This is a genomic window from Cytobacillus sp. NCCP-133 (assembly GCF_026011715.1).
GTDB lineage: Bacteria > Bacillota > Bacilli > Bacillales > Cytobacillaceae > Cytobacillus.
Genome location: NZ_BRVM01000008.1, coordinates 57,672 through 115,342 on the forward strand (window position 1 = coordinate 57,672; position 57,671 = coordinate 115,342).

53 protein-coding genes, 1 other RNA gene and 2 pseudogenes (1 of these 56 only partly in view) are annotated in these 57,671 nt (G+C 41.7%); 27 read left to right on the forward strand and 29 right to left on the reverse strand.

Going from position 1 to position 57,671, the window contains the following annotated elements; genetic code table 11:
* Positions 1-84: 84 nt before the first annotated feature.
* Positions 85-281, reverse strand: a non-coding RNA gene (gene ssrS / locus NCCP133_RS11210) — 6S RNA.
* A gap of 504 nt (positions 282-785) precedes the next feature.
* Between ssrS and fdhF the strand changes: the two genes are divergently transcribed.
* Genes fdhF through NCCP133_RS11230 form a run of 4 tightly spaced genes read left to right on the forward strand, consistent with a single transcriptional unit; the run spans position 786 to position 4,631 of the window.
* Positions 786-3,776, forward strand: coding sequence for a formate dehydrogenase subunit alpha (gene fdhF / locus NCCP133_RS11215; protein ID WP_264805064.1), 2,991 nt, complete (start codon positions 786-788; stop codon positions 3,774-3,776).
* Entirely contained in the window at positions 3,751-4,257 is a 507-nt protein-coding gene (locus tag NCCP133_RS11220; protein WP_264805065.1) for a DUF1641 domain-containing protein, read from the forward strand. Before fdhF ends, NCCP133_RS11220 begins: the two co-directional genes overlap by 26 nt.
* Complete coding sequence (locus tag NCCP133_RS11225; RefSeq protein WP_264805066.1) at positions 4,254-4,478, forward strand: heavy-metal-associated domain-containing protein; 225 nt, start codon at positions 4,254-4,256, stop codon at positions 4,476-4,478. The genes NCCP133_RS11220 and NCCP133_RS11225 overlap by 4 nt, the downstream gene beginning before the upstream one ends.
* 15 nt (positions 4,479-4,493) lie before the next feature.
* Complete coding sequence (locus tag NCCP133_RS11230; RefSeq protein ID WP_264805067.1) at positions 4,494-4,631, forward strand: hypothetical protein; 138 nt, start codon at positions 4,494-4,496, stop codon at positions 4,629-4,631.
* 277 nt (positions 4,632-4,908) lie between these two features.
* On the opposite strand, the gene NCCP133_RS11235 is transcribed toward NCCP133_RS11230, so the two are convergent.
* Together NCCP133_RS11235 and NCCP133_RS11240 are read right to left on the reverse strand one after the other, a co-directional pair.
* Entirely contained in the window at positions 4,909-6,174 is a 1,266-nt protein-coding gene (locus NCCP133_RS11235; protein ID WP_264805068.1) for an L-lactate MFS transporter, read from the reverse strand.
* A 124-nt stretch (positions 6,175-6,298) separates the two neighbouring features.
* On the reverse strand, positions 6,299-6,463 hold the full coding sequence (locus tag NCCP133_RS11240) for a hypothetical protein (RefSeq protein ID WP_264805069.1): 165 nt from the start codon (positions 6,461-6,463) through the stop codon (positions 6,299-6,301).
* 228 nt (positions 6,464-6,691) lie between these two features.
* Between NCCP133_RS11240 and NCCP133_RS11245 the strand changes: the two genes are divergently transcribed.
* The 3 genes from NCCP133_RS11245 to NCCP133_RS11255 all read left to right on the forward strand — a co-directional run bounded on the left by NCCP133_RS11245 (position 6,692) and on the right by NCCP133_RS11255 (position 8,986).
* On the forward strand, positions 6,692-7,963 hold the full coding sequence (locus tag NCCP133_RS11245; RefSeq protein ID WP_264805070.1) for an MFS transporter: 1,272 nt from the start codon (positions 6,692-6,694) through the stop codon (positions 7,961-7,963).
* Between the two features lie 183 nt (positions 7,964-8,146).
* Positions 8,147-8,536, forward strand: a complete 390-nt coding sequence (locus NCCP133_RS11250) for a MarR family winged helix-turn-helix transcriptional regulator (protein WP_264805071.1) — start codon at positions 8,147-8,149, stop codon at positions 8,534-8,536.
* A 210-nt stretch (positions 8,537-8,746) separates the two neighbouring features.
* On the forward strand, positions 8,747-8,986 hold the full coding sequence (locus NCCP133_RS11255) for a hypothetical protein (protein ID WP_264805072.1): 240 nt from the start codon (positions 8,747-8,749) through the stop codon (positions 8,984-8,986).
* Positions 8,987-10,144: 1,158 nt separating this feature from the next.
* On the opposite strand, the gene NCCP133_RS11260 is transcribed toward NCCP133_RS11255, so the two are convergent.
* Genes NCCP133_RS11260 through nagB form a run of 3 tightly spaced genes read right to left on the reverse strand, consistent with a single transcriptional unit; the run spans position 10,145 to position 11,806 of the window.
* The gene (locus NCCP133_RS11260; RefSeq protein ID WP_264805073.1) at positions 10,145-10,294 is read right to left on the reverse strand and encodes an aspartyl-phosphate phosphatase Spo0E family protein; all 150 of its coding nucleotides are present in this window, start codon (positions 10,292-10,294) and stop codon (positions 10,145-10,147) included.
* A 22-nt stretch (positions 10,295-10,316) separates the two neighbouring features.
* The gene (locus tag NCCP133_RS11265) at positions 10,317-11,054 is read right to left on the reverse strand and encodes an SIS domain-containing protein (protein ID WP_264805074.1); all 738 of its coding nucleotides are present in this window, start codon (positions 11,052-11,054) and stop codon (positions 10,317-10,319) included.
* Between the two features lie 14 nt (positions 11,055-11,068).
* Positions 11,069-11,806: a glucosamine-6-phosphate deaminase gene (gene nagB, locus NCCP133_RS11270; RefSeq protein ID WP_264805075.1), complete on the reverse strand. Its 738-nt coding sequence runs from the start codon at positions 11,804-11,806 to the stop codon at positions 11,069-11,071.
* 527 nt (positions 11,807-12,333) lie between these two features.
* Here nagB and nagE point away from each other — a divergent pair.
* The 6 genes from nagE (at position 12,334) to NCCP133_RS11300 (ending at position 18,383) form a co-directional block, all read left to right on the forward strand.
* The gene (nagE, locus tag NCCP133_RS11275) at positions 12,334-13,710 is read left to right on the forward strand and encodes an N-acetylglucosamine-specific PTS transporter subunit IIBC (protein ID WP_264805076.1); all 1,377 of its coding nucleotides are present in this window, start codon (positions 12,334-12,336) and stop codon (positions 13,708-13,710) included.
* 196 nt (positions 13,711-13,906) lie between these two features.
* Complete coding sequence (locus NCCP133_RS11280; RefSeq protein WP_264805077.1) at positions 13,907-14,941, forward strand: ABC transporter permease; 1,035 nt, start codon at positions 13,907-13,909, stop codon at positions 14,939-14,941.
* Between the two features lies 1 nt (position 14,942).
* Positions 14,943-15,644, forward strand: a complete 702-nt coding sequence (locus NCCP133_RS11285) for an ABC transporter ATP-binding protein (protein ID WP_264805078.1) — start codon at positions 14,943-14,945, stop codon at positions 15,642-15,644.
* A gap of 121 nt (positions 15,645-15,765) precedes the next feature.
* The gene (locus tag NCCP133_RS11290) at positions 15,766-16,446 is read left to right on the forward strand and encodes a response regulator transcription factor (RefSeq protein ID WP_264805079.1); all 681 of its coding nucleotides are present in this window, start codon (positions 15,766-15,768) and stop codon (positions 16,444-16,446) included.
* On the forward strand, positions 16,443-17,825 hold the full coding sequence (locus tag NCCP133_RS11295; RefSeq protein WP_264805080.1) for a sensor histidine kinase: 1,383 nt from the start codon (positions 16,443-16,445) through the stop codon (positions 17,823-17,825). Before NCCP133_RS11290 ends, NCCP133_RS11295 begins: the two co-directional genes overlap by 4 nt.
* A 168-nt stretch (positions 17,826-17,993) precedes the next feature.
* Entirely contained in the window at positions 17,994-18,383 is a 390-nt protein-coding gene (locus NCCP133_RS11300) for a hypothetical protein (RefSeq protein WP_264805081.1), read from the forward strand.
* Here the strand turns inward: NCCP133_RS11300 and NCCP133_RS11305 are convergent.
* The 3 genes from NCCP133_RS11305 to NCCP133_RS11315 all read right to left on the reverse strand — a co-directional run bounded on the left by NCCP133_RS11305 (position 18,355) and on the right by NCCP133_RS11315 (position 23,188).
* Positions 18,355-18,900, reverse strand: a complete 546-nt coding sequence (locus tag NCCP133_RS11305; RefSeq protein ID WP_264805082.1) for a LysM peptidoglycan-binding domain-containing protein — start codon at positions 18,898-18,900, stop codon at positions 18,355-18,357. The genes NCCP133_RS11300 and NCCP133_RS11305 overlap by 29 nt on opposite strands.
* 412 nt (positions 18,901-19,312) lie before the next feature.
* Positions 19,313-21,673 (reverse strand): FdhF/YdeP family oxidoreductase, encoded by a 2,361-nt coding sequence (locus tag NCCP133_RS11310; protein ID WP_264805083.1) that lies wholly within the window; start codon positions 21,671-21,673, stop codon positions 19,313-19,315.
* 252 nt (positions 21,674-21,925) lie between these two features.
* Positions 21,926-23,188: an L-lactate MFS transporter gene (locus NCCP133_RS11315; protein ID WP_264805084.1), complete on the reverse strand. Its 1,263-nt coding sequence runs from the start codon at positions 23,186-23,188 to the stop codon at positions 21,926-21,928.
* A gap of 629 nt (positions 23,189-23,817) precedes the next feature.
* Here NCCP133_RS11315 and NCCP133_RS11320 point away from each other — a divergent pair.
* The 3 genes and pseudogenes from NCCP133_RS11320 to NCCP133_RS11330 all read left to right on the forward strand — a co-directional run.
* Positions 23,818-23,997, forward strand: a complete 180-nt coding sequence (locus tag NCCP133_RS11320) for an aspartyl-phosphate phosphatase Spo0E family protein (RefSeq protein WP_264805085.1) — start codon at positions 23,818-23,820, stop codon at positions 23,995-23,997.
* Positions 23,998-24,186: 189 nt separating this feature from the next.
* Positions 24,187-24,354 (forward strand): hypothetical protein, encoded by a 168-nt coding sequence (locus tag NCCP133_RS11325; protein ID WP_264805087.1) that lies wholly within the window; start codon positions 24,187-24,189, stop codon positions 24,352-24,354.
* Positions 24,355-24,369: 15 nt separating this feature from the next.
* Positions 24,370-24,699 (forward strand): annotated as a pseudogene (locus NCCP133_RS11330) (redoxin domain-containing protein); the annotation flags it as partial.
* Between the two features lie 33 nt (positions 24,700-24,732).
* On the opposite strand, the gene NCCP133_RS21965 reads toward NCCP133_RS11330, so the two are convergent.
* The 4 genes from NCCP133_RS21965 to proB all read right to left on the reverse strand — a co-directional run bounded on the left by NCCP133_RS21965 (position 24,733) and on the right by proB (position 28,946).
* A complete protein-coding gene (locus NCCP133_RS21965; RefSeq protein WP_442874256.1) occupies positions 24,733-24,825 on the reverse strand; it encodes a putative holin-like toxin in 93 nt (30 codons plus the stop codon).
* 317 nt (positions 24,826-25,142) lie between these two features.
* A complete protein-coding gene (locus tag NCCP133_RS11335) occupies positions 25,143-26,171 on the reverse strand; it encodes a hypothetical protein (protein WP_264805088.1) in 1,029 nt (342 codons plus the stop codon).
* A 424-nt stretch (positions 26,172-26,595) separates the two neighbouring features.
* Positions 26,596-27,825 (reverse strand): glutamate-5-semialdehyde dehydrogenase, encoded by a 1,230-nt coding sequence (locus tag NCCP133_RS11340; protein ID WP_309298058.1) that lies wholly within the window; start codon positions 27,823-27,825, stop codon positions 26,596-26,598.
* The gene (gene proB / locus NCCP133_RS11345; RefSeq protein ID WP_264805189.1) at positions 27,825-28,946 is read right to left on the reverse strand and encodes a glutamate 5-kinase; all 1,122 of its coding nucleotides are present in this window, start codon (positions 28,944-28,946) and stop codon (positions 27,825-27,827) included. The genes NCCP133_RS11340 and proB overlap by 1 nt, the downstream gene beginning before the upstream one ends.
* Before the next feature lie 666 nt (positions 28,947-29,612).
* Here proB and NCCP133_RS11350 point away from each other — a divergent pair.
* Positions 29,613-31,286, forward strand: a complete 1,674-nt coding sequence (locus tag NCCP133_RS11350; protein WP_264805089.1) for a ribonuclease J — start codon at positions 29,613-29,615, stop codon at positions 31,284-31,286.
* A 52-nt stretch (positions 31,287-31,338) separates the two neighbouring features.
* On the opposite strand, the gene NCCP133_RS11355 is transcribed toward NCCP133_RS11350, so the two are convergent.
* From NCCP133_RS11355 to NCCP133_RS11370, 4 genes are all read right to left on the reverse strand, one after another.
* Positions 31,339-31,791, reverse strand: coding sequence for a S1 domain-containing RNA-binding protein (locus tag NCCP133_RS11355; protein WP_264805090.1), 453 nt, complete (start codon positions 31,789-31,791; stop codon positions 31,339-31,341).
* Positions 31,792-32,124: 333 nt separating this feature from the next.
* Entirely contained in the window at positions 32,125-33,090 is a 966-nt protein-coding gene (locus tag NCCP133_RS11360) for a bile acid:sodium symporter family protein (protein WP_264805091.1), read from the reverse strand.
* Positions 33,091-33,191: 101 nt separating this feature from the next.
* Complete coding sequence (locus NCCP133_RS11365; RefSeq protein ID WP_264805092.1) at positions 33,192-33,446, reverse strand: hypothetical protein; 255 nt, start codon at positions 33,444-33,446, stop codon at positions 33,192-33,194.
* A 748-nt stretch (positions 33,447-34,194) separates the two neighbouring features.
* On the reverse strand, positions 34,195-34,953 hold the full coding sequence (locus NCCP133_RS11370; RefSeq protein WP_264805093.1) for an alpha/beta hydrolase: 759 nt from the start codon (positions 34,951-34,953) through the stop codon (positions 34,195-34,197).
* Between the two features lie 259 nt (positions 34,954-35,212).
* Here NCCP133_RS11370 and NCCP133_RS11375 point away from each other — a divergent pair, with 259 nt between their 5' ends.
* Genes NCCP133_RS11375 through NCCP133_RS11385 form a run of 3 tightly spaced genes read left to right on the forward strand, consistent with a single transcriptional unit; the run spans position 35,213 to position 38,363 of the window.
* The gene (locus NCCP133_RS11375; protein ID WP_264805094.1) at positions 35,213-35,776 is read left to right on the forward strand and encodes a biotin transporter BioY; all 564 of its coding nucleotides are present in this window, start codon (positions 35,213-35,215) and stop codon (positions 35,774-35,776) included.
* Between the two features lie 33 nt (positions 35,777-35,809).
* Positions 35,810-37,267 (forward strand): AMP-binding protein, encoded by a 1,458-nt coding sequence (locus NCCP133_RS11380; protein ID WP_264805096.1) that lies wholly within the window; start codon positions 35,810-35,812, stop codon positions 37,265-37,267.
* Entirely contained in the window at positions 37,263-38,363 is a 1,101-nt protein-coding gene (locus tag NCCP133_RS11385; RefSeq protein ID WP_264805190.1) for an acetyl-CoA C-acyltransferase, read from the forward strand. The genes NCCP133_RS11380 and NCCP133_RS11385 overlap by 5 nt, the downstream gene beginning before the upstream one ends.
* Before the next feature lie 438 nt (positions 38,364-38,801).
* Here the strand turns inward: NCCP133_RS11385 and NCCP133_RS11390 are convergent, their stop codons facing one another.
* Together NCCP133_RS11390 and NCCP133_RS11395 are read right to left on the reverse strand one after the other, a co-directional pair.
* A complete protein-coding gene (locus NCCP133_RS11390) occupies positions 38,802-39,413 on the reverse strand; it encodes a DUF6944 family repetitive protein (RefSeq protein ID WP_264805097.1) in 612 nt (203 codons plus the stop codon).
* A gap of 109 nt (positions 39,414-39,522) precedes the next feature.
* A pseudogene (locus NCCP133_RS11395) lies at positions 39,523-39,974 on the reverse strand (GNAT family N-acetyltransferase); the annotation flags it as partial.
* A 104-nt stretch (positions 39,975-40,078) separates the two neighbouring features.
* Between NCCP133_RS11395 and NCCP133_RS11400 the strand changes: the two are divergent.
* The gene (locus tag NCCP133_RS11400; RefSeq protein ID WP_264805098.1) at positions 40,079-40,297 is read left to right on the forward strand and encodes a hypothetical protein; all 219 of its coding nucleotides are present in this window, start codon (positions 40,079-40,081) and stop codon (positions 40,295-40,297) included.
* A gap of 173 nt (positions 40,298-40,470) precedes the next feature.
* The gene (locus NCCP133_RS11405; protein WP_264805099.1) at positions 40,471-41,196 is read left to right on the forward strand and encodes a hypothetical protein; all 726 of its coding nucleotides are present in this window, start codon (positions 40,471-40,473) and stop codon (positions 41,194-41,196) included.
* 501 nt (positions 41,197-41,697) lie between these two features.
* Here the strand turns inward: NCCP133_RS11405 and NCCP133_RS11410 are convergent.
* The 5 genes from NCCP133_RS11410 to NCCP133_RS11430 form a co-directional block, all read right to left on the reverse strand.
* The gene (locus NCCP133_RS11410) at positions 41,698-42,699 is read right to left on the reverse strand and encodes an LLM class flavin-dependent oxidoreductase (protein WP_264805100.1); all 1,002 of its coding nucleotides are present in this window, start codon (positions 42,697-42,699) and stop codon (positions 41,698-41,700) included.
* 150 nt (positions 42,700-42,849) lie between these two features.
* On the reverse strand, positions 42,850-43,800 hold the full coding sequence (locus tag NCCP133_RS11415; RefSeq protein WP_264805101.1) for a DMT family transporter: 951 nt from the start codon (positions 43,798-43,800) through the stop codon (positions 42,850-42,852).
* A gap of 296 nt (positions 43,801-44,096) precedes the next feature.
* The gene (locus tag NCCP133_RS11420; RefSeq protein WP_264805102.1) at positions 44,097-45,932 is read right to left on the reverse strand and encodes an LTA synthase family protein; all 1,836 of its coding nucleotides are present in this window, start codon (positions 45,930-45,932) and stop codon (positions 44,097-44,099) included.
* The gene (locus tag NCCP133_RS11425; RefSeq protein WP_264805103.1) at positions 45,919-47,517 is read right to left on the reverse strand and encodes an aminotransferase class V-fold PLP-dependent enzyme; all 1,599 of its coding nucleotides are present in this window, start codon (positions 47,515-47,517) and stop codon (positions 45,919-45,921) included. Before NCCP133_RS11425 ends, NCCP133_RS11420 begins: the two co-directional genes overlap by 14 nt.
* Positions 47,518-47,534: 17 nt before the next feature.
* Entirely contained in the window at positions 47,535-48,113 is a 579-nt protein-coding gene (locus NCCP133_RS11430) for a glycerol-3-phosphate acyltransferase (protein ID WP_264805104.1), read from the reverse strand.
* 471 nt (positions 48,114-48,584) lie between these two features.
* Between NCCP133_RS11430 and NCCP133_RS11435 the strand changes: the two genes are divergently transcribed.
* The 5 genes from NCCP133_RS11435 to NCCP133_RS11455 all read left to right on the forward strand — a co-directional run bounded on the left by NCCP133_RS11435 (position 48,585) and on the right by NCCP133_RS11455 (position 53,517).
* Positions 48,585-49,331: a metal ABC transporter ATP-binding protein gene (locus tag NCCP133_RS11435; RefSeq protein ID WP_264805105.1), complete on the forward strand. Its 747-nt coding sequence runs from the start codon at positions 48,585-48,587 to the stop codon at positions 49,329-49,331.
* The gene (locus tag NCCP133_RS11440) at positions 49,331-50,188 is read left to right on the forward strand and encodes a metal ABC transporter permease (protein ID WP_264805106.1); all 858 of its coding nucleotides are present in this window, start codon (positions 49,331-49,333) and stop codon (positions 50,186-50,188) included. The genes NCCP133_RS11435 and NCCP133_RS11440 overlap by 1 nt, the downstream gene beginning before the upstream one ends.
* Positions 50,189-50,272: 84 nt before the next feature.
* A complete protein-coding gene (locus NCCP133_RS11445; protein ID WP_264805108.1) occupies positions 50,273-51,217 on the forward strand; it encodes a metal ABC transporter substrate-binding protein in 945 nt (314 codons plus the stop codon).
* Positions 51,218-51,992: 775 nt separating this feature from the next.
* Positions 51,993-52,805 carry a hypothetical protein gene (locus NCCP133_RS11450; RefSeq protein ID WP_264805110.1) on the forward strand — a complete coding sequence of 271 codons (813 nt, stop codon included), beginning with the start codon at positions 51,993-51,995 and terminating at the stop codon, positions 52,803-52,805.
* A 196-nt stretch (positions 52,806-53,001) separates the two neighbouring features.
* Positions 53,002-53,517 (forward strand): sigma-70 family RNA polymerase sigma factor, encoded by a 516-nt coding sequence (locus NCCP133_RS11455; RefSeq protein ID WP_264805111.1) that lies wholly within the window; start codon positions 53,002-53,004, stop codon positions 53,515-53,517.
* Positions 53,518-54,056: 539 nt separating this feature from the next.
* On the opposite strand, the gene NCCP133_RS11460 is transcribed toward NCCP133_RS11455, so the two are convergent.
* The 5 genes in view from NCCP133_RS11460 to NCCP133_RS11480 are tightly spaced (at most 27 nt apart) and all read right to left on the reverse strand, a layout consistent with a single transcriptional unit that may run on beyond the window.
* A complete protein-coding gene (locus NCCP133_RS11460) occupies positions 54,057-55,130 on the reverse strand; it encodes an NAD(P)/FAD-dependent oxidoreductase (protein WP_264805112.1) in 1,074 nt (357 codons plus the stop codon).
* Positions 55,131-55,466: a (2Fe-2S)-binding protein gene (locus tag NCCP133_RS11465; RefSeq protein ID WP_264805191.1), complete on the reverse strand. Its 336-nt coding sequence runs from the start codon at positions 55,464-55,466 to the stop codon at positions 55,131-55,133.
* 27 nt (positions 55,467-55,493) lie between these two features.
* Entirely contained in the window at positions 55,494-56,573 is a 1,080-nt protein-coding gene (locus tag NCCP133_RS11470; protein ID WP_264805113.1) for an NAD(P)/FAD-dependent oxidoreductase, read from the reverse strand.
* A complete protein-coding gene (locus tag NCCP133_RS11475) occupies positions 56,563-56,886 on the reverse strand; it encodes a (2Fe-2S)-binding protein (RefSeq protein WP_264805114.1) in 324 nt (107 codons plus the stop codon). The genes NCCP133_RS11470 and NCCP133_RS11475 overlap by 11 nt, the downstream gene beginning before the upstream one ends.
* 16 nt (positions 56,887-56,902) lie before the next feature.
* Positions 56,903-57,671: the 3' portion of an ABC transporter permease gene (locus NCCP133_RS11480; RefSeq protein ID WP_264805115.1), read on the reverse strand. Its footprint extends 32 nt past the window's final position; 769 of the gene's 801 nt are visible here — the last part of the coding sequence; its start codon lies off the right edge, out of view; its stop codon occupies positions 56,903-56,905.

Sequence of the window (57,671 nt, forward strand, 5' to 3'; positions counted from 1 at the left end):
TACTGTTTATCTTGGTTTAACCAGAATCGAGAATTCTAAACACAAAAAACCAGCCCCCGCTTGGGAACTGGTTCAGTTACACTATGTATAGCCGCCTTTGCCGTAATGTAATATAAGAAAGTTTTAAACCACCACTCCTCAAAGTGGGTGTTCGCAGAAACATTCCTGCCTGTCCTCCTTGTCTAATAGACAGAGGCTTGTCATTCCCGTTTCAATGTAAAACTCCCTTTTACAGATTAAAGGTTAAAACTTTATTATGATTACGAACAATGCAGCTTGTATTATTATAATAAATGATTTAGGTTATTTTTTCAATAGGAATGCTCGCATGGTTTTGTTTATAGAACATATTGATCCATATGGCTATGCGTCCTTTTCCTTTGCTCTCTTTCCATTTGCGGCTTCATGAACGCTTCATGGCGTCCTTTTCTTCTGCTTTCTTTCCATTTGCGGCTTCATGAACGCTTCATGGCGTCCTTTTCCTCTGCTCTCTTTCCATTTGCGGCTTCATGATCGCTTCATGGCGTCCTTTTCCTCTGCTTTCTTTCCATTTGCGGCTTCATGAACGCTTCATGGCGTCCTTTTCCTTTGCTTTCTTTCCATTTGCGGCTTCATGAACGCTTCATGGCGTCCTTTTCCTCTGCTCTCTTTCCATTTGCCGTGTCATGGCGATTTTTCCATTTGAAACTTATCGCTCTCCCCGCCCAATACCGGGAAATTGTTATACTTTTTTCACTTTTAGCAAATACTTTTTTATAAAGTGCTTTTTGAATAGGTGGTGCAATATGGGCGAGGAAAGAATTCGTTTTTACATTGATGATAACGAGATTGAAGCTCGGCCGGGGCAGTCGATTTTTGAGGCGGCACGGGATTTTAATTATTTTTTGCCGGGGATTTGTTCGAGTCAGCCGGATTTGGGAGTCGGAGTGATCCAGACTTGTGATACTTGCTATGTAGAAATTAATGGGGAGCTGAAACGGTCCTGTGCCACCCAGGCGGAACCTGGCATGAAGGTAGCTTCCACTTCTGAGTTAGCAAAGGAAGCGCAGCTCGAAGGCATGTCGCGCATTTTGAAAAATCATGAGCTTTATTGCACGGTTTGCGATAATAATAACGGGAACTGTGTTGTACATAATACGGCGGAGCACTTTAAAATTGAGCATCAGAAATATGAGTTTAAGCCGAAGCCGTATCCGCAGGATCATTCGAATCCTTTTTACCGGTATGAACCGGATCAGTGCATTTTGTGCGGGCTTTGTGTGGAGGCCTGCCAGGATGTTCAGGTCAGCGAGGTGCTGAGCATCGCCTGGGATCGGGAGCAGCCGCGCGTGATTTGGGATGATGATGTGCCGATAAATGAATCCTCCTGTGTTTCATGCGGCCACTGTGTGACGGTTTGCCCGTGTAATGCCTTGATGGAAAAATCAATGCTCGGCAAAGCGGGTTACCTCACTAATATTCCAAAACCGCTGCTTGAACCGATGATCGATTTAACAAAAGAAGTAGAGCCTGGCTATAAAGAGATTTTTGCGATATCCAATGTTGAAGCTGCGATGCGGGAAGCACGCATTGAGCGGACAAAAACAGTCTGCACCTACTGCGGTGTCGGCTGCAGCTTCGAAGTCTGGACCAAGGACCGTGAAATTTTAAAAATCCAGCCGCAGACTGATGCGCCTGTAAATGGCATCTCCACTTGCGTAAAAGGCAAATTCGGATGGAGCTTTGTGAATAGCAAAGAGCGTTTGACAAAGCCTCTCATCCGCGAAGGCGATAAATTTTACGAAGCGACATGGGATGAAGCCCTCTTCCTGATTGCGGAAAAATTTACGAAGATTAAGGAATACGAAGGCTCGGATGCTCTTGGTTTTATTGCGTCCTCCAAATGTTCCAATGAAGAGAATTATCTATTCCAAAAGCTGGCGCGGGCTGTATTTAAAACGAACAACATAGATAATTGCTCAAGATACTGCCAGACGCCTGCCTCCATGGGGCTAATCCGAACAGTGGGAGTCGGCGGCGACTCCGGAACGATGAAGGATATTGCAAGTTCGGATTTAATTATCGTAGTCGGCGCCAATCCGGCAGAGTCCCATCCCGTACTTGCAACTAGAATCAAACGGGCCAGCAAATTGTCTAAACAGAAGCTGATTGTCGCAGATCTTCGCAAAAATGATCTGGCAGATCGGGCTGATTTGCACATCCACCCAAAACCTGGCACGGACCTTGTTTGGCTTTCTGCTGTAACAAAGTATATTGTGGATCAGGGCTGGGAAGACCGCGAGTTCCTGAACAGCCGCGTCAACCATGTGGATGAATATATCAAGTCACTTGAAAAATTCACACTTGAGTATGCAGAAGAAGTTACCGGTATTTCAAAGATTACTTTAATGACAATTGCAACCATGATTCATGAAGCCAAAGGCACTTGTATTTTATGGGCAATGGGGGTCACCCAGCATTTGGGCGGGACAGACACCAGCACAGCGATTGCCAACCTTCTCTTAATAACAGGCAATTTTGGAAAACCTGCCTCAGGAGCCTACCCATTGCGCGGCCACAATAATGTTCAAGGTGCCAGTGATTTTGGGACAATGCCGACATGGCTTCCAGGATACCAGCCGATTGAAAATGATGAAATCCGCACCCGGTTTGAAGAAGCCTGGGGAACGGAACTGCCTAAAAAGCCGGGTCTTAACAACCACCAGATTGTTGAGGCCATTCAGGCAGGTAAGGTTAAAGGCATGTATTTGTTTGGTGAAGAAATGGGCTTGGTTGATTCAAACATTAACTATGTTCATGAGGCATTCGAAAAACTGGATTTCTTTGTAGTGCAGGATATCTTCTTCTCGAAAACGGCACAATTCGCAGATGTCGTTTTACCCGCTGCTCCTAGCCTTGAAAAAGATGGCACCTTTACGAATACAGAGCGTCGCATCCAAAGATTTTACAAAGTGTTCGAACCGCTTGGAGACAGCAAACCGGATTGGCACATCTTCCAGGATCTCGCCAATAAGCTTGGTGCAAACTGGAATTATCAGGACCCTGGTGAAATCATGGATGAATGCGCCAGCCTAACACCTATCTTTGCCGGAGTAAGCTACAAGCGTCTTGAAAATTGGGAAAGCCTTGTATGGCCTGTTGCCGCAGATGGAACAGATACACCGCTGCTTTATCAGGATAAATTCAACTTCCCGGATGGAAAAGCGCGACTAATCACAGTGGATTGGACCCCTCCTTTTGAAGCCGGCGGGGAATACGATCTGCATCTTAATAATGGCCGCATCCTGGAGCATTTCCATGAAGGCAATATGACGTATCAATCTGAAGGAATTTCATATAAAGTCCCAGAATTATGGCTCGAGGTTTCACCGGAGCTGGCCGAAGAGCGAAATATCCAGACAGGCAGCCTTGTCCGCCTGACCTCCCCTTATGGCCATGTGAAGGTCAAAGTATGGGTAACCGATCAGGTAAAAGGCAAGGAACTGTATTTGCCGATGCATACAACCGAAGGGAGGGGAGCGGTCAATAAGCTGACAAGCAGCTACCATGACAAGATTACCCATACTCCGAACTACAAAGAAATGCAGGTTAAGATGGAAGTACTGGAACGAGACGGCGACTCCCCTCTTCCGCATCACAATTTCCGATTCGGGAATCCGCAGCCGCATATAGGCGTCGAAACGGAGAAAAAATGGAATCGCGATGATTTTATCTCCATTCCAGAAATGCTAAAAAAGGAGGGTCTATACGATGGCGAAAGCGATCAAGCAAATTGAACTGGTCACCCCTTCCGCCGAGGAGGAAAAGGCTAAAGATATTGCAGCCTTATTGGAGCAGCTGGCGGAAAACCGTAAAGCGATATCAAGTGCTATTGATATCCTTACACAACTGCAAAAATCAGGCATTCTCGACATCATCTCAGGCTTTTTGCATTCGAAAGAAAAAGTGGCCGCCATTGCCATCGATCAGGTTAACCAGCCGAATATGCATAACATCATCCGAAACGGATTCAATACAATTGATTTCCTGGGCTCACTCGATCCCCAGCAGATGAGTATCATGATGGACGCAGTCACCAGTGGCCTTGATGAGTCTGCAGAAGTAATGCGAAAAAACGAAAAGCGAAGCATGTGGGGGCTTATGAAGGCTATGAAAGATCCGGATACCAATTTGGCAATGAATTCAATGCTCGGCTTTCTTAAAGGAATGGGCAAGGAGATGGGCAAAGAGCATACTCATTATAAAACAGGAGAGTGAATGCTGGCTTGATTACTCGGACTATTACGATTGAAAACATAGATAGACAGGATGAAGACAAACTAAATCAGGCTTTAAACGATGTTTGGGGAGTTCGAAAAGTGAAGCTGAATTCCATGAATGGCGAAGCGGTCATTTCATTTGATGAGGATGCAGCTTCCTTCATGGATTTCGAGCAGGCTGTTAAAGATTGCGGATACCATATTCTTTCATCTGATTAATAAGGAGGATTTCATTTGCCAAGAGTTTGTGAAATTTGCGGACGAAGAGATGAGTCGGAAGAAGAAGAATACAGTTTTGACATGCTTAATATTTGCCCAGATTGCACAAATGACCGTGTTCATCCTTCAACGCTGGAAAATTTGGAAGGTTAGCTTGGACAGTTGAATAAAGCATAACACCTGCCCCTTTCCCCTGCTTTTCGGGAAAGGGGCTTACCTTTTTTACAGAAAGGCTCTATTAACCTTTGGTGCAGATTTCTACTTTAGTTACTCAAGCTGTCGGAGGCGGCTGACGCTCTTTCTCCCTTTGCGCCTGTGGAGTCCCCTTTTGGTTCGCACGCCCGCGGGGTTTCGCACCTTGCGCTCCAATCGATAGGTGAAACGATTATCTTTGGACAGGGCGCCCAGTCATAGGCAAGAGCTGCTCAGGTTATTCTGTGACAAGCTGGCTGCTTGTCCTTCTTTGTTTTTTCGTTTCTCTGATTTTCTTGATATCACGCTTCATGAGCAAGGAAACGATGAAGCCGATTCCGAGCATGACGGCAAATACGTAGAAAGTTACAGTGTAGCTTTGTGTTGCTTCGTATATATTGGATACGAGCATTGGTCCTACAACACCTGCGATTGACCAGGATGTGAGCAGGTATCCATGGATAGCGCCAAGCTGCTTTGTTCCAAACAGGTCACCGATAAAGGCAGGCAGGGATGCGAATCCCCCTCCGTAGCAAGAAACGATAATATAAAGGAAGATCGAAAAAATAAATGAGTTGGTAATAAACGGCAAAATTAGGAATGCGGCTACTTGTATAAGGAAGAAGGTCAAATATGTATTGCCTCTTCCCAAATAGTCAGATGCAGATGCCCATCCAATTCTTCCACCGCCATTAAAAAGGCCCATGATGCCGACAATGCTTGCAGCCATGATCGCACTTGCGCCCGTGATTTCCTGTGCCATTGGCGCCGCCACAGACAAGATCATAATTCCGGCTGAGATGTTGATGAACATCATGATCCACAAAAGCCAGAATCTTTTCGTTTTAATCGCTTCATTGGCAGTCAGCTGAGAGAGGTCCGCTTTGACTGGACGTTCTTCATTTTTTTCTGCCATTCCTTCAGGCGCCCATCCTTCAGGCGGCTTTGCGATGTAAAGCGAACCGGCAATCATAAGAATAAAATAGCTAATTCCCAGAATGTAAAATGTGGTTGGTATGCTTGTAGCAATAATCAGTCTGCTGGCGATCGGGCTTGTAATCAGCGCACCGGCTCCAAAGCCCATAACGGCCATCCCTGTCGCAAGTCCCCTTCTATCTGGAAACCACTTTACTAATGTGGAAACAGGTGCAATATAGCCAAAGCCAAGACCTAATCCTCCAACAATACCGAAAAAGATTAAGAATAGTGCATAGCTTTCCATTTGGATGGCAAACCCTGTCCCAATCGTCCCGATGCCAAAAAATACAGCGGCAATCATCGCTGATTTCCTTGGCCCATTTTTTTCAACAAACCTGCCAAAGAAGGCAGCGGCAACACCGAGAATAAAGATAGCAATCGTAAATGCCAGTGATACATCCGTTTTTTCCCAGCCCAATGCTTCTTTTAATGGATTTTGATACACACTGTAGGCATATACAGATCCAATGGATAGATGGATGGCAACAGCTGAGAGTGCAATCAGCCACCTGTTCTTGTTAGCCATAAAAAACTCCTTTCCCGCTTTATTATTTTATTTATTCCCCAAATAGGGGATGGCTTTGATGCTACTTTTTACCTTCCCAAAAAAACCTGCCTCTAATCCTTTTAGAGACAGGCTTTTTGTAAAATTAATACGCGATAAAACCTTTTTTTAATAAATGAATTTGAGTTTGATAATTGTCCATGGCTTCCTCAAAAGATAGTTCACCTGCAAATTTCTTGACGATCTTATGAAAGGTGACAGAAGAAATAATCTGCATCACATGAAAAAGATCATGTTCGTCCTTTGCCATGAGCATGTCCTGATTGATAGCTTGCTGATTTGTTTAAAATCACTGTTAAGATCCGTTTCCCCATAGCTTGTTGCCAGCACATTTTCAATTTGAAGTGTCCGATTGAGAAACAAGTTCCTTATAAACTGAAGATTTTCTTCCTCTTCCGTGATCATTCATAATTGTTTCATTATTTTGTAAATATGTTACAATTAATCTAATTCCATCAATACTTTAAAGGAGAAAAATGTGAATATAAAAACGATACATAGGGGCTGGCAAATCCTTTTGCTTTCCGTTTTGACAGGGCTGGCATGCCTTGGGCTGGGCCGTTTTTCATATGGTGCCATTCTTCCATTTATGAAAGCGGGGTTAAACCTGAACTATATTGAAACGGGATGGGTAACCTCTTCCATTTTCATGGGGTATGTTTTATGTGCTTTTTTCGCAGGCTATTTTGTGAATAAGTTTTCAGCAAAAAAAGTGATCATCGTGTTTTTATGGGTTATTTTCCTAGGGATGATTGCAACGTCTTTAAGTACAGGCTTTATTTCAGCCTATCTATCAAGCTTTTTTATTGGAATTGGGTCAGGAGGGGCAAATGTGGCCTCGATGGGCATTGTTTCTTCCTGGTTTTCTCCCCGAAAAAGAGGTATGGCATTAGGCATTCTGAATGCCGGCAATGGTTTGGGAATTGTTTTCTCGGGAGTAGCTGTTCCAATGATCGTCACTTCGAGTATCGGTTCTGGCTGGAGAGTCAGCTGGGTGCTGCTGGCCATTATTGTGCTGTTCATATCTATATTGAATATTTTCTTTTTAAAAAGCCATCCAGGCGATGCAGGTGTTTTGCCTGTTGGAAGTTTAAATGAAAGCATTAATAAAAGTACTTCCCTAAAATCAACTACCGGTCGCTTACTCTCCATTTACAAAAATCCACGGGTGTGGACAATCGGCATTTGTTATTTCCTTTGGGGATTCAGCTATATTATGTTCACCACATTTCTGGTTGACTTTCTGATTGATTTCGGCCTTAGCAGCCTCTTTGCAGGCAGGATATTTGCGGTTGCCGGTTTTATCAGTATTATCAGCGGTTTTCTATGGGGTTCGATATCAGACCGCCTCGGACGGCTGACATCATTATCTCTTGTCTTCTTTATGCAAATGCTTTTCCTGCTCGGTTTTAGTTTGTCAGCGAACAGCAGCGGTTTAATCGCACTTGCGATTCTTTACAGTATTACATTATGGGGAACACCTGCTATCATTCTGGCAAGTACATCGGAATTTGTTAGTCAATCACAAGTATCAAGTGCAATCGGGTTTTTAACACTTTTCTTTGGGATCGGACAGTTAGTGGGACCCATCATCATTGGGTATATTTTAAATTTAACAAGCTCCTATTCCCATGCCTTTTTCCTTTCAGCTCTCTCCTGCTTCTTGGGTTCCCTGATTAGCTTAACGCTGCATTATTATTTAAAAAAAGCAAAAACTCATACCGCACAGCACATTAATAGCGGAGCCTAATCACTGGCTGATTGCCGGGATTAGGCTTTTTTTTGCTTTCCAGCCTATTTACATTTCCCTATCTGCAACTGTATAATAGGTATAATAACTTTAGTTACCCTAAGTAACTATTATTCGGAGTAACTGATTCAGGAGGTTTCCAAGATCAAAACTTTTCAAAAATTCTTCCACCAGCTCGTTTTAATGTACCGACCCTTTGAAAATAGGCTGAATGTGGAGCTAAGCAGACACAATTTATTCCGTGCCCAATGGTCCATTCTGTATTACTTATTTAATGAAAATTCATCGACACTTGTTGAGCTTTCAACCTACCTTGGTGTAGAAAAACCCACTGTTACGCGGACCATAGCAAAATTGGAAGAAATGGGCTATTTGGAAGCTGTACCAACAAAGGACAAACGGGAAAAAAGAATGCAGCTAACCGAGTCCGGACAAAAAGTCTATCTGGATGTCCGTGTAACAATTGATGAATTTGAAATGGATATTTTAAAAGGAATTTCGGAGGAGGAACAGCTTGAAGGAATTCGCCTCATGAGTGAAATCCGTAAAAATTTAATGCAGCAGGAGGAGTAATACAATTGAATGATCCTAGACCAAAACTGTGGACCAAAGACTTGCAACCGCAGTGGGTCCCTTCAATGGATTGTTTATGATGCAAAAAGTATCGTTTCAAATCATCTTCCTATTTTGTCTCGCAATAGGCATTCTTGCTTTAATCACTTCCTTCTTTTTATATGTGCCTCCTTTGGAAACTGACAGCAATCCTGCACACAGGCTGCAGCGGTGAAACTCACGCCAGTTAACAGGATGGGATTGGCTACTTCAACGTTCTTTATTTTTCTTGATACCGGACTTGGTTTTGGGCCTTATCTGCGTGGATTCATTATTCCAGTTACAGGATACAGCATACTTTATAGTCTGATGGCTTTATTCATTTTGTTAACAGCTGGACTTTATTATATTTTGCATGGGAAAAAGGAAAGTTCGGAGAAAGCAAGATTTGATGCATCAGCGGCGGGATGATTGTAAAGAATCGGGTGTGGAGCCCTGTTCTTTTTTTATGAATGTGAATAAGGATGTTTCGTTCATTTGTTTGGAGTGGGGACATTTTTACTCGATCTTCGGCATTTAATCTGTCATTTATTCGAAAAAGGGAGCAAAGATGCTTTTAACTTTTAAGTATTGAAAAACCGCTTAGTGCAGCTGCCTAAGCGGTTTTTCAATAGGTTTATTTGCAGCTAGGTCCATTGTTAGAAATATTTCCTAAACACATTCTTCCTTTTACGATAAGCATCCGTGATAACCTGAAAACCATATAATAGGACCGCTCTTACTAAAAGAATGCCAATAAGCTGAACATTATTTATCCTTCCTAACCTTCCAATACCTGCCCACTTTAAGAATGCGATTCCAGGGAAGGCGAATAATACGTGTAAGATAGCATTCAAAACCATATACTTTTTTAATTTGCCATAAGCAAGTTTCAACACCCAAAAAGAAGCTATAAAATAGGGTCCAATGATAAAAGCGGTCTCCCCTTTTACTTTAGGGTGAATGCTAGTATAAAAATACCACCAGTTCCGCTTGTAGGCTGCGATGTTCAATAATTTCGTGAAAACACTCATGAAAATCGCGGATGGGAGGAATTTTTTAAACTCTCGCTTTTTAATAAAGGGTAATGTGAGCCAGGGAAGAATCATCATAAAAATTAATATGGACCTAGAGTATGACTTCAAAAATAATGCACCTCCAATTGGTAGGATGCACCAAGTTTGAAAATTTTATGATTCATTTCATAAAAAATGCAGCTGTTTATGGGATTAGCTGCTGCAGAATGAGAATAATTTAGGTTGATAGTCGATCATGGCTGCATGATAGGCCGCAGGTAGTCATTATTTGACACATCATTCCCTCCCTTATAGAACTGCCAGTTAAAAGGGATGCGGAAATTAATGTTGTAATCACTCTATAGAAGCCCGTAGTACGAAAAAAAGATCCCATATAGAACTGGAATCACGTTTATTTTGGTTTATTCGTCAATTTCAGGCATTTGTTCGCTAAATTTCTTCATTTGTTCGCTAAAAATTAAATTTATTCGCCGAAATTTATATTTTATTCGCTACTTTTAACCGTTTATTCGCTAAGTTCACATTTGCCCCCAATAAATCAGCGGACTGTTCTTTAAATGCAGTAAGCTGTGCTTGAAAAATCAATAAATCCAGTTTTTGGCTTAATTTTTAATGTCTGTACATCTGTCATCCCATTGGCAAGAATATTTTCGATCATAGCCTGCCTGGTTTGTTCGATCATTTCTTTTAAGCTAGCTGCCATCTAAATAACCTCAATTAATTCTTCAGCCTTCCAGCAGCGGAATCCTTTGTTTATAACGTTCTACTAGTGTTCGGTTATGATCTTTAGCTCCATCGACATTTCCGCTTTTAAATATAGGCGGCTGAAATCCACTTTTAAGCATCAGCTCTACAGCTTCTGCTATTATACTGTTTACAATAGCCATTCCGGCAATCGTGGAGCCTGAGCCAAAGCTGTTTTCCATTAATGGATGATTCAGCAGCGCATCCCCCGCTTCAATATGATTGTCAATTGAGAGGTCGGCGGTCTGATACAGATATTTACCGTGTTTGTGACGGGATGATTGTGTTTTCGCATAACGCGGCGAGGTGACAACAATCACATAAGCTCCCTTTGACCTTGCTATTTCAGCAACATCAATTGGAACTGGATTTCGTCCTGATGTGGATGCCACGATCACCACATCTTGTGGCAGGACATCTGCATTATGCATAAATTCAGCGGCAAGGTCATTTTTCTTTTCCAGCGCTGAGGAACGGACTGCCCCTTTATGAAGCATTAAATCTTCAATTAAAATAGGGTGAATGGGCGCAAGGCCGCCTGCCCGGTAAAAGAGTTCTTCTCCAATCATATGAGAATGCCCGCAGCCAAAAACATGGACAATTCCATCGTTTTGGATACAGTCCGCAATTGCTTTTGCTGCTGTTTTCAAACTTTGTCCTTCCTTTTTTTCAATTGTGTCCAACAAATTCTTTATTTCGCTCAAATACTGTCCTAACATGGTAAAAACTCCTTTTATGAATGGACTCTTATTTCGGCAAGGGCTGCTTTATCAGCGATGATTTTGACATTTGTATGCTTTCTAAGAATCGATGCGGGGAACTGCTCAGCTATATTTCCGGCTAGAAGCTGTTTTGTGGCTTCACTTTTTGCCTCGCCTGAGACCAGGAGCAGGATTTCCTTGCTTTTCATGATGGTCGAAATTCCCATCGTAATCGCTTGGTCTGGCACTTCATCCAGATTGGAGAAAAATCTGGCATTTGCTTCTCTTGTTGACTGAGCCAAGTCAACAAGATGTGTTTTGGAAGAGAATGAGGTCCCTGGTTCATTAAAGCCAATATGCCCATTGCTTCCTATCCCCAGGATTTGCAGGTCAATCCCGGCACGACGATCAAGCAGGCGTTCATAATCAAAGCATTCCTTTTCCATATCATTAGCCACTCCGCTTGGAATGTATGTGTTTTTCTTAGAAATATCCAGATGATCAAATAAGATCGAATTCATAAAGTAACGGTAGCTGCTGGGGTGATTGCCACTGAGGCCGATATACTCGTCCAGGTTAAAAGTAGTAACATCTTTGTATGACGTCCCGTTGCTTTTATGGTCTTCTATAAGATGTTTATAGGTTCCTACCGGGGTGCTTCCTGTGGCCAAACCCAGTTTTATACTGGGGTATTGGCGTACCTCTTTGATTATATATTCAGCTGCTGTTTTGCTCATTTCTTCATAGTTTTTCACTTTTAATATATCCACAAAGCATTCCTCCTAGCTAAAAGCACTTCTCCTCTAACTTGCACTTCCTGTCATTCTTGGATAAAACCAACGTTGTTATTACAACCTAATCATTAGGTTTTCTACTTAAAAATGCTGCCCGTTGATTTTCGCTTCGGTCACTTGTTTTCCGCGGGAAGGAATGCGAGCCTCCTCGGCTGCGCCTGCGGGGTCTCCCACACCCTCACCTCCCGCAAGAGTCAAGAGCCCTCCCCTACAATCAACTCAGTGGTCAAACTAAGTTACCCTGCACAATAGTAACTACTATATCGCAGCAATAATGAAAGTAAATCTTTTCGATATGTATCGTATCACCTTTAAGTATAGTTGTCTATACCAATTATGGATATGCAAACAAAAAATATAGCGATTGAAATAGATAGTAATTAGACAGATGTAATTTTTCTTTTATTATTGGTATAGACAACTATATTAATATTTTGGTATGATAACACAAGCTCGATAAAACGCTTTCTTACTTTTTATTCACTAATAAAGGAGAGATCTACATGTTAGGGTTTTTACAAAGAATTGGTAAAGCTTTAATGCTTCCAATTGCCGTCTTGCCTGCAGCCGGTCTTTTGCTTCGCTTCGGACAAGATGACTTATTAGGCATTCCATTTATCGCCAATGCCGGTGATGCAATTTTTGCCAACCTAGCGCTTATTTTTGCCATTGGGGTTGCCATGGGATTTGCGAAGGATAATAACGGAGCTGCCGCCCTCTCAGGCGCAATCGGGTTCCTTGTTTTAACCGAAGGGGCAGCTGCGATTGATGAAAATATTAATATGGGTGTTTTAGGCGGTATTATTGCTGGTATTATTGCTGGACTTTTATACAACCGCTTTCATGATATTAAGCTTCCGGAGTGGCTCGGTTTCTTCAGCGGAAGAAGATTTGTCCCAATCATCACTTCCGTTACAATGATTCTTTTGGCAGCCATTGCAGGGTTTGCCTGGCCGCCAATCCAAAGTGCCATTGATGGTTTGGGTAATTGGATTATCGGACTTGGTGCGGTTGGATCCGGATTATTTGGATTCCTGAACCGTTTGCTGATACCTTTAGGCCTACACCATGTGCTAAACAGTCTGTTTTGGTTCCAATTTGGTGAATTCGAAGAGGTTAACGGAGATATCGCCCGTTTCTTCGCGGGTGACCCATCAGCCGGTGCCTATATGACTGGATTCTTCCCTGTCATGATGTTCGGTCTGCCAGCTGCGGCATTTGCGATTATCGCAGCTGCGAAGCCAGAGAAAAGAAAAGCGGTTTCCGGTATGTTTATCGGTTTGGCTTTAACGTCTTTCCTTACAGGGATTACAGAACCAATTGAATTTTCATTTATGTTTATTGCCCCACTATTATATGGAGTTCACGCCGTTTTAACCGGTGTTTCCATGTGGCTGACAACACTGCTCGGAATCCGTGATGGGTTTACCTTCTCGGCCGGAGCCATTGATTATGCCTTAAACTTTAATATTGCCGAAAAGCCGCTATTGCTTTTTGGAATTGGCGTAATCTATGCCATTCTTTACTTCATCATTTTCTATGCTTTAATCAGAGCATTCCATCTGAAAACACCTGGACGTGAAGACGAAGAGGAAAATGAAGTTGTGCCAAAAGCTGCCTATAAAGAAGGCAATAACAAATATGAAACAATGGCAAGCCATTTCATTCAGGATCTTGGCGGCATGGAAAACATCACCTCCATTGATAACTGTGCAACAAGACTGCGTCTGAGTATTAAAGACATGGATCAAGTTCAGGACAATGCGCTCAAATCACATGGTGCAAAAGGGATCATGAAACTGAGCAAAACGAACTTACAAATTATTGTTGGAACAGATGTTGAGTTTGTTGCGGATGAAATGAAGAAAATTACCAGGTAATTACCTAAAACCAGTGTCCTCTTTTGGACACTGGTTTTTTATTTTCACGGCTAAAGAAGAAATAGAATACCCGCGCCATGTAAAATCCAGGCTTTCCATATTTTGATTGCTGCCTTCGAATGTAAAGTTTCGTTCATCCTCTGTTCATATAGGAGGTATATTCTAAAAATGCAAAAAAGAGATTGGAGGAATTTTGATGAACCTTGCATGGAAAGAAGTGAAAAAAAATAAACTTAGATTTTTGATTTTAGGTTCCATTATTTTTCTAATTAGCTTGCTAACATTTATTATTTCCGGGTTAGCGAACGGACTATCGCAGGATAATGCTGCATTAGTTAAAGATCTGCCAGATGGGCAATTTTATATGAATGCAGATGCAGACGAAACCTATAATCTTTCGAGAATAGATCGTCATATCCAGGAAAAATTGTTAACCAGCCAGAAAGATGTTGCAGCACTCTCCATTCAAATGGGTTTTTTGAATGATAAGAATGATAAACAACAAAGCGTTGCTTTTGTCACCTCAACCGAATCTAAGATGTTTGAGAATGTTAAACCCGGGGAGATCATATTGGATCGTTCTATGGAGGATAAAGGGATAAAAGCTGGAGACATTTTAACGAACAATCAATTTAGCGGTGAGTTTATGGTAAAAGGTTTTGTTGATCAAAAGAAATTCAGCCATGCACCTGTTGCTTTTATTCATATCGAGAATTACAAAGAAATGTATAGAGTTGGCGAAATGCAATTAATTTTCGTCCCTGGCCAGGATAAAGCACAAGAAGCAGATGGCTTGCAATCATTTTCAAAGAAAGAATTTCTCGATACAATTCCAAGCTACAATGCAGAACAAATGTCTCTTAATATGATTGTTTGGTTTTTAGTAGTGATTAGTGGAATGTTGTTCGCAATCTTCTTCTATATGATGAACGTCCAAAAAATTGCATTGTACGGTATTTTGAAAGCGATTGGATTAAAAACAAGTGCCTTATTCAAAATGATGTGGACACAAATGCTTTTTATTACCGGAATAGCACTTGGTTTATCAGCTGCACTCATTCAAGGATTTAATATGTTTGCACCTGAAGAAATTCCTTTTAGATTAACCATAGAAACGATTTCCTTATTGTCGATGGTCTTTTTCATTATCGGATTTATTGGCGCTACACTTTCAGGGGTTCAAATTAAAAAAATCGAACCTTTACAAGCGATTCAACAAGGAGAGGTTTAATATGGAATTTTTTACGGTGAATGAACTAAAAAAAGCATTCACGAATGGTGAAGTGAAGGAAGAAATACTAAAAGGAATCAATCTTTCTCTAAAAAAAGGCGAAATGACAGCATTAGTAGGTGCTTCAGGATCTGGTAAAAGTACGCTCCTTACAATAGCAGCAGGACTTCAACCTGCTTCAGATGGTCAAATACTATTTGAAGGAAAAAATATAAATACCATGAACCAAGAGCAAATTCGGAAAATACGGGCAAGTAAATTTGGCTTTGTCTTTCAATTTGCACATCTTGTTCCTTTTCTTACAGTAGAAGAACAGCTAATGCTGATGCTGGATGTTTCTGAATCAAGATTAAATAAACATGAACAAAAAAGCGAAGTGAATAGAATATTAAAATTAGTTGGAATGGACCATCGGAAAACTGCTTATCCCTCTTCCCTATCAGGCGGAGAGAAACAGCGGGTTGCGTTTGCTCGTGCAATCATTCATCAGCCTATGGTTCTCTTCGCAGATGAACCAACTGCAAGCTTGGATTCCAAAAGGTCTAAAGAGATTATGTCATTAATCCGAGATTTAACAAAAAACCTGAACATTACTACCCTAATGGTTACACATGATGAGGAAATGCTTCCATACACCGATCGTATAATCAAAATGAGTGATGGCCTCATTCTGCAAAATTTTGAGCCGCAGGCAAAGTCTTAATAATGTGATTTTTAATATAAACCAAAGCCCTTCTATTGTGCTGGGCTATTTTTTTATATACAGTTTATAAAGTAAAAACACATTAGTTTAATAATAAATTTTACCTTTAGGAGAAAACATGATGGCAAATATACTAATTGTTGATGACGATAGCAATATTTTAAAGCTAATCGGGATCTTTTTGTCTGAACAAGGTTATAAAGTATTAAAAGCAACGAATGGAATCGATGCACTGGAAATTCTAAAAAAGGAACTATGTCATTTAGCTGTTGTTGATGTAATGATGCCTTTTATGGATGGCTATTCATTAACAACAGAGATTCGAAATCAGTATAATATTCCTGTTATCCTGTTAACAGCTAAAAACCAAATTGAGGATAAGGAGCGAGGGTTTCTTGCAGGTACGGATGATTATCTTGTTAAACCTTTCGAACCGAAGGAATTAAGCTTTCGTATAAAAGCTTTGCTGCGGCGATACGATACTCATCATGATGAGTACATTGTTCGCATAGGCAGCACTGCGATAAACAAAAAAAGCTATGAAGTTAAGGTGGGAGACCGTACGATCCTTCTACCCTTAAAGGAGTTTGAACTTTTGTATTTTCTCCTATCGAACCCTATGCAAGTGTTTTCCAGAGACCACCTGATTGAACAGATTTGGGGGCTGGATTATGAAGGAGATGAACGAACGGTAGATGTTCATATAAAAAGGCTAAGAGAACGCTTTTCTAAATTGGCGGATACTTTTCATATTAAAACAGTACGCGGGGTTGGATATTCCCTGGAGGTTAAACGCGAATGAAATCTCTTTATATAAAATTCGTTGTCATTACGATTGGAATTATGATTTTTAGCAGCATTTTTGCTTTTTTGATCTCCAATACATATTACCATCAAAAATTAAAACCCCATAACGATCAAAAAATCACAGCATTTGCAGAATCAATCGCTGCGTTCACTAATGAGCACCCTGCCATCGACTTGATTGAGTACTTAGAAAATATTTCTTCCATTGGCTATCAAATTTATTTAGTTGATTATGCTGGAGATGAATCTTTTTTTGGTGCAGCATTCAGGGATAACAATCTTTCTGTTTCAACAAAAGAGCATGTTTTAAACGGCCATGTTTATCATGGTATTCTCCATTTTCCGCAAGAAACGTTTGTAACTGGCTTTTTTGCAAATGAATTGAAGAATACCATTGGCGTTCCATTAACACATAACGGCAAGAATTATGCCCTCTTTCTCAGGCCGGATATTAAACTCCTTTTTAATGAAATGCATCTTTTATTTGCGTGGCTGCTTGCATTTACCATCATTCTAAGCATCATTATGGTAGTTTTCAGTACAAAATATTTAGTAAGACCCATATCAAAACTGACAAAAGCCACAAAATCACTTTCCAATGGAGATTTCAATGTGGAACTTGATATTAATCGTTATGATGAACTTGGCGAACTTTCCCATAGCTTTCAGCGAATGGCAAATAAATTAGAACAAATGGATGACATGAGAAAGGAATTCATCTCGAACATTTCTCATGATATTCAGTCTCCTCTATCGAATATTAAGGGATATACAAACCTATTGGAAAACGCATCCACAAGTTCAAAAGAAAGAGTCCAGTACGTTTCCATCATAAATGGTGAAATTAGAAGGCTATCAACTTTAACCAAGCAATTATTACTTCTTGCCTCATTAGACCGTAATGATGATATTTTGAAAAAAAAGACATTCAATGTTGGTCAGCAAATGAAGGACTTAATACGTAATTATCAATGGCTAGTAAGCGAAAAAGGCATAATGCTCAGCTACTCTTTACCAGATACGGAAATCATCGGTGACCCATCATTACTAAACACAGTTTGGGATAATCTATTAGCTAATGCCATTAAATATAATAAACCAGATGGCAGTATTGAAATCTTAATAGAAGAGAGAGAAAAATCGATCGCAGTAACCTTTGAAGATAGCGGAATTGGAATGAGTAAGGCAGAAATTGATAGGATATTTGATCGCTTTTATCGGGCAGATACTGCACGAACACGAACAATTGAAGGAACAGGATTAGGATTATCCATTGTTTGGTCCATCGTTAAATTGCATGATGGCCATGTTTATGTAAAGAGTGAAGAAAAAGAAGGTACTGCTTTTATTGTGGAATTGCCAGTTCATTCATAAACCCTTTTTTGTCATTCACTACCGGCGGAGTTCCCATTTGGTAAAGGATGGCTCTTTTTTTGTAAACATTTATTCATCTTCTGTTCATATTCCTGGAGTAAATTATTGAAGAGCAGAGAGCTGCGTGTTTATTATAGTAAATATATTATTTAGGAGGAGATTTTGGTTATGAATAATAATAGTCAAATACTATTGCGTTTTGCTGGTGTTTTTGGGGTGATTGGAGCGATATTGGGTGCACATATGGCTGGTTCAGGTTCGTATGCGTTCAGGCCCGTTCATGCACATATTCTAGTCGTTGGCTGGTTAAGTCTTTTTGCATGGGCTGTTTACTACAAAGTTTTCCAAACATCCCAAACCCTATTGACGAAGATTCATGTTTGGACTGCTATTATAGGCTCAGTAGGTTTAACTGTCGGCATGTGGTTATACATGGTTAAGCCATTTAATCTTCCAGAAGGATTAACCCTAATCTTATACATTGGCGGAGGAGTTGCATTACTTGTAAGTTTCGCTGTCTTTTTCTTAATTACAATCTTTTACAGAGATGAAAAATAAATTCATAGGTGTCACCGGGTTTTAACCCAAAAATATGAAGCTGCTCTTTTTCAAAAAAGTACGCGTCCTTAACACCCGCTTTTTTAACAGCTTCCAACTGCTTTTCAGCATTCTTTTTATCTTTAAAAGCGCCAGCCTGAACGCGGTAATGCGATTTACCATCAATAACAGCAATGCCAATCGCTGCAGGAATATTTTTTTCCTTTAAAAAGGAAACTCGCTTTTCAGCATTTTCTTTATTGCTAAAAGAGCCAGCCATAATCTTATGAAATGAGTCCTGCTCATCAGATAAAATCAGGCGCTGACCCGTATAGATTGTTGTTCCCTTTAGATGGTTCACCTCCATGATCCTGTCTGCACTGGTATGGTTCTTTTTGGCAAGCGAGTAAAGAGTATCCCCTTTCTCAACCACCATCATCTCTTTATCTGGATTGTGGCCTGCCATCACTGCTCCCCCTAAGAAAATAACCGCCAAAGAAATAATGCCTGCTGTGAAAATCTGTTTGATTTTCCTCAATATAATCACCTCACTATATCTGACGCAGGAAAATAATGTATATCGCAGGCGGACAAGCCTAAATATGATTTTTAGGGATAATTGGGCGAGTGCTTAAAACATGAATCGCTTCATGCGGAATCTTTATGATATGCGCACAGGGATCGGGTGGTACTTATGCTTAAAATTAAATCAATCTCATCCAGGGGAATAGCATCGTTTCAGCGATTAATTACCTTTTCCTTCATGACGACCTTTTTTCTTCCCATGAGTGGTTTTCGGGCTTCCTGAACGCTTCATGGCGACCTTTTTTCTTCCCTTGAGAGGTTTTCCGGCTTCCTGAACGCTTCTTGGCGACCTTTATCCTAACCATAAGAAGTTTTCCAGCTTTATAATCATACAAAAAGAGATGGCCCAAAGCCATCTCTCCTCATTAAGCTGGTGCATCAATCTCATCTTCAGCAATATGTCTTTCATTATATTCAACATCTTTGCGCGCATTATAGCGGTCTGCTTTTTCCAGTGTAACCGTGATGTTGTAATCGGGGATGCCGGCGAATTTTTCGTAACGGCCTCTTGGCAATAGGAAGTTTCCTTCTGGGAAGTGGACTTCTACGTTGCCGCGGGTGATATCGACGAATTTGGCTCTTCCCTGGAAGACACCGAATCCGTTGTAAAGGACAATGCCTTCGCCTTCTGCGATGCTCAGATCGTGCGCATCTTCAGCATTCATTAAGACATCATAGCGGCCAGCGCCGTTCAGCGGGTCAATCTCCTTATAGACCATGGAATTGAATTGCTTCCCGCGGCGGGAAGTCACGATAAACTGCCCTTCTTTTTTGCCAAGGGCCGGAATATCAACAGGAACCAGGCTGCCTTTTCCATCTGGTGTCGGACAGATTCCGCCCTCGCAAAGCCACGCGCCGCCCCACTGGAAGACATCACCAGTTTTTTTCAGATGCTGGATGCCATCGTAGCTCGGATTCGCCAGGGCAATTTCATCACGGATTTCCTGTGCATTTTTAAAATCAACCAGATGAGCTGTTTCGGGCTTCACCCGTTTTGCTAAATCAATATAGATTTTCCATTCTGCACGTGCTTCTTCAATCTTGTTCTTATTGCCTTCGATTTCTGGGCTGAAGTACACCATCCGCTCAGTGGAAGTGGACGTTCCGCCGCCTTCTTGCTCATAGCGTGTTTTTGCCGGAAGCACGATGACCGCTTCTTTGGCATCAACCAATGTGGATGTATTTAGAATAATATCCTGATGGACACGAATATCGAGTTCAGACAATGCTTTTTTATTGAAATCAGGATCTGGCATCGTTTCAAGGAAGTTACCGCCCGATAGATAATAAAGCTTGATTTTACGCTCATGATCTTCAGGAAGCAGGATATTCTCAAGCGTTACCCCGACAATATCTCCCTGCCATTTTTGCAGTTCAAACCCCCAAAGGTTTTGAATGCGGTCAAAATTGTCCCCGTAGAAGTCTCCGCCAGGAAGAACGAATGGATCGGCGCCCATTTCTCCGCTTCCCTGTACGGATGAATGTCCGCGGAACGGCATTAAGCCATTATGTTTTCTTCCAAGGTGGCCGCGAAGCAATGCAAGATTGGCAACCTGAGAAATATTATCTGTCGCAAATGAATGCATCGTTAAGCCAAGCGCCCATGCATAAACAGCATTTTTGCTTTTGGCAAGAAGCTCAGCCAACTCAATAATCCGCCCTTTAGAGACACCGGAAGACTTTATGATTTCATCCCATGATTGATCTTTCACTTTCTTTTTCAGGTCTTCATAGCCGTTTACATGCTCGTTAACGAAGGAATGGTTAATCGCAGAACCGCGTTCCGCCTTCTCCATATCGAACCAATGCTTCATGATTCCGTGCATGAATGCGATATCCCCGCCGATGTTCACCTGGTAAAAATCATCCGCAATTTTTGTGCCAAAAAGAGCAGACTCAGGGTTTGATGGAATCCAGTATTTATCCATTGCAGGCTCTTTGTATGGATTAACAACAATAATTTTTGTTCCGTTTTTCTTCGCTTCCAGCATATATTTCGATGAAACCGGTGAACTATTCGATGCAACGCTTCCCCAGAATAAAAGAACGTCCGTACCAATCCAGTCAAGATAGTTTGCCGTCGAAGCTCCGACTCCAATTGACCGCTTCAAAGCTGTTTTGGAAGGGGAATGACAGATACGGCTTGCGTTATCAATATGGTTGGTGCCAAGGAAACGGGCTACCTTCCCTGCTGCATAATATGATTCATTTGTAATTCCGCGGCTAGTCAGGTAGAACGCATACTGCTTGGGATCAAGTGCCATCAGCTTCTCCGCGATCATGTCCATCGCATCATCCCAAGTGATTCGGGAGAATTTCCGCTCTCCTTTTCGGCGGATCATTGGGTATGGAATACGGCCAAGCTTGCGAAGTTCCGTACTGTCATATTTGCGAAGCTCATCAATATCAGCATGCAGCATTTCAGGTTTGATCGCACCGGCTGTGTTCAAACGAAGAACATTCAATCGGGTTGTACAGACGTGAGGTCCCTTCAGCGTCTGGTCATAAAGTCCGGATACACCTAGTGCGCAGCCGTCGCAAACCCCTTTAGTTAAAATATTTGTCGCGTAGCCAAGATTATCTTTGTTTTCCCATAGAATCTTCGCAGTATCCCTCATATGCTTTGGCTTAATTTTTCCCAGTCCAAATGGAATAGGGCTGACCCAATGTTTCGGATCCGGCATGGCTTTTTTCTTCTGCGGTCCTGGATGTTTTGTTTTACCCACTTAAACCACTCCCTTAAATTTATTGCAAGTATTTAATAGAGATTATTTCTCTGAATTCTCAAGGGTTACATTAACTATTTACTATTTTATATGGGCTAAAAGTGCAAGCATGACGCTATTGCCCTTTTTAAATTGAAAACCACCGCAAAAAGCAACTATTAAATAGCAGCGTGTTTCTGTGGTGGTTAGTCTTTAGCAAGTTCGCTGCCAAGTGCCATACCAATCGAAAGCTATAAAAATTTCTATCTAAAATTAGCTAACTAAACGTTCATTCGCTTCGTTTTGCTTGCGCAATTTTCTAATATCAAATCGTATGAGGATTGAAACGATGAATGCCACAACGAAAAACCCGGCAAAGCTTGTTAAGCTTGAAGCATAGCTTCCAGTGGAATCCTTCATCCAAGCTGCGAACATGGGGCCGGCAAGTCCGGCAGCTGCCCATGCCGTAAGGATGTATCCGTGAATGGCGCCAAGCTGCTTTGTGCCAAAAACATCACCGATAAAGGCTGGGATGGATGAGAACCCTCCGCCGTACATGGTGTAAACAATCGCAAGCATAATTTGAAAAAGTACTGCTTCTTTTGTATGAGGCAATAACAAGAACAAAGCAATTTGCGACACGAAGAAAATCGTGTACGTATTCGGGCGGCCAATGTAATCAGAAACGGAAGCCCATACGAGACGGCCAAGACCGTTGAAAATACCAAGCACCCCTACAAGCGTTGCAGCTTCTGCCGTTGTTAAGCCGATGCTTTCCTGTGCCAATGGCTTTGCAGCTGATAGAATTGCGATCCCGCATGTAACATTGATGAATAACATAAACCATAAATAGTAAAACCGGGATGTCTTCACTGCTTCATTCGCTGTTAACTGGGACAAATCCTGTTTGAATTTAATTTTTCCAGTCTTGGCTTTTTCCTTCATGCCTCTTGGTGCCCAATCAGCAGGCGGTTTTTCCAAATATAAAGAAGATAATGTCATAATGATCAGGTAAGCCGCACCTAGAATAAAGAATGTGCTGGCTGTGCCTACAGATTTAATCAAAGTGTCCATGATTGGGCTGGCTACCGCTGCAGCGAAACCAAATCCCATGATGGCAAGTCCAGTCGCAAAACCTCTGCGGTCAGGAAACCATTTTACCAGTGTGGAAACAGGAGCAATATATCCTACTCCTAAACCGATACCGCCGAGCACCCCATATGTTATGTATAAAAATGGCAAAGAACCAAGGTTTACGGCAAGTCCTGCTCCAAGCATTCCAGCGCCAAAAAATCCTGCAGCCAGAAGGCCGGCCTTTCTCGGACCATGTTTTTCAACGAAATGTCCAAGGAATGCTGCAGACAATCCCAAAAATAGTATGGCCAAACTGAATGTTAATTGCACCTGCTTAGACGTCCAGCCGAACTCTTCGATCAAAGGATTGGTGAAGTTGCTCCAGGCGTATACGGATCCAATCGAAATGTGAATCCCTACTGCCGAAGCGGCGATCAGCCACCGATTTTTCGTTTTATTCACTTCTCTTCCCCCTTTTAAAAAAATTTTGACAGTCAATGCATGCTGTGGCCCTTATCAATAAAATCCCGCTGAAATAAAAAAACCGCCAATCCCTTCTTCATGCACCATTTTGGATGCATAGAAGAAAGATTGACGGTTAATATCAAGCAGGTTCGCTGCCTAAGGACCAACTGTTAATCGTTGTCAAATCTTACATTTTAACCGACGACAGGTTCGCTATCTCAAATCAAAATGTGACAGATTTATGAACTTAACTTCAAAAAAAATCATATCACTTTGATAAAGCTTGTTCAAGACTTTTTAAAATATTGTTTTATCAATTTTTCACTAAAGAGATATGAAAAAGGGTAAGGCTGTTTTTTTCATCGGCAGGATGTTTATTTGCAAATTCACTATAAGAATAGAGAGGAAATGTAACCCCATTGATAATTCAGTGTAAAGCCCGTGAGAATAATAGATGACAAGAATATGAATTGGAGCAGTTGGTCTTAGTGCATGAACACTATTCATTCGATAATGTTGAATCTTGTAATGTTTTAATAAGTTTTGTCGAATCCGTTTATTTACGGTTGTTTTTGTCGATAATAGAAAATAGTATTTCACCAATCCCCAGATTAGGAGCCGAACATATGACCACGACTTTGACTTCGACTGCTATTGAAAAACTTCATAACGAAATTGATGATCTACGCAGAAAGATGATTTCTGTTGGAAGAAGAAAGGGATTGTCACATCCAGAAACGCTCATGTACAGCGAGAAGCTCGACCAGCTCATCTATAAAGTACAGCACAGCAAATTCATCCTTTAGAACATCCTCTCTCCTTTTTTTTACTGTCCACTCCCCTAATTATTAGTCAATAGAACGCACACTTTTTTGGGAAGAAGTGTGTTTGTTTTACGATAGAACGCCGGCGTGCATCTTTGTTGTAAAATGACACAAAACTTGCCATAATGGTAGAGGCTCTTACATTAAATTTTTGAAAGAAATGGAGATAGTATGCGCAGAAAACTTGTTGTTTTAATGGCAATGGTTTTGCTAATCTTGTCAGCCTGCGGCCAGGATTCAGCCCAGAAACCAATTACGTTGAAAGACCAGAATAGTCATGAAGTGACATTTCCGCAGGACAAGCCAAGTCTTTTCTTCTTTATCACCACCTACACCTGAGGACTCTGTCAGCAGCAACTGGTCGAGTTGCATCAGAACTTGGATAAACTAGAAGGCATGAACGTAAATATGTATATTGTCAGCAATGACCAGCCTGAGCAGCAGCTTGAACTGTATACGGCACTTGAAGAAAAAATGGGTCAAAGCCTCCCTTTTTTATCAGATCCTGAAATGGAATTGATTGAACAGGCTGACATGAAAAATGGCGACACTGCCTACAGAGGCTATGCCCTAATGGATACAAAAGGAAATATCACATACAATACGATCAATGACCATTGGGGCGAAGAAATCGATAAAACAGTTAAAGAAATCAAAGTTGAGTATAAGGAACTCTCCAACTAACCAAAACAGAAAAAACACGCTAAGGCAGCGTGTTCAAGAATCCCTGTCTCTATCTGAAAATTGGAGCATGGCGATAACAAACATACCGAAACTGATCATCAAAGACAACACTTCAAAGGTACCCATAATCAACCATCGCCTCCTTATCCTCAGCCTTCCCGGAACCAAACTTGTCCTATACTCAGGAAAAGTGCCTAATTGGAATTTCGTACAAAAGGACTAAAGAAGGAAAGAGCCTGCCACATGCAAATTTTGCGTGTGACAGGCTCTTTTTGGATCTGTTTCTAGGTTTTTATTCAGAATTCATCTCTAATTTAGCTTAAAAATCATTTATGTACGGATAGCATTCTTTTATTTTGTATAAAAATTTTTATGTGCGAATAGCATGATTAATTTGCATATAAAAATATTGGTGTGCGTCCATTGTTTATCTCAAGCTAGAACTATAAACTTTTTCCAGCACGCTCTCCTTCCAAAACCGGCAACCGCACATGGTCCTTCTGCAAAACTTGAATGCTTAAAACAAGTTCAATGATCAGGAGAACCAGTATAATCCAAATGCCTATATGAATGATCGTTTGCTGTATTGAGAATAAAGCTGGAACCTTTAAAAAAGCCGTAAAAGTAAAGAACATGGCAAATGTAAAAATCCGGCTCCACTGGGTTACGTTATAAGTGAAAACTCCGGACCTGACACCATACATTCGAATCCGTTTGGCAAGCCTATATCCCTCAATAATTTCTACAATGAGAAATAGGAGAAAAGTTCCCAGCCAGATTACAGCGACAAACTGATCACTGACTATTGCAGATTTCATCATGGCAAGCCCGCTGATTGACAGGGCCCCGTGGAGAATGCAGTTGGTGTTATTCCAGTCGTCAGCTATGTCCCAATGGGCCGCTGTGTAGCGCTTAAGAATAAACCAGCTGCTGACCAAGTAAAAGCTCAAGCCGATTATCATCATGCCAGCATTAAAATAAACCGGAACATGTTCAAACACTGTATTAAAAAGCAGAATGAGGGATTGGGTACTAACCGTGGTAAGCAGCAAAATCCCATGCACACGCTGCAGCATTCCAGAACGATGGATTTCTATGAAACTTCTTAAACTGATTGCCATGTAGCACAGCCACAATCCAGCATTTAAAACAGCAACTGCCGAGGCTGCCACTCCTCCTCCAAATTGCTTATAAATTAAAATTCCGCAAATCGAAGAGCCCGCAACCCACGTGCCAATCCCAAAGCGATTGATTGGATTCGCATAATGAATCTTTCTGAATTCCCCTTTTAAAATGGAGGCAGCAATCGATAATAAAAATGCGAGCCACAGCCCAATATCTACGATACTTAATAATCTGCCAAAGCCGCTCACAGCTAAAACATTCAGCAAAACACCATGTGTCACAATCCCGAGCGCCATCACAGCAGCCATCGCTGCCGTACTAATATGAATTTTTTTAAATTTGATCACCAAAAAAGCCGCAGAACTAATAAAGATCAACAACACTAATGAAAACAATATAATCACCGTGGTAAAGTTTTATTTTTATTATATCAAACTATCTGATAGTCCGCTTAAATCATTGTATGGTGATTAAAACATTTATAGGTCCTCTGAGAAAAAAATGACTTGTGTAAAATTTTTCACCCTGCATATTCAGAGTTTGTCTTTAAAAACTTTCAAGCGTATAGACGAGTTTAATAGCGTAAGAAAAATTTTCTTTGCATAAAAAGGAGTTTATTTCTAATATTTTTTCTCCATATAGACGGTTTACTCTGCATATAAAATAAGTTCATCCGCTTTTCAACGATGCTGCCTGCATATTCTCTTCTAATGGATGGATCCCCAAAAATAAGACAGTGCACAAAATTGTCACTGTCCCTCAAGAAAAAATTCACTTAACCTGCCCATTCCCCTTAATAATGTATTTGGTCGAAGTCAGCGCAGGCAGTCCCATCGGTCCGCGTGCATGGAGCTTTTGTGTACTAATGCCGATTTCCGCCCCGAAACCGAATTCGAAACCATCTGTGAATCGGGTTGAGGCATTATGGTAAACAGCCGCTGCATCCACTTCGTTTAGAAACTTTTCTGCACTTTTCAAATCAGTTGAAACGATTGCTTCAGAATGCTTCGTACCATACCGATTGATATGCGCGATGGCTTCTATAACAGAATCCACCAGCTTTATTGCGACTTCCAGTCCAAGGTATTCAGTGCCCCAGTCTTCATCAGCTGCCGGGATAATGCCTTTTCCAGGTACACCCTTATCCCCATGGATTATGACCCCTTTTGCTTGTAACGCTTCTACCAGCTCTGATAAGCCCGCCCATTCTCTATGGACAATAATCGTTTCACAAGCATTGCATACAGAGGGACGCTGGGTTTTGGCATTAATCGCTATGTTAATCGCCATTTTTTGATCAGCACTTTTATCGATAAAAACATGGCAATTGCCGGCACCTGTTTCTAAAACAGGCACGGTGGAATTTTCCACCACGGTTTTAATCAGCTTCGCACCCCCGCGCGGAATCAATACATCTAGGTAATCATTCAGCTTGAACATTTGTGATGCAGTTTCTCGGCTCTTGTCTTCAATGAGCTGAATAGCATCAACTGGCAACTCACTTTTTTCGAGAGCGTTATGGATGACCTTAACAATTGCTATATTGGAATGGATAGCAGTCGAACTGCCACGCAGCAGTACAGCATTTCCTGTTTTCAAACACAGACTCGATGCATCCACCGTCACATTTGGCCTCGCTTCATAAATCATGCCGACGACGCCAAGCGGTACGCGAACTTGCGAGATGGAAAGTCCATTTGGGCGCTCCCATTCTGCCAATCTTTCCCCAACTGGATCATCCAGCTCCTTCAGTTGAAGTAATGCATCCGCCATATCCTGTAGCCGAACCTCATTCAGACGAAGCCGATCCAGCAGTGACTCATTCATGCCGCTTTCCCTGCCTGCAGCAAGGTCTTTTTCATTTTCCTCTAGGATATACTCCTTTTCCTCCATGAGCTGGCTAGAGATTAATTCGAGTGCATGATTCTTCTGCAGTGTCGGCATCGCAGCCAGCAATTCTGTCGCTTTCTTTGCCTTCTCCCCTTTTTGAACCAATTCCATTATCTTGTCTCCCTTCCTTTTTGGCTTACCCAGTGATCACGGTGAATGACTTCACTGCGATCACTGTTTACAATCTGCATCGCTTCTGAACTAGGCAGTCCTTTTATGTGGCTCAATTCATCCGAAGAAAAATTAACCTGTCCCTTTCCAAGGATATCTCCTTTTGGGCCAACAACTTCTACGACATCATGAACAAGGAAGTGACCGATAATGTTCGTGACACCAGCTGGCAGGAGGCTTTTTCCCTGATTTAAAATCGCGCGGGCAGCTCCTTTGTCCACTTCAATTTTTCCGTTAGGCACGGAATGCAGCGCAAGCCATTGCTTGGATTGTTTAACGATTGCCTGCGAATTGCTGCCAATATAAGTCCCGTCCCCTTTGCCATTCAAGATCTCTGCTAGTTTTTCAGGACCGCTGCCAACACCAATAAAGACTCCAACACCCAATGCCAATGCCGTCCGTGCTGCCTCAAGCTTTGTCGTCATCCCGCCGGTACCAACCTTCGACCCTGAACCGGAAGCGGCCTTTAACAGGTCCTTTGAGATTTCAGCGATGAAATTATATTTTTTTGCTTGCGGGTTTGTTCGCGGATTTGAATCATAAATGCCGTTGATGTCTGTCAGGATGATCAGATGCTGTGCCTGGACAAGACCGCTGACAAGAGCTGACAGCATATCATTATCGCCAAACGTCAGCTCCTCAATGGATACTGAATCATTTTCATTAATGATGGGAAGAACATTCCGTTTCAACAGCTCAGCCAATGTTGCGTTGGCATTTTGATACTGTTCCTTGTGCAGGAAGTTTTGCCTTGTTAACAATAATTGGGCTGCCACTATCCCATGCTTTTTAAATTCCTCCGTATATCCTTGCAGCAGCTGCCCCTGCCCGACAGCAGCAGCAGCCTGTTTCCCGGCAATCGTAACAGGGCGGGCAGGGTAACCAAGATCAGTAAACCCTGCAGCCACTGCTCCGGATGAAATCAAAATAACGTCATGTCCAAGCTGCTTTAATCGGGCAAGTGCCGCCACATGTTCCTGTAGCTTTTCTATGCAGAGGCCTCCAATTGTATTGGTCAGCGAACTGCTCCCAATTTTGACCACAATTCTCTTCTTTTTCACACTTTCCACCAGCCAATCCATTAGAAATTTCAAAGTGCCTAGTTTAGCCCATCCACCCCTCTCAAAGAGAACAGACACACAAATATCTCTTTAAGAACGCGAGAAGCGCTTGCGGGTTTATAAGTTCAAAAAATAATTCCAACTATAAAATATAAAAAAGCCCCTCCATCCCTCTAAAAAGGACGGAAGAGCTTACTCTTTCGCGGTACCACCTTCATTGGCACTTAACTACAAATGCCCGCTTTGAACTTCCTTTAACGCAGGAATAACGGCCCGGTTTGCCTGGCAGCTCTAGGGATAGGTTCAATAGCTTTGCAGGCTGCAGGATCTTTCAGCCGGTGAATCCCGCTCTCTTCTTGCCTGAGTTCTATTTACTGGTTCCCTGTCATGACTTTTTTATATAAACGTTTTTATAATTAGAAATATTATGCATGCTTTTGCATTTTATGTCAATAAAAACTTTACAACATTAACGCAAATCAACGTTTTACCTATAACATTCCTGCGGATGCAAGAACTGTTTTTACAAATCTCCGCAATGCATCGATGAAGTACCTGGCCGCTTTTGAGAGAGGATTAACACGGGAAGCATTTTCATAAGGGAAAATAATAAACCTCCCCTAATAGGGAATGCTAAAAAAATCATTTTAGCGGGAGGAATTGCATATGGAGTCTAACGGAAAGAAATTATCCATTTTTTCTCTGGGCGGCATCAATGAGATTGGGAAAAATATGTATGTCATTCAATATGGAGATGATATTTTCGTGATAGATGCCGGCGGAAAATTCCCGGATGAAAGCTTGCTTGGAATTGATTTGATCATTCCTGATATCACTTACCTTGAGGAAAACAGGGAAAAGATCCGCGGATTAATTATCACCCATGGACATGAGGATCATATTGGCGGAGTCCCTTATTTGCTGAAAAAAATCAATATCCCCATTTATGCGACCCGCTTTACGCTTGGGCTCATTGAATTGAAGCTGTCGGAGCATCGGCTGCTAGCTGATTCAGAGCTTGTCAGCATTGATTCGGAATCCAGTCTTACATTTGGCGAAATAGGCGTGAGCTTTTTCAAAGTAAATCACAGCATTCCTGATTGCCTGGGGATTGTTTTTCACACGCCAGAGGGCAATATCGTGCATACCGGGGACTTTAAATTTGATTTAACTCCGGTACACCAGGAGCATTCAGACATTCATAAAATGGCCGAAATCGGGCGATATGGCGTATTGGCGCTTTTATCAGAAAGTACAAATGCCGAACGCAAAGGCTCTACACCAACCGAGCAGATTGTCGGGGAAAATATGGAGGAAGCGTTTATAAAAGCGCCGCGAAAAATCATTATATCCACTTTTGCTTCCAATGTGAGCCGCGTCCAGCAGGTGATAGCTGCTGCGAATAAAACCAGCCGAAGACTTGTACTGCTGGGCCGGAGTATGGTAAATGTGGTGAATGTGGCAATCGAGCGCGGCTATCTCACTGTACCGGAAGGAATGATTGCCGATCCAAAAGAAGCGATGCATCTGGCACCTGAAAAAGTCTGTATTCTCTGTACTGGTAGCCAAGGTGAACCAATGGCAGCTCTTTCACGATTATCAACGGGGAATTTTCGCGATGCAGAGATTCATCCGGATGATACGGTCATATTGGCAGCTTCACCCATACCCGGCAATGAGCGCGATGTTTCAAAAATCATCGATAACCTGTTCCAGCTAGGTGCCCGCGTGATTTATGGTTCCGGCAGTTCAAACGGCATGCACGTATCCGGACACGGCTATCAGGAAGAATTAAAACTCATGCTTACCTTAATGAGGCCAAAGTATTTTATTCCGATACATGGTGAATACAGAATGCTGCATCACCACCGTTTGCTCGCCGAGTCTGTAGGTGTGGAAAAAGGAAATACATTCATCGTCAAAAATGGCGATGTGGTGGATATCGAACATGGCGAAGCACGGCAAACAAGGAGAGTTCCGTCAGGTGATACCTATGTTGATGGAGTTGGCGTTGGCGATATTGGCAGCATTGTCTTGCGTGACCGCAAACAGCTTTCAGAGGATGGCATGATTGTAATTGTCCTAACGATGAGTAAATCAGAACGCAAAATGATTTCGCGTCCTGACACGATTTCAAGGGGATTTATTTATGCAAGAGAATCAGAGGATTTGCTGAGGGAAATTAACCGACGGGTTGAAAAGGCAGTCAATGACCTGCCTGAACAGGACAGAAGCCAGTGGAATGTGATTAAGCAAAGCATTAAAAAATCACTAGGCCAGTTCTTGTTCGAAAAAACAAAGCGCAAACCGATGATCCTGCCGATTGTAATTGAAATTTAGACGATAAAGAAGGCAAGCCCGAATGTGGACTTGCCTTTATTTTTAGGGTTGCTTATCCGCGTCGTCCGCCTCGGCCGCCCCTTTTGCCTTCAGTATTGCGCTTCAATGAAGAGATATTTTCTTCGCTCGATTTTAAGAACTTTGCCACCTTGTCTTCAAAGCTTTCTTTTGGTTTGAAATTTCCTCTTGGACGGAAATCTCTGTTGCCGCCGCCGCGGCGATCATCTCTTCCCTGGCGCGGAGGGCGCGGAGAATAAGATTGTCCTTCAGGTCTGTCTACAGCTTTTTTGATGGACAGAGCAATTTTGCCGTCCTTCTCGCTAAGCACCTTCACAGTAACCTCGTCGCCTACTGTTAAATGGTCATTCACATCTTTCACATAGCTGTCCGCTACTTCACTAATATGAACAAGACCAGTTGTTCCTCCAGGCAATTCAACGAAGGCTCCAAAATTTGTAATGCCTGTTACTTTTCCTTGTACCTTACTGCCTATTTCGATTGACAAAAAAACTTCCCCCTCAGTAGTGTTAACAACGATTAATTATACCTTCTTTTTGAGATAATTTCAAACTCGGAAAAACGGAGAATGTGCTTGTTCTATGATTTTCCTCGATATTCTACCCGATTTTTTGGCGGATAATCATGTTTTTTTATTTTTTTGAAGGAAAATGCACTTTTTATTCCTGAAAATGTGCTTCAGTTCTCAGTTCTAATTCGCAAACCCTTTTTTAATGTACGCTTTTTTATGTGCAGATAAAATTTTTTTGCGGATAGAACTGATTCATGTGAGGATAAAAAGATATATGTACTCAATAAAAAACATGAAAAAGTTAGCAACTTAAGCAGCATGCCCCTCCTCAACGGCTCCATTGCTAAAGTACCGCTTAATAAATACGCCAAAAAGCGAAGCCAGCACCTGCTGAAACAGCATCGAAATCACTACGGGTACCGCAACAGCCGGCGGAAAATACGTTATTGCCAGGACGGCACCTATACTGATGTTCCTCATCCCGCCATTAAAGGTTACCGCCACGGTGGTATCACGGTCATATTTCATCATATTTGCGAGGATGAAGGAAAACAGATAGCCCATAAAGGCGACACAAAAAACGGTGATGCCAATCAGAATTAACTTCAGATTCACCTCTCTCAAATATGGGGCAACTACTGCCCCATTCAGCATGACGACAACCGCCATCCCGAGTTTTGAAAAAGGAGCGAGCCGGCTGCTCATAATAGCAGTCACCTTCCCTTTAGAAACCTGATTTAAGATCATCCCGGCTAATGAAGGAAGCAGAACCATCCAGAATAGACCAGCCATCATCGGCCATATCTCCATTTTTACAGTCGTATGAAAAAAGACAGACAATGTCAATGGCACAATAAACGGAGAAAGAAAGGTATCCAAAAGGATAATGGACAATGTCAGCGGTATGTTTCCTTTATAAATCGATACCCATATAAAACTCGAGATGCCTGTAGGAATGGCCATTGCCAGCACGAGTCCCCTAATGGTGTAGGAATCATTTCCAAATACCAAGTGGCCGGTACTCCACGCGAAAAGCGGCATTAAAATATGCAGCATAAATACAATGAGAAAGAGCGGTTTAGGATGATGAAGGATTTCTTTTAATAAACGTAAATTCGAATTAAGGCTTCCGGAGAACGTCATAAAAGCGAAAACCCAAGGGATAATGTATGAATATTCCTTCAGATGCCCGGCCAGCAAAACTCCGAGCACCACACTTGCTGGAGTGATCAAAGGCATGATTTTTTCCAGTTGTTTGTTTAACTTATAGAGCACAATGATGACTCCCTTCTCATTTGCCGTCAGCCAAAAAAATAGTTGTCTAACTAATTATATTCCCATGCTGTCACTAGTAAAAAAACAAAAAATAGCCAGGATCACTGGCGTAATCGGCGCTTCTCAGGCATATTTTTCAGCCATTTCCCAAGCTTATAACTGGTGATTCCATAGCCTGCAGCTGCAAGAATGCCCATGCCCAGCGTAAGCTTCCAAATAAGTTCTTCACCCAAATAATAGCCTGCCCCTGTCCCGATTATGCCTAACAATAAAAGCTGAAAAAGCTGCTTCTTGTTATTTTCATAGATCGCAAATTGAAATTCCCTTCTCTGCTCGATTTCTGTTAGCTGCTCCATTTTTCTCGGTGCTTCTAAAAATTCTGCCGCAGAATGGAAGAGTTTAAACAGAGGCTGTGACTGAATGACTCTCCAAATGAAAGCCCAATTATTTCCCTGCGAACCAATCTATTCCGTAAAAACGGGCCTTGCTAACTCAGCCAGCTCTTCTACCGGTGAGAGATTCCGTATAATTCCTTCTATTGTCATTAAGGATCAGCTTTCTGGTTTTCGGAAGAAGAACTAGAACAAATAAGGCCAGAGTAAGAACAAGGAAACTATAAAAAACGGGCCTTATTAAAGTAAAAGTACAGTTCCTTCTGTTGCCAAAGATGCGTACGTATACATACATCCCCCTAAACGCCCCTAGATTAGTATTATTTTACAATTAATTGGTGAATCATTCCACCCGCCATAACGGCTGCACAGTTCAAATGCATCCCACAATTTACGATTCTTCCACTATCAAACATCATTTTACGTGTTTATGTGATCACTTTTCCATTGACATGCACCTCTGAATAGCCAATTCACAATCAATTTTACATCTGCTTTGTTTAATTGATATAGGAAAGAAGGTTATTTGTCAGCGTCTTTCTTGATTAGAGGCTTTATCGTTCATATAAAATCATTTATTTGCGTTATCATGATATTTATCTATGTAATAAAGGTCTATTTCTGCGTTATAAATCATTTTATCCCGCTTATAAAAAATAATTCTTGATTTTGCCCCCCAAATAAAGCCTGTCCAAAAGGACAAGCCACTTATCTATGCATAAACCTCTATTCTCATGTTCTGTACAAACTTATGCGTCTTTTCAATAATCTTATCCTGATCGAAATCCATAGAGGCAACATGATAAGAGTTATATAGCGGAAGAATTTCTTTTTGTTCCGAACCAATTTGGTCTGCGATATAATCCGTACATTCAGCAGGAACTACATGGTCCTCAATGGATTTAAAGCACAGAACAGGATTTTTAATAGCTGGCAAGATGGCAGAAGTTTTCGCCATCGCCTCCTGCAGCTCATGAATCGAGCGAATGGATACTTTCCCATACGTTATTTCCTCAACCCCTGAACGTTTTATGTCAGGTTCCCCCTCAGGAATATACTGCGGACTTAATTTCCCAATTAAGTAGTCATATGCAGGCACCTTCAATGCAGCATTTATTAAAACCAGCCCATTAATGTCAGGATATTTTTTTCCCAGCCACAAAGCCAGGGCACCGCCCATCGATTGCCCAACCACATACACAGTGGAACACCTTTCACGCAGGAATAGATAACCCTTTTCCATTTCAGCATACCAATCCATATGCGTTGTCTTTTCCATATCCTTATAATGCGTACCATGCCCTTTAAGCCTTGGCGCAAAAACAGAATAGCCCAGTTTTCCAAAAGCTTCTCCTAAATACCGTACACTTTGGGGAGTTCCAAGAAACCCATGTGTGATTAAAAGACCGACTTCATTGCCTTCCAAATAAAATGATTCTGCACCTTCCAAAACAGGGTAAATTTCCCTCATCACACTATTCCTCCCTCGAAAAATGAATAAACTCATTATATTGCCTAGTATTCCGATCTGTCAACTTGTATTTAAATAGATCAGTTGTACTTCCAGCAGTAGGTTTGCGGCACAACAGGTTCATATACGATTTTCATACCCTAAATCGGTTAAAGCATCCTATTCACTTTGTAAACTATTCAAATATAAAGTTGACATTCTATAATGTAAACCATAAAATATAAACAGTTAACCTAATAATCAGAATTGGAGAGGTATTATGAAAGTTAAAGAGATTACATACGTAGCTTTATTTGCAGCAGTGATGGGCGCACTGGGGCTTGTCCCTCCTATTATGCTATCCTTCACACCCGTTCCGATTACTTTGCAAACTTTAGGCGTACTCTTAGCCGGTGGAATTCTCGGCGCAAGACTCGGCGGGATCAGCATGGCTGTGTTCCTTCTGCTCGTGGCTGTCGGGGCTCCATTATTATCCGGCGGACGCGGAGGCATTGGTGTTTTTTTCGGTCCGAGTGCCGGCTATTTAATTGCTTATCCGCTGACAGCATTCTGTGTGGGGTATTTGCTGTCACGCTTCCGTACGGTAAAATTAATGAATGTATTGTTTGTTAACTTGACTGTCGGAATCTTTCTCATTTACGTTTTTGGCATTCCGGTCCAGGCATTTATGATGAATATTCCATTGCTTGATGCAATTAAATTAAGCCTTGTCTACATTCCTGGCGATATCTTAAAAGCTTTGCTCGCATCCCTGTTAGTGTATAGGCTTTTAAAGCATCCAGTCATCAGGAAGCAATTCTCAAAATCTCTGGAGACACTTTGATGTGTCTCTTTTTCATAAGGAGAGGACATAACATTGGCCAATATAACATCTTCTATCCAGGAATTTTCCATGCGCTTTCCGGACAAAGCGGCGATTGTAACGAATAGCCAGACACTCTGCTATCAAGATTGGTACTCCTTAATTGCCAAAACAGCAAGCTGGCTTCATACCCTCCCTTTTTCAGCTAAAAGGATCGGGTTCATCCTGCCAAATGGAATCCCTTTTCTTCAGCTCTTTGCTGGCGCTTCCATGGCTGGATGGACGGCAGTCCCCTTCGATCTCAAATGGAAGGATGATGAATGGAAAAAGCGATTGAGGCTTTCTGATCCTTCTATCATGATCACAACGAAAGAGTATTACCATCAAATGACACCTTATCATCCTTTTGTGCTGATATGGGAGGATTGTCTGGAGGAAATTCTGAAAAAAGAACAAACCATACATATTGAAACCAATTGCAGCCCGCCTTTTTATATGGGTTTCACTTCTGGCACTACAGGCGATCCGAAGGCGTTTGTCCGCTCCCATCAATCATGGGCTGCCAGCTTTCTTGTCAATAAGCATGACTTCTGTATGGATGAAGAGGAGCATGTGCTCATTCCCGGATCACTGATTCATTCCCACTTCTTATATGGTGCGGTAAGCACCCTCTGTACTGGAGGAACAGTACACCTTCTGAATAAATTCAGTGCAGCGAAGAGCCTTTCCCTGTTAGAGGCAAGAGCTATTACAACTCTGTATGTTGTTCCGACCATGATTTCAGCCATTTTAAAAGAAGATAGAATCATAGACAAAGCGATCAAAATTATTTCCTCTGGTGCAAAATGGGATGAACAATCAAAAGCTGAATTTTATAAATCATTCCCTCAAGCGTCCATGATTGAATTTTATGGTGCTAGTGAATTAAGTTATGTAACCTGCCTGGGTGACGGCAAAAAAGCAGATTCGGTCGGAAAGCCATGCTATGGGGTAGAAATCGAGATTAGAGGAACCAATAATGAAAAGCTTGAACCATATGAAATTGGAAAAGTCCATGTCAGAAGCGATATGATTTTTGATGGATACCTTTATCCAGAGGCAAAACAGCCGGGAAGCATACAGGATGAAGAAGGATGGGCAACGGTAGACGATATGGGCTATGTGGATGATGAGGGCTATCTGTATATAAGCGGCCGGGAAAAAAATATGATTTTATATGGAGCCATTAATATTTTTCCCGAAGAGATTGAAAAAGTGATATCTCAGCACCCGGAAGTTGAAGAAGTCGCCGTGATTGGTTTGTCCGACCCTTACTGGGGACAAATTACAGCCGCTGTCATAAAAGGGTATGCTTCGACTCTTGAGCTGAAACGGCTATGCAAACATCATTTGGCAGCCTATAAAGTTCCCCGCAAATGGTTTTACCTGGATGAAATGCCCTACACCACAAGCGGAAAAATTGCCCGAGCTAAACTAAGAGATTCTATTGAAAGCAAGGTGATCAGCTATTAACAGAGCCGTTATTGTGAAAGCAAAGAGAACACCGATTGGAAAAGTGAACGGAATGCTAAAAAACTATGGGCCACACGAGCTGGCTGCTCCTCTTATAAAAGATCTTGCTGAAGGTCAAGAAGAGAAAATCAATGATGTGATACTCGGAAATGCAGTCGGACCTGGAGGCAATATCGCAAGGCTTTCTGCACTGGAAGCCGGCCTGCCGCTTTCCGTGCCAGGTTTGACATTGGACCGGCAATGCAGCGCTGGACTGGAAGCCATTAGAATGGCCAGCTATTTCATCCAGGGAGGCGCCGGGACATGCTACATCGCCGGTGGAACTGAGAGCGTAAGCACCTCCCCGTATCCATCAAGGGCTAGATTTTCTCCTGATAAAGTCGGTGACCCAGACATGGGGCTTGCTGCAGAATATGTAGCGGAAAAATATGCGATCTCCAAAGAATCGCAGGATGAATATGCCCGTTTGAGCTATGAGCGAAGCTGGACAGCACATCGGCAAGGGCTGCTTACGGATGAGATCATTCCCATGGGGGAATACCAAACAGATGAGGAGCTCTTTAAACAAAGAAAAATAGAAGCCTTGCTAAAACGGGCAAAGCCCATTTTTAAAAAAAGCGGTACTGTCACGGCTGCCAACAGCTGTGGAATTCATGATGGTGCATCGGCTGTCCTCATCATGGAGGAAGAAGCAGCCCGACGGCAAGGATTAACACCCGTCCTCCGATTTTTAGATAGCGAGGTTGCCGGCGTGCATCCATTCTATCCTGGATTTGCGCCAGTCCCGGCAATACAGACTATATTAGAAAGAAATTACTTGACTATTGAAGATATTGATTTGGCCGAAATCAACGAAGCATTTTCGTCCAAAATCGCGGCCTGTGCGAATGAGCTATCCATTCCATATGAAAAATTAAATGTAAATGGAGGGGCGCTAACAATCGGGCATCCCTACGGTGCATCCGGAGCCATTATGGTCACAAAATTGTTTCACGAGGTCCAAAGAAGAAAGTCAGCTAAATATGCTCTTGCTGCAATCGGCAGCGGAGGCGGGATTGGGGTTGCCGTTCTGTTTGAGGTGGTTAGCCAGAAATGAGCGCCAGTTTTTTGGTTCTCACTTCTGGCTCTTTAATGGCAAAAGCCGTGAATTATGACAAAATCAACTTATATAGCACATGCTAGCACTTTGATATTCGACAGATATCTTTTACTATCAACAAGATATCAGAATATTATTTGTGATTCTCAAGCAGGAATCGCCTTAATATATCAGAATTTATTTTTCAAATGATTTTTTCATCATATGCGGCAATATTCCGCTTAATTTTTCTACTAAAACCCCCTTTTGTTTAAAAGCCATCATGGTGCCATCATCTCCCAGCTTCATTAAATACACCTCTTTAGGCTTATATACTTGTAAGGGCTTCCGATTGATTCGATTACGATTATTGCGGATATAAACGTGCCAATAACCAATAAATTGGCGCCAATCGATAGATAATCTTCTCCGCTGTAATGGATGTGGCTCTCCACTTTAACCATTCTCATTATTTAGATCATTAGCAGCTGATGCTCTAACTTCCTGACCTTCCTCCTGAATTTGGCCAATAACAGATAAAACCGATCCCACTGCCTGAATCCAGCTTCCAATAAAGATCACTTGATCACCGCTTCCGTCTGAACCGGAAATTTTTTTCTCCCTCAGATTCTGCGTCCCTCCGATTGCTTGGAGTGAATTTCCGATTGCTTGAAGCAGATTTCCAGTTATATTAAAATTTTGCCCAGCTGCCGTTGGATCTTCAAACTCATCTCCAAGAGCAGTGGCACCGCCCAGTGCTTGAATCCAATTCCCTGTAATAACTAACTTTTCTTCGGTCACTTCTTTAACATCCAAAACTAATCCAGCAAGCACTGTACTATTCCCTGCAGCCTGGATTTCATTTCCTAGCCTTTCAAGAGACGGCCCGCTTTGACCGTTTGCCTCAAGTGCGTTACCTACACCTTGCAAGGTATTGCCGACGATATCAAGCCCCTTAAACAGGTCCACAATCCTTCCTGACTGTGCTGGAATGCTCGAGACAGCTGAAAGAATGGTGCCAATTGCAGCCAGGATGGATCCAAAGATCTCTTGCGCTTGATTATCCATAGCAATACTCCTTCGTTGATGTATGTTAAAGTATATTCAAAAACCCCCCTAGCCGATACGAAGCGAATTCGCAATGCCATCTAAAAAAACTTCATAAAAAAAAGGCTGCCTATAGCAGCCCGCTCAATCTTCCCATAACAAGGGTATTATAATCATTGCCATCCGAAAGCTTCTTGTCGCTTTTTAAAATCCCTTCTATTTTAAAACCGTACTTTTGATAGAGCTGTATTGCCTTTTCATTTGTTTCCAGAACATGCAAAGTCATTTTATGAATTGCATGAGAATCCGCCCATTCAATCGACTCTTTTAAAAGATGCTTGCCGATCCCATATCCCCAGAACTCTTTTAGAACACAAACGCCAAAATCTATTTTGTGGCACTTCTTTTGAGAGTGCTTCCTTCGGACCTTGAAAACCCGGCAATTCTTCCATTTGCGACTGCAGCAAAAAAAAGATTGCGGCCACTCTCTGTATCTTCATCGATAATACGGTTGAACCCCGCTTCATCTATATACCCCTCGCCTGCTTCGCGGTCCTTATTTTCCGTTTCCCCATCGAATTCCCTTTCATGAAAATAAACAGGTCTATTTTTCAGCTCAACTCTATATTTTATAGGAAAGGCAGTTTTACCTGTAACACATTCTTTAAGAAATAGGAGAGAAGCGTATGTATACTGTGTATTATCTTGAAGGCAGGAATATTTTATTAAATCAGCTTCGCAAAAATTTACCAAGCGAAGGCGATGATGTGAGAATTAAAGGCCGTAAAGGCAAAGTGACAAGCGTACAATCGCTCGAAAATAATAGAGTCCATGTGCAGGTCACTATAGAAGTGGTTAATAAAAATAAAGCAGTACTGGATATTTCAAAAAAGAAAAAGAGATAACATTAAAAAGAAAGATTACTAAACCCGCTTATATGCGGGTTTTCTTGATTCTGCGAATCCCTATGAATCAAAACAAGGATTAGCCTCCTTTCTGAACGGGTATAGATGTATGTTTCGTTATAAAAAAGATAGGATATCCTATTAAAAGATCCGTAAAAGGTGTGGACTTAAAAATGGAAAATACATATTACTCAGAATTGGCGGTGCCAATTGAACCTCCATATGGGTTTCAGCCAAAAGAAAATAAGGCAACCGACTTTACGTTCGACCGTGAAAACCGGTTTACAGATTATAAAATTGAATATAAGGATAAATTCTATGAAGTCAGTCTCGATGATCAGGGACATTGGTATTTTTTCACATCTATTGTTTGCGATTCGTTAGATGAGCTGAAGCTTTCAAGACAAATCTTCAGGCCTCCTTATTTAAAAGGCGAGAAGCTACAGCTTGTGGGTGTAATGGAAGAATTGAGAATTATTCCGCTATTTGAAGGCCATGACAAAGCATATGGTCATGTTCTGTCCCTTGTCAAAGACCTGGATTCCATTCCTGTATACCGGCAGGCCAGGCTTGCTAATTATGATGGAACGGACGATCCGACGATAATAAAAAAGATTCATTATATTCAAAACGAGTTCAAGGGAGAAAGCACCCGGTTTATTTCCGGCTTTGAAACACGGTCATTCGCAACCATAACTGAAAATAAATTATACGCAAAAGAAATCCATCTTCCAGCAAATGCACGGAATTATCTTAAGCTATTTGTCTATTTTTCACGGTACAGCACCCTTCCTTCCCAGCAGATGATGCCGAGATTTCTGGCCAACCTTTGGGCTTCAACGCAGAGTTTGAACACCAGTGCGAACCCTTCCCTATACCATGAAGAGCTGATTGAATAAATAGTCATTTGCAAAAGGGATATACGAGCACAACAAAAGGCATGGATGGTTTCTAAGCCTTTTTGAGTGCGTTCGCCAAAAAAAGCCAACATCCGACCTGCAGATGCAATAAAAGTCTAATCCTGCGCTTTCCCAAGAAATAAGAAATGCGTAAGCGCCTTGCCCATGAAGGAACGCAGACTAAAAGCGCCACGCTCTGTGGCAGCGTCTGCATGACCCGCATCCTCCCAAAAGATGCCGCTTTCGGTCGTGCGATGTTTATCCTCAAAAAAAGCTACTGCTTTTTTCTTCGTGCCAAAAGATTTGCTGACGAAGCCTTCCTTATCCTGTGGACATCAGGCATAAGACAAGCCCTGTAAGAAGGTGTTCTTTCCTACTGTAAGGGCTTGGCATATGACCTCGAGGGGGTAGGCTGCTTGCGCTAGACAGTTATCGACATTTAAAATGTATACTTCCTTATTTCATGAAAGAAGAGTAGCGATATTTCCCCACTCTCGGTCATCATTTTCCATCAACGATCTCTTTAAAGATTTCATATGAGCGTTTTTGCTTTTCTTCATCATAAATATATGATACTGCCATGATTTCATCTACCTGATACATGTCCTGGAACTGAGTCAATTGCCCTTTGACAGTTTCCTTGCTGCCCAATAAGGTTACGCTTGACATCCCTTCTGCCGCTTCCTTTTCCATCGGATTCCAAATGGAATCAAGGTCTTCGATTGGAGGGCTAAGCTTCATGGATGTTCCTCTGACCACGTTCAAGAAGAATTGCTTCATGGTAGTTGATAAAAACTCTGCTTCCTCGTCTGTTTCTGCTGCAATTACATTCAAGCATACCATCATATAGGGCTTATCCAAATACTTGGACGGCTTGAAGCGTGCCCGGTAAATGCGGATGGCATCCTCCATCCATCTTGGTGCAAAATGCGAGGCAAAAACATATGGAAGTCCCAGTTCTGCAGCCAGGTAAGCTGAATCTGTCGAAGAACCGAGAATATAAATCGGTATATTTGTTTCCACTCCTGGATGTGCTTTTACATAACTTTGCTCCTCTAATGGACCAAAGTATGCAAGCAATTGCTGAACATCCTCCGGAAATGTGTAAACTGAATCATTTTTCGAGCGGCGAAGCGCATTAGCCGTCATCATATCAGTTCCTGGTGCCCTTCCAAGGCCAAGGTCTACCCGATCCGGATAAATGGTCGCCATGGTGCCGAATTGCTCAGCCACAACAAGCGGCGCATGGTTCGGCAGCATAATCCCGCCAGACCCGACTTTGATTGTATTGGTATGTTCCAAAGTATGTTTAATTAGAATCGCTGTGGCAGAACTGACAAGTGTCGGTGTATTATGATGCTCCGCAATCCAATAGCGCTTATAGCCCATTTCCTCCGTTGCCTGTGCAAGATCCACAAGATCTTCGATTGCCTGCTTGCTATCTTTCCCCTCTCGAATCGGGGCAAGGTTTAAAACCGAAACAGGAATTTGTATAGTAGTCATTTCATTATCCCCTTCGTAAAGAATTGCTTTTATTTTAACAACCGGAATAAATAAAACAAAATATAATGCTTAGTATGCACGAACATCGTGAATGGATTTCCCAGAGAGTGAAAAAGAAAAACCAGCCCCCATCAGATGGAGGCCGGCTCTCTAACTAACCCGCAAAGGTTCTTCCTTTTTAATCAATTCTGCGGTCTTTGCAGGCTTCTTCTTATTCAATGCCAATAATAAAATCATACCAAAAATACAGGCTGTCCCCATCCATTGGAAACTGCCAAACGGTTCTTTAAGCCAGATGACCGTAGTAAACACAGCTGCCAGTGGCTCAAGACTGCTTAATAGACTGGTTTCAGTTGGTGATAGGCTTTGCAAGCTTTCGATGTAGAACCAGAAAGCCAGCATCGTCCCAAACACGATCACAAACACTAAATAAAGGTAAGCTTCGAACGTTAAACTGCTGAACGCGATCTTCCATGGCGGATGGATCAAGCTTAAGAAAAATCCGCCAATCACCATTGCCCAGCCGACAACCACCAGCGAATCGTATTGTTTTAAAAGCGGTACAGCATATAGCGTATAGAAGGCTAACGCTGCCCCTGATAAAATCCCCCACATAATGGCCGGAAACGGTACCGAAAGCTGTGAGACCGAACCATTTGTAAGCAGAAAAAAGGAACCCGCAAGCGCAAGTACAACGATCACAAAGTCGTGCCGTGTGAATACCGATTCCTTTCGCAAAACCAGGTAAATGATAATCATCGCAGGCGCCAAATATTGCAGCAAAGTAGCTACGGCCGCATTTCCATGGTGAATGGATGCCATATATGTGTATTGAACGGCCAGCATGCCAAGGAGACCAAAGATTACAAGGCGCACTGCCGTTTTCTTATTTTTCCAAACTCCAAATACTTGCTTTCGTTCCTTAAGTAAAAATTGCAGAGCTAAAAGCAGAACACCTGCAAGAAGAAGGCGTATTGTTACAAGCCAATCAACATCGATTCCAAATTGCTGAAAAAGCTTTTGGGCCACAGTCCCGCCAACACCCCAAAAAGCAGCCCCCGCAATGACCAGCAATAACCCTGTTTTTCGAGAAGGTCCCATACCCATCGATCCTCCGTAAATGTTCATAATATGGTTATCATAAAGGAAAATTCAGTAAAATCATAGTCTGAATTTCTAGGGAGGATCTTGAAATGGATGCGTTACTAGATCTAATGCCTAATTTAGACCTATTCTACTTTTGAGGTTTTTTGGATTGGATATTTTGGGCACTTTGTTCCTCGGCCAACTTACTTCTCCAGCTTCATAAACAACCGTTCATGATAACTTTTCATCCTTTAACCCAGCAATTACGGCTTCATGAACCTTCCAAGAATAGCGACCTTTTTCAGTTTTATTCACTCCAAAAACCGCAGCAAATCCCCATTCACAATATCATCAGACAACCCCAGCTCTTTCCTGGCAATTTTTATGGAAGGTTCGCACTTACTTATGTCTACTTCTTCTTCAGTATCATTTCTAAAACATCTTCCTGCACTATAAAGATAGTCGTTCGCAATAAAGCTTCCATCCCTGAATACTACTGGATGATGAGGGTCGCGTGTGAACAGGTTTTGGGCAAAGCTGAAGTTTTCCTCTGGGTCAATTCCAAGCAGATGGAGAACTGTTGCTCTTATATCCACTTCTCCTCCAATATTGGAAAAAGTTTTGCCTTCCACACCTGGCACATGGATGATGACTGGCACACTTTGAAGCTTCATCCGATTAACCAGCTTATCTTCCTGATTCAGGAGTTCCAGCACGCCATGTTCATATTTATCTGAAATCCCGTAATGGTCTCCGTATAAAACAAACATTGTATTTTCATAGAGGCCTTTTTCTTTTAATTCCTGAAAAAATTTCTTAATGGCTTCATCCTGATATCTTACGGTTGTCACATAGCGATTGACCACCATTTCACTTGTGTCCGCTTCTGAGATGAATTGATCTTTTTCCTCCAGCAAAAATGGGAAGTGGTTGGTCAATGTGATAAATCTTGCATAAAAAGGCTGCTGTATTTTCTCCAAAAACGGAATGGACTGCTGGAAAAATGGGATATCCTTGATTCCATAGTTCACAGAGTTGTCATCGGTGACCGAATAATCAGCTTTTGAAAAATAACGATCATAGCCAAAAGATTTGTACATTGCATCCCGATTCCAGAAAGATGCGTCATTGCCATGGAAAACGGCTGCGTAATAATGACCCTTCGCCGACAAAATGTCCGGCAAACTTTTATAGGTATTATCTGTTTTCCTGACAAACGCTGATCCGCTCGATAATGGATAAAGTCCTGTATCCACCATGAATTCCGAATCGGAAGTTTTGCCCTGGGCAGTCTGGTCATATACATGGCTGAAATAGAAGCTGTCTTTAATCAGCGAATTTAGGAATGGGGTAATCTCATTCCCATTTACTTTCTGGTTAATAACAAAGTTCTGCGTTGATTCCATACTTATAAGGACGACATTCATACCATTCGCGGCGCCAAAGTAGTCAGAGGGCTTTTTCTCTATAGCCCCAACGTATTCTGCAGAAGCTTCAGCATCCGAAGCAGTTGCAAAAGCACGATTTAATGGCTGGAAAGCGGCAACCCCTATATCGAAGAGATGGTATTGATATAATCCGATATTTTTAACCAGCTGCAAGCGGTTATAAGACTCGGCAAAAAGATGAGGAACCTTCATCATTCCTAATCCAATTGTTCCAGCGACTAGAATAGCAGCGACCCCTCCATACACCTTTTTCACTCTGCTTGTAACAGCAAAAGCCGTTTTTACATTCTTCTTCATATAAATCAGCAAGAATAAAATAAGGTCGGCAAATAGCAGAAGATCCCACGGGCTAATGAGCTCAATTGTACTTGGCCCGATCCCGCCCACATTTTTAAATTGAAATAGGATTGGAACCGTTACAAAATCAGTATAAAACCGGTAGTAAAGCAAGTCTGCATATAGAACGCTGGTCAGAATCACCATCGTAAAAAAAATTGCACCAGGCTTCACCTTTTTCTTGAAATAGAAACTAATGCCAAGAATAATCATGATGGTACCGACGGGACTAAAAATCATAAATAAAACATCAAGCCAATTTTCAGCTGGTAAATTAAAGCCGATAAAAGACACGAGTACTGTTTTGGCCCAAATGAAAACGACTGCAAACCAGATTGGTGAAAACTTTTTAAACATATTCATACCGCTTTTCCTTTTTTTTTGCTAAAATTTCGCCCATCATATCGAGCCCTCTCATAACCTCTTCTTCTCCCTGCTCCCCCATAAGCGCAGCCTGGATCCAATTTCGTTCAAGAAGGTACCCGCTTTCATAGCTTAGTAGGATTCCCTTCTGTTTGCATTGATCGCCGAACTCCCTGCTTGATAAATTCATGGGCAATTGAATAGTAAGTATGCCAGGTGAATAAGAGGATTCACCAAGCAGATCGAAGCCGAACTCATTTAGCTTTCTTCTGGACTTTTCAGCCAGCATCTTTGTCTTTTCAAAGTCAACTAGATTTATGCTCTCATCTAGTGCGGAAATCAGATTGGATGAATGAGTATATGGGATGCTTTCGCAGTTTTCATACATTTTTAAATCCAAGTACCTTGGAACAGCATCGTTTTGCTTAATTTTTTCCCGGTGGAACACTATAGCAAGCCCCGGATAGGATCCAAGCCCTTTCCCGCTTACCGTCGATGCAAAATAGATGTTTTTAAGATTCAATGGAACGATGCCTGCTGTGCTGCACGCATCCACACATAGCTCGATCCCGTTTTGTTCACACAAATCCTGAATGGCATTGATGTCATACAGATAGCCTGTGGAGGTTTCACAGTGGACAGTCCAGATCCATTTTATAAGAGGATTTTTCCTGATTTCATGTTGGACTTCATACAAATCAATCGGTTCATTCCACTCTTTTTCAATCGTTTGAAAAGGCAGCTGAAACCTTTTTGCATGATCAATCAGACGGTAGCCAAATTCCCCATTTGCCAGGATCAGACCATCCCCTTTTAGTTGTGCAGCTACAAGGTCATTGGCAAGGGTTCCAGTACCAACCACTACTTCAGCAAAGGCAGCCCCAGTCATCTCACATAATCGGGAGCGCAAATTTTTCAAGCCGTTAATACATTCATCGCTTCGATGTGAAATGGCGTCCTTTGAAAAAGCTGCTTTCACCTTAGGATGAATGGGGACAGGTCCCGGCAGAAAAGAGTGGCTTTTGACCGGCTCTGAATTTTTGGCCATTAATCGTTCAAATGCCTTTGTGGAACGTTCAAAATTCTCTTTTGTCAAATACATGGGCTGAAACTGGGCATCTTCTGCTCCAGTTAAAGGCCCAAAAGGCAAAAAGCCCATCCGTTTATACAGTTTCAGCTGCCTGACAGTGCCCGAAATAAGGGCCATGGTATAATTTTTTTCCAGGCAATACGCTACAAGCTTTTCACAAAGCTGATAAAAAACACGCGTGCTTCGGTATTCCTTTTTAACAGACAGCAATCGCACTTCGCATGCTGCACCCTTAATAGGGAGATAGTCTTCCAGATTTTCAAGTTTATAGTCGAGCGAAAAAGGCCGTTTGGCACGAATGGCGATCATTCCGATAACCTTCTCGCCAGCCTTGGCAATAACATATGTATTTTCATCATGGAATTTATCAATTAATTGCTGTTCTGGATTTCCCTTATGCTGAGGAATCTCTTCAACAAACGTTTGATAGTTTAACTCATGGATTTGTCTAAGTTCATCCGGTTCGCATGCAATTTTATAGATGATGCTTTTCACGGTTTACCTCCTATGTCCTATGATTGAGCATGATGAAAGAAAAGTTGAGTATGTGAAATAATAACAATTAAAAGCAGCAGTAAAAGCCCTGCTGAGACAATGAATGAATCTCCAGTCATCCAGGCTGTAAAAGGAATTGTTGCCATAGAGAGAAAGCCTGCCGGCGTATATTTTCGAGTTAACAGATATATAACTCCCATTGTGAACCCCATTACGAGAATGGTTACCGGCTCAAGAAATAACGCAGCAGCCAAATAAACGACAACTCCTTTACCTCCATGAAAGCGAAGCTGGATCGGAAAAAGATGGCCTAATAGCAAGAACAGCGAACTGAGAATTAAAAAGATTTCTCTGCCATCACCCAATAGATTAGTAACGAATAAAGCGAGCCAGACTTTACACGCATCAACAGCCAAAGTCAGCAAAAAACCCTTCTTCCCCAAAGCTCTTCCGGCATTGGTCGCACCGGCATTCCCGCTCCCCATATCCCGAATATCCTTTTTTAAAAAGGATTTCACCACATAATAAGCCCCTGCTATGCTGCCCAATGCGTAAGAAACAATTACAACCAACAGGGCGGTCCAAACGTCGTTCATCCCACCTGCCCCCTCTTTTATTAAATAAAACGAACAAAAAGGGTAAAAAGTTTCATATTTTTACAAATTTACATTAAGTTTGAAGACGGCCAGCCATTTTTAAGGTGCTGTCAATGTTATTTGTGCTTGATGAACAAAGCGGGATAGCGATGGGTTCAGCTTTTAACCGAAAAATCAGCCAGTCTCCCCCTAATTTTACCATTAAACACATCATAATAAAGAAAATGACGCTTCAAAATTTTCTTTCTTATCTTCAAGCTCCCCTAAAATGTATGTCCAGCCCTTCTCCTGCCTCAAAAATAAGCCCATTAAAGATTTCAGTCAATTTAAAAAAATAATATTTTAGTGTTGACATTGTTTATCTATTGCATATAATTTGCATTAAGGCAAAACTTTTTTATTAATCTATAAATCTTGTCCAAAAGACGATAACTTGAATAAATTCAACTTATGAAAAAGGAGAGTATCACAATGAAGGAACCAGCTATCTCCATTAACGATTTACACGTTTCCTACTATGGAAATGAAGCTGTAAAAGGTGTGAGCTTAACCGTAAACAGAGGCTGCCTGGTGGGAATTATCGGCCCAAACGGCGCAGGGAAATCAACATTTTTAAAAGCTATGCTGAATCTTATCCCAAGGGATAAAGGCGAGGTAAAGGTGTTCGGGAAAACTTTAAAAGAAGTCCGCAAAAAGATTGCCTATGTACCCCAGCGCAATAACATTGATTGGGATTTTCCCATCACCGTTCTTGATGCTGTCTTAATTGGCACATATCCTCATTTAAAGCTGTTTCGCCGTCCAAAGAAAAAAGAGAAAGAATGGGCAATGGAATGCCTGCAGCGTGTTGGGATGCAGGATTTCAGCAAAAGACAAATTGGTGAACTATCCGGCGGACAGCAGCAGCGGGTCTTTCTGGCAAGAGCCCTCGCCCAGCAAGCAGATCTATTTTTTCTTGATGAACCGTTTGTTGGTGTGGATATATCCAGTGAGGAAACGATCATTAATATTCTAAAAGAGCTTTGCCTTCAAGGAAAAACAGTGATTGTCGTCCATCATGACCTTAGTAAAGCGAGTGATTATTTCCATCAGCTGATCCTGCTGAATAAAGAATTAATCAGCTTTGGAACGGTTGATGAGGTCTTCAAACAGGATGTAATCGAAAAAGCTTATAAAGGACAATTTGCTTTTATTAATGAAATGGGGGTGTCGGTGTAATGGCCTTTATTGATGCTGTCATGCAGTATAGTTTTTTGCAAAAAGCATTGCTGACTTCAATGATGGTAGGAATTATTTGTGGAGTCATCGGCTGCTTCATCATTCTCAGAGGAATGGCGCTGATGGGCGATGCAATCTCACATGCCGTGCTTCCGGGTGTCGCCATTTCCTATATGCTGGGAATCAATTTCTTCTTTGGGGCCGTTTTCAGCGGTGTGATAACCGCTGTGGCAATTGGTTTTGTCAGCCAAAATAGCCGGATTAAACATGATACCTCAATTGGCATCATGTTCACAGCAGCTTTCGCTTCCGGAATCATCATCATTACGATGCTAAAAAGCAGTACGGACTTGTACCATATTTTATTCGGAAATGTGCTGGCGGTAAGATCATCCGATATGTGGATCACCCTTGCGATTGGCTTAATTGTGTTAGCAGCAGTCTATCTTTTTTACAAGGAATTGCTTGTGACATCCTTTGACGAAACAATGGGAGCTGCCTATGGGCTGCCGGTGCGCATCATTCATTACTTCTTGATGACACTATTGACGATGGTAACCGTCGCTTCCCTGCAGACCGTAGGCATCATCCTGGTGGTCGCCATGTTAATCACCCCTGCTGCGTCTGCTTATCTGCTGACTGATCGGCTCTGGTTGATGATCTTCCTTGCAGCAGGCATTGGTGTTATTTCGTCCGTCGTTGGCCTCTACTTCAGCTTTACTTACAACTTAGCTTCAGGAGCAACGATTGTCATGGCAGCGACCGCGATCTTCGCACTTGTTTTCTTACTTTCTCCGAAGCATGGATTGATTTTGAAGGCTTTAAAAGTGAAAAAGAGAAGAGCATCTTTAGTTTAAAGCTCTGTAAAACTTGGGTGCTGCGATTTGCAATGGGCTTTAAAATAGCCCAGTCTAATAAAAGTGAATGGAAGTGAAAATTCAATGTTCAAAAAATGTATTCTTTTTTTAGCAGTTTCTGTTCTGGGCGTTTTGGTTCTGGCAGCATGCAGCAGTGATAAAGGCAATGGCAGTTCTTCAGCAGGAAATGAAAAAGTTCAAGTGGTGGCCACCTATTCCATTGTCTATGACATTGTTAAAAATGTAGGCGGCGATTTAGTGGAGATTCATAGCCTGGCTCCAATCGGCTCAAATCCGCACGAATATGACCCGCTTCCTGTGGATGTCCAGAAAACGACAGATGCAGACGCTGTCTTTTATAACGGCTTAAACTTGGAGGCCGGCAATTCGTGGTTTAATAAATTAATGGAAACAGCCGGAAAGGATGGAGAAGATGCTCCTGTCTTCCTTATGAGCAGAGGGGTTGAGGCGAAGCACTTAACAACTGAAGGCAATAAGGGCGAAGAAGATCCACATGCCTGGCTGGATATCCGGAATGGCATTAAATACGCTGAAAATGCAAGAGATGGTTTAATAAAAGCGGACCCGGAAAATAAAGAAATTTATGAGAAAAATGCAGAGGAATATATCGGGAAGCTGCAGGAACTGCATGAAGAAGCAGTGGCGCAGTTTAATGAAATTCCGGAAGAAAAACGTGTGCTGGTCACAAGCGAAGGTGCATTTAAATATTTCAGTGAAGCTTATGGTTTCCAGGCGGAATACATCTGGGAGATTAACCAGGAAAATCAGGGAACACCAGATCAAATAACAAGAATCGTAGATATTATTAAAGAAAAAGGTATTACAGGCTTATTCCTGGAAACGAGCATCGACCCGCGCAGCATGGAAGCCGTCTCCACTGAAACCAAGGTACCAATCATGGGAAAAGTCTTTACCGACTCTCTTGCAAAACCTGGCGAAGATGGCGATACGTACATCTCGATGATGGAATGGAATATGAAAACGATAAAAGAAGGTTTGTCTAAGTAGCTTATTTTTGCAGGCTGTAAAGGGTTTTATTCGGATTGACTAGACATCTTCTGATTTGTTTTTTAGTTGGATGAGGAACTATTCTTTTTGAGCTGTTCCCTTCCACTTAGCATTTTGACTATTAAAGGCATGTTTCATTCCGATTTGTGCCCTCCTCTCAGCCTTTTGCCTGTGAGGGGCACGATCTGGGATGATGACCGCTTTCGGTCTAAATCTGTCAATTAAACGGCCGATTGTTCTAAAAGACAGTTAAGCAAACTCCCAGGCAAGAGAACCAGCCCGGTTGTAAAGGCTGCGATGACCAAAGTCCACTCCAATCCTCATCTTCGCCCCTACTATAAAAAAACAGGTTTTTGATGTCAATCTGGTTGACTTTTTAAATGCCAAAGAAGGTTACAAAATGTATGGCAGGAGTAACTTTCATCCTCAACCTTTGCTGCAAATCCGCACCATTCACAAACATAGAAATCAGCCGTCTTATCCCCCTCCCTCTCTCATGCGGTTCCTTATAAAGGATAATCATTATCAATAATTAAAAATAGTATAGGTGAAAATGATTATCATTGTTATGAATGTTCAATGCTATCTTAATTCCTTTAATGCATTGGCGACCTTTTCCCCAGCCGCCATACTTTTTGCGGCTTCATGAATTAAAAGGGACATCTTTTACAAATCTACTTTAATACTTCACCATTTCGACACAATTCCCTAAAAGTCACCCTGACCTTTCCTTCCGCTCAACTGTATATAGAAAGTGAAAGGGTGGTGCATTTAGATGAATTTAAAATCAGGCAGTGTTAATCAATTTGAACAGTTTTCCCAGTTTGAGAGTCTTAGGGAGTTTAATACCCATATGGAGATGTGGCTTGCGGTTAAAAAAGATCAGTTTTCGAAGGGGGAGCTTGTGGGATTAAAGAGGCTGGCCCGTTTTGCAGCTAAGGTTCCGGGAGTGTCCAATGCGAAGATTGGCATGATATTAAAAGCGATTCACGAAGAATTTAACAGAAACGGAATTTCCCGCTCCACGTTTAAAAGAATGATTGTAAAAGCGGCAGAGTTAGGCATCTTTACTGTACATGAAACAGAAAGAAAAAACGGATCACAGTCCAGCAACTTATACGTGTTCAATCCTTTTCCCAAGTGTGAACCACCAAAGGAGAAAAAATTGGACCGCCCTAATAAAACAATCAATCTTTCTAAAACTACTAAAAATCAAAAAAATAATAAACGTAACGAAACCGAACTCGACCACACATTTACAAGTGATCGTGTTCCAAAATCATTTACGGATGTGGTTAAATACTTTTTTCCTGATGCAAAGCAAATTGAAGAGTTTTGGAGAATGACTGCTTTGGCAGCCTATAAAAATAACCGGGATCAAGACCAAATAGCATTACTTGACACAGCCATTCACTCCTTTAAACAGCTGATCCGCAAAATGAAAACCAGCAAAGTTACAAAACCAATCGCCTACTTCTACGGCATATTGAACAAAAAACTGGAGGAGCTTTACTATGAAGACTTGTTTGAATTGGGCTTCTCAGGAAAGCAAGACGACTTGTCTCTAAACTTTTTTTACAAAAAATAAAAAAAGTGGATTTTTCCCGAAAATTTCCGATTTTACCCCAAAAATTCGAAAGTTTGGTATCCAAACTGGGTAGTTTTGGGGGTAAATTACCCGAAACTCGACTTTTTTTCAATTCGCAAAAAATTTCAATTCCCGCTATTTTAAAGCTACCCGGGAATACTTAAAGAGAGCGCGCTGTCCAGAAGGAATTTTAAATATGGAGAGCTTTGAGCAAATTGCAGTCCAATTTGAACCAATGATTCATAAAGTCATGAACAGTTTGAGCATTTATAAAAACAGGGATGAATTCTATCAGCTTGGTCTGATCACACTATGGAAGGCTATAAAAATGCATGAGCAGGAGAAAGGTCATCTCCTGCCCTATGCCTATAGTTTTGTGAAAGGGAAAATGATGTACGAGCTGACAAAACAAGCAAACCAAAACGCCAGACACATCTATCCTGCAGATGAATTCTGGGAAGTGATCGAGGAGCCTGCTGAACCCAGCCGTGCCGACCTAATCCTCCAAGAACTGCTGTCAAACTGCCGGACTTTAACAGCCAACCAAAGAAAATGGCTGGAGTATACCCTATGTGATCAACTAACAGTAAGGGAAATTGCGGATAAAGAACAAGTCTCCCAGTCAGCAGTCAAAAACTGGCGCCAGGGAGCCAGGGTGAAATTGAAAGCGTTTTATGAGAATAGCGGCAAACTGAAAACTCTTATTTCATAAAACCATGATCAAATACCAGTATCCATGTAAAATTTTCCTTTTACAATACCAGGCATTTTGGCTGCTTCAATCCTTCTTTCCTTCATGACATGCATTTCATGCAATATTCCTGATTACTTTTCATTTGTTTTAATAGATTTCTCATAAGAGCATTTTATAACAATAAAGTCATTGTAAATTGAAATTTTTCAATTTCTTCAGATCCTAAATTCAAGACGAAATAATAACATTTACCGGCCAAACTAGGCCAATTACTGAAAGATTAATTAAAAAAATACAGCAAAACGATGATTTCCACCTGACAAACGTTAGTTTTTTCAGCTTTGAGAATTAAACCTACTCATTTAATAGCCAACTTACTAAATTAATAAGCTGGAATCAGTTAAACTTTCATCTCTCTTAACTGTAATTCCTCTTATGAATAAATGCGCATATTATTTCGTCCATGTTCTTTACAAGTCTGTGCTGCAGTACAACTCACTTTAAAAATTACAGATAATTAAAAGTTATAATACTATAACTAAATTTTATCTTTCGGTTTATCCAAACCTGCTTAATGAATATCGGTCAATCGGAATAGAGGTTTCCCCATCCATTATTAGCTCTGTTAATAGGGTTCCGATTAAAGGAGATAGTGTCACACCACTATGAGTGGCTGCAACATAAAGATTTTCAACGTCAGGCACTTTTCCTAAAATCGGAAATCCATCCTCAGGCATTGCGCGTATTCCCGAAAAAGCGCGGACGATTTTCGATTTTCTTAATGCCGGAACATACCGTACTGCCATATTCGCTGTTTCCTGTATAACATCTAATGTGGTTGCACGGTTAAATCCAGCTTGTTCCATAGAGTATCCCATTAACACTTCACCATTGTTTGCCTGCCTTAGTCCGCTGATTGTAAAGTTAAGAAACGGTTTTAATGGTTCCGATACGAGTATCTGCCCTCTTAACTGATTAACCGGAATCTTTATCCCAAGCATCTCCCCTAATTCCCGTGACCAAGTACCACCAGCAAGAACGAGATTTTTACATACATACGTTGCCTGATCAGAAATTACTAAAAATTTCCCATACTGCTGCTTAAGCTCAGTAACTTTATTGTAAGTAGAATAATGAACTCCATTTCTTTTCGATGCCCTCATATACATGTCAATCAGCCGAAATGGATTTACGTTTCCGTCGATGGAACTATAGGTAGCCCCAGCAACTTCCGGGTTCATAAAAGGTTCTTTTTCGAGTACTTCTTCTCTTGATAACACTTTAATTTTAATGCCTATTTTTCTGTAAGATTCCGCAAGCTGCTTTGCTTTTTCCCGGTCACTTTCATTGAAAAAAGGTGAGAGTCCGCCTGTGCGCTTGTATTCAATATCACCAATTTTTTTTGATAAATATGGATAAAGTTCAGCACTGTACATATTAAATTCTGCATACCAGGAAGGAGTTTTATTATGTACCCATACCCAGGCCTGAGTAGAACCGGAAGTGCCTGACATTGGGAATTTTTTATCGAGGACAAGTACACCTTCTTTATATCGCTCAGAAAGATGATAGGCAATTCCATTACCAACTACGCCTCCTCCAACTACAATTGTTTCATAGTTTGTTTCCACTCATCTCACCTCCCCATCCTCTATTTCGACTTCATCCAAAACTGATTTGACAGCGGAAAAGGCCGTGCTATTTGTTGCTAATGTTTCAAGCTTAATTGGGGAAAGCGGCATTCTCATCCTGGGCAAAGGAATCTCAGAAAAAGGAATACCTGTATTTTTATGGATAATCCCTGCCACTAAACCTGTGCAAATTTTTGCCTGGCATGGACCCATCCCACAGCGGGTGAGCCTTTTGACATCATCAAAAGTCCTGCCTCCATGGCCAATGACTTCTTCAACTTCTTCCAAACTGATTTCTTCACATCTGCAAATGATCGTTGTTTTATCCAATTTCATCACCTTCTAATCTCTTTTTCTATCAGCCTAAGAGATAAATTGATCCTTCAGTACTGGGGTATCAAAGTCTTGAATATGCCTTGTTCTTCCTTCCCATACATCTTTTTTCTCCAATAGCTCAAGCTCTTTCCATAAGTCTTTCTTTATGTCCTCTGCTTCATTCCTCTTGATTGCCTCCAGTTCTGTACATACACTGATTCCGGCAATCATACCAGTCAAGATTAAAGCCCCTTGATCACTGATGCCAGCAGCATTTCCTGCTAGAAATATATTTTCCCTGTCTGTCTTAAAATCCTTATTATATTGCGGGACCCATCCTCCAAGCGTCTCCTGGTATCCAAAAGCACATCCAAGCTGGTAAAACGAATCAAGAATCGGCGCTCGGCCCCCATCAAGACATACAACATCAGTCTTTACAGTTAAGACCTCTCCGGTAAACTCAATATCAATTTCTTCCACCTGTCCATTTCCTCTTGCTTCTTTTACATCACTATTAAAATAAAAAGGAATTCCCCTGGTTCTCAACTCATTCAATTTATCCTGGTCACTTGAGGAAGCATGAGGTTTTTTCTCAATAATGCCTTTTACTTCCACACCGACCTCTAATAACTGCAAAGCTACGTCCAAAGCAAAATCACTTGATCCAATAACCACTGCACACTTGCCAGGCTTCACAAAATCACGGTTAACCAGTGTCTGCGCAGCACCAATCGTCATGATTCCCGGAAGAGTCCATTTTGGGAAAGCTACTGCCTTTTCAGCTGCACCGGTTGCCACTACAAGCTTTTTTGCTTTTATCGGAAAAACATTTTCTTCATCGGTAATTCCGACACTTCCATCTGCATATAGCCCGATAACACGGTGATTCAAAAGGGGTCTCACTGTAAAATCATTTACCTGCTTTGTTAATTCACCTGCCAGTTCAAATCCGCGTATAGGCTGAAAAATAGACGGCAGAGGCCGGATCAGCTGCGTTTGCTGGCATAACTGACCGCCAAGTGTAGAGGATTCATCAACAATTGTGACATCCAATCCCCTTGATGCTGTTTCAATTGCTGCCGCAAGACCTGCCGGGCCGCCGCCGATGATTAGAACTTCAGTCTCCATCCTGTCTCCTCCTTACCTCGGGGTCTTCTAGATTCGGAAATACATTCATTCCTTCTTCAATCTTAGTCATACAGGTACGTACATGATCTTCACCGTTAACCGTCATATAGCAGCTGTAGCATCGCCCGCGAGAGCAAAAAAGGCCTCTGGATTGGACCAGCTTTCTGCTTAATCCAAATTTTTTTACACCATTAGCCATTAATGCAGCCGCAACCGTCTGCTGTTTATAAGCCTTATACGGCTGATTGTTAAAGTAAAAAGTTACAGACTCCTGGAGCTGGTTACCAAGGACGGGATGTTTCTCAATATGCATAAAAGCCACCTCTTAGTTAATTTTTCGAGGAAAACACTTTTCCCACGCCTAGTACTCTTTCAATCACTACCATTAACACGACAGTAAATAGAATCATAATGCTCGATACGGATGTAATAATCGGATCATACTGATATTGCATGTAAGTATAGATGCGCACCGGCAGTGTGACAACGTCTGTACTGACAATAAATAGCGCAACAGTTAAATCATCAAAGGATGTAATGAAGGCAAAAATTGTCCCTGCAATAACGCCTGATTTAATAATCGGGAGAGTGATTTGAAAGAATACCTTAAATGGCCCTGCTCCCAGGTTCATAGCTGCCTGTTCGATTGAGCGGTCAAACCCGACTAGACTTGCAACCACAAGACGCATCACGAAAGGCACAGTTAATATAATATGCCCCAGTATTAACGCAATTGGACTGGCAGCTAACCCAATCCACGAATAAAACTGCAAAAGTGCTACCCCAAACACGACTGAAGGGATTAAAAGAGGCGATCCCACTAATTGAACAATTGCTGTTTTCCCTCTAAACTGGTGACGGACAACTGCAAGAGAAGCCAGGGTTCCGATGGCTGTTGCAATGATAGCAGTTCCAAAAGCAACGATAATACTTAACGTAAAAGACTGCATAAATTCCGGGTGTTCTACCAGTTCTGTATACCACCTGAGTGTCAGCCCTTTTGGCGGGAACACAATGTATTCAGTTGTCGTTAAGGAGGATAGCAATACAACAACAATGGGTGCCAGCAAAAAGACATAGACTAATACACAAACAAAG

What these genes read in the sequence shown, in the direction of transcription:
- NCCP133_RS11370 (WP_264805093.1), bottom strand. Translation starts at nt 34,953, where the DNA reads ATGAGGGAAATTTACCCTGTTTTGGAAGGTGCAGAATCATTTTATTTG.
- NCCP133_RS11265 (WP_264805074.1), bottom strand. Translation starts at nt 11,054, where the DNA reads ATGTTAGGACAGTATTTGAGCGAAATAAAGAATTTGTTGGACACAATT.
- NCCP133_RS11430 (WP_264805104.1), bottom strand. Translation starts at nt 48,113, where the DNA reads ATGAACGACGTTTGGACCGCCCTGTTGGTTGTAATTGTTTCTTACGCA.
- NCCP133_RS11320 (WP_264805085.1), top strand. Translation starts at nt 23,818, where the DNA reads ATGACCACGACTTTGACTTCGACTGCTATTGAAAAACTTCATAACGAA.
- NCCP133_RS11405 (WP_264805099.1), top strand. Translation starts at nt 40,471, where the DNA reads ATGGAAAATACATATTACTCAGAATTGGCGGTGCCAATTGAACCTCCA.
- nagE (WP_264805076.1), top strand. Translation starts at nt 12,334, where the DNA reads ATGTTAGGGTTTTTACAAAGAATTGGTAAAGCTTTAATGCTTCCAATT.
- NCCP133_RS21965 (WP_442874256.1), bottom strand. Translation starts at nt 24,825, where the DNA reads ATGGGTACCTTTGAAGTGTTGTCTTTGATGATCAGTTTCGGTATGTTT.
- NCCP133_RS11365 (WP_264805092.1), bottom strand. Translation starts at nt 33,446, where the DNA reads ATGGAGCAGCTAACAGAAATCGAGCAGAGAAGGGAATTTCAATTTGCG.
- NCCP133_RS11390 (WP_264805097.1), bottom strand. Translation starts at nt 39,413, where the DNA reads ATGGATAATCAAGCGCAAGAGATCTTTGGATCCATCCTGGCTGCAATT.
- NCCP133_RS11285 (WP_264805078.1), top strand. Translation starts at nt 14,943, where the DNA reads ATGGAATTTTTTACGGTGAATGAACTAAAAAAAGCATTCACGAATGGT.
- NCCP133_RS11340 (WP_309298058.1), bottom strand. Translation starts at nt 27,825, where the DNA reads ATGGAATTGGTTCAAAAAGGGGAGAAGGCAAAGAAAGCGACAGAATTG.
- NCCP133_RS11415 (WP_264805101.1), bottom strand. Translation starts at nt 43,800, where the DNA reads ATGGGACCTTCTCGAAAAACAGGGTTATTGCTGGTCATTGCGGGGGCT.
- NCCP133_RS11470 (WP_264805113.1), bottom strand. Translation starts at nt 56,573, where the DNA reads ATGGAGACTGAAGTTCTAATCATCGGCGGCGGCCCGGCAGGTCTTGCG.
- NCCP133_RS11240 (WP_264805069.1), bottom strand. Translation starts at nt 6,463, where the DNA reads ATGGCAAAGGACGAACATGATCTTTTTCATGTGATGCAGATTATTTCT.
- NCCP133_RS11325 (WP_264805087.1), top strand. Translation starts at nt 24,187, where the DNA reads ATGCGCAGAAAACTTGTTGTTTTAATGGCAATGGTTTTGCTAATCTTG.
- NCCP133_RS11455 (WP_264805111.1), top strand. Translation starts at nt 53,002, where the DNA reads ATGGAGAGCTTTGAGCAAATTGCAGTCCAATTTGAACCAATGATTCAT.
- NCCP133_RS11350 (WP_264805089.1), top strand. Translation starts at nt 29,613, where the DNA reads ATGGAGTCTAACGGAAAGAAATTATCCATTTTTTCTCTGGGCGGCATC.
- NCCP133_RS11300 (WP_264805081.1), top strand. Translation starts at nt 17,994, where the DNA reads ATGAATAATAATAGTCAAATACTATTGCGTTTTGCTGGTGTTTTTGGG.
- NCCP133_RS11465 (WP_264805191.1), bottom strand. Translation starts at nt 55,466, where the DNA reads ATGAAATTGGATAAAACAACGATCATTTGCAGATGTGAAGAAATCAGT.
- NCCP133_RS11445 (WP_264805108.1), top strand. Translation starts at nt 50,273, where the DNA reads ATGTTCAAAAAATGTATTCTTTTTTTAGCAGTTTCTGTTCTGGGCGTT.
- NCCP133_RS11435 (WP_264805105.1), top strand. Translation starts at nt 48,585, where the DNA reads ATGAAGGAACCAGCTATCTCCATTAACGATTTACACGTTTCCTACTAT.
- NCCP133_RS11220 (WP_264805065.1), top strand. Translation starts at nt 3,751, where the DNA reads ATGGCGAAAGCGATCAAGCAAATTGAACTGGTCACCCCTTCCGCCGAG.
- NCCP133_RS11420 (WP_264805102.1), bottom strand. Translation starts at nt 45,932, where the DNA reads ATGAATATGTTTAAAAAGTTTTCACCAATCTGGTTTGCAGTCGTTTTC.
- NCCP133_RS11450 (WP_264805110.1), top strand. Translation starts at nt 51,993, where the DNA reads ATGAATTTAAAATCAGGCAGTGTTAATCAATTTGAACAGTTTTCCCAG.
- NCCP133_RS11235 (WP_264805068.1), bottom strand. Translation starts at nt 6,174, where the DNA reads ATGGCTAACAAGAACAGGTGGCTGATTGCACTCTCAGCTGTTGCCATC.
- NCCP133_RS11260 (WP_264805073.1), bottom strand. Translation starts at nt 10,294, where the DNA reads ATGGCAGCTAGCTTAAAAGAAATGATCGAACAAACCAGGCAGGCTATG.
- NCCP133_RS11440 (WP_264805106.1), top strand. Translation starts at nt 49,331, where the DNA reads ATGGCCTTTATTGATGCTGTCATGCAGTATAGTTTTTTGCAAAAAGCA.
- NCCP133_RS11280 (WP_264805077.1), top strand. Translation starts at nt 13,907, where the DNA reads ATGAACCTTGCATGGAAAGAAGTGAAAAAAAATAAACTTAGATTTTTG.
- NCCP133_RS11250 (WP_264805071.1), top strand. Translation starts at nt 8,147, where the DNA reads ATGTACCGACCCTTTGAAAATAGGCTGAATGTGGAGCTAAGCAGACAC.
- NCCP133_RS11475 (WP_264805114.1), bottom strand. Translation starts at nt 56,886, where the DNA reads ATGCATATTGAGAAACATCCCGTCCTTGGTAACCAGCTCCAGGAGTCT.
- NCCP133_RS11290 (WP_264805079.1), top strand. Translation starts at nt 15,766, where the DNA reads ATGGCAAATATACTAATTGTTGATGACGATAGCAATATTTTAAAGCTA.
- NCCP133_RS11295 (WP_264805080.1), top strand. Translation starts at nt 16,443, where the DNA reads ATGAAATCTCTTTATATAAAATTCGTTGTCATTACGATTGGAATTATG.
- NCCP133_RS11410 (WP_264805100.1), bottom strand. Translation starts at nt 42,699, where the DNA reads ATGACTACTATACAAATTCCTGTTTCGGTTTTAAACCTTGCCCCGATT.
- NCCP133_RS11375 (WP_264805094.1), top strand. Translation starts at nt 35,213, where the DNA reads ATGAAAGTTAAAGAGATTACATACGTAGCTTTATTTGCAGCAGTGATG.
- fdhF (WP_264805064.1), top strand. Translation starts at nt 786, where the DNA reads ATGGGCGAGGAAAGAATTCGTTTTTACATTGATGATAACGAGATTGAA.
- NCCP133_RS11400 (WP_264805098.1), top strand. Translation starts at nt 40,079, where the DNA reads ATGTATACTGTGTATTATCTTGAAGGCAGGAATATTTTATTAAATCAG.